General features: G+C 59.3%; 58 protein-coding genes, 2 pseudogenes and 1 riboswitch (2 of these 61 cut by a window edge). Of the genes and pseudogenes, 32 read left to right on the forward strand and 28 right to left on the reverse strand.

Annotated elements, in window-relative coordinates:
- A protein-coding gene (gene gstA, locus H7698_RS17745; protein WP_162439799.1) for a glutathione transferase GstA crosses the window boundary here: on the reverse strand, window positions 1-532 show its 5' portion. Its footprint begins 98 nt before the window's first position; only the first 532 of its 630 coding nucleotides appear in the window; it begins with the start codon at window positions 530-532; its stop codon lies beyond the left edge, outside the window.
- Window positions 533-708: 176 nt separating this feature from the next.
- On the opposite strand from gstA, the gene H7698_RS17750 reads away from it, so the two are divergent.
- Window positions 709-1,029, forward strand: coding sequence for a winged helix-turn-helix transcriptional regulator (locus H7698_RS17750; RefSeq protein ID WP_208525756.1), 321 nt, complete (start codon window positions 709-711; stop codon window positions 1,027-1,029).
- Window positions 1,030-1,035: 6 nt separating this feature from the next.
- Here H7698_RS17750 and H7698_RS17755 read toward each other — a convergent pair whose 3' ends face one another.
- The gene (locus H7698_RS17755; protein ID WP_162439807.1) at window positions 1,036-2,019 is read right to left on the reverse strand and encodes a GlxA family transcriptional regulator; all 984 of its coding nucleotides are present in this window, start codon (window positions 2,017-2,019) and stop codon (window positions 1,036-1,038) included.
- A 142-nt stretch (window positions 2,020-2,161) separates the two neighbouring features.
- Here H7698_RS17755 and H7698_RS17760 point away from each other — a divergent pair, with 142 nt between their 5' ends.
- Window positions 2,162-2,653: a hypothetical protein gene (locus H7698_RS17760; protein ID WP_328803750.1), complete on the forward strand. Its 492-nt coding sequence runs from the start codon at window positions 2,162-2,164 to the stop codon at window positions 2,651-2,653.
- 161 nt (window positions 2,654-2,814) lie between these two features.
- Here H7698_RS17760 and H7698_RS17765 read toward each other — a convergent pair whose 3' ends face one another.
- From H7698_RS17765 to H7698_RS17785, 5 genes are all read right to left on the reverse strand, one after another.
- Window positions 2,815-3,900 carry a quaternary amine ABC transporter ATP-binding protein gene (locus tag H7698_RS17765; protein WP_162440627.1) on the reverse strand — a complete coding sequence of 362 codons (1,086 nt, stop codon included), beginning with the start codon at window positions 3,898-3,900 and terminating at the stop codon, window positions 2,815-2,817.
- On the reverse strand, window positions 3,890-4,753 hold the full coding sequence (locus tag H7698_RS17770) for an ABC transporter permease (protein WP_442966307.1): 864 nt from the start codon (window positions 4,751-4,753) through the stop codon (window positions 3,890-3,892). The genes H7698_RS17765 and H7698_RS17770 overlap by 11 nt, the downstream gene beginning before the upstream one ends.
- A 141-nt stretch (window positions 4,754-4,894) precedes the next feature.
- A complete protein-coding gene (locus H7698_RS17775) occupies window positions 4,895-5,896 on the reverse strand; it encodes an ABC transporter substrate-binding protein (protein WP_162440625.1) in 1,002 nt (333 codons plus the stop codon).
- A 41-nt stretch (window positions 5,897-5,937) separates the two neighbouring features.
- Window positions 5,938-6,777 (reverse strand): pyrroline-5-carboxylate reductase family protein, encoded by an 840-nt coding sequence (locus tag H7698_RS17780; RefSeq protein ID WP_194692318.1) that lies wholly within the window; start codon window positions 6,775-6,777, stop codon window positions 5,938-5,940.
- Between the two features lie 15 nt (window positions 6,778-6,792).
- Window positions 6,793-7,452, reverse strand: a complete 660-nt coding sequence (locus H7698_RS17785) for a TetR/AcrR family transcriptional regulator (RefSeq protein WP_162440623.1) — start codon at window positions 7,450-7,452, stop codon at window positions 6,793-6,795.
- Between the two features lie 135 nt (window positions 7,453-7,587).
- On the opposite strand from H7698_RS17785, the gene H7698_RS17790 reads away from it, so the two are divergent.
- From H7698_RS17790 to H7698_RS17805, 4 genes and pseudogenes are all read left to right on the forward strand, one after another.
- On the forward strand, window positions 7,588-9,624 hold the full coding sequence (locus tag H7698_RS17790) for an NADH:flavin oxidoreductase (protein ID WP_194692319.1): 2,037 nt from the start codon (window positions 7,588-7,590) through the stop codon (window positions 9,622-9,624).
- Window positions 9,625-9,923: 299 nt separating this feature from the next.
- A complete protein-coding gene (locus H7698_RS17795; protein ID WP_194692320.1) occupies window positions 9,924-10,301 on the forward strand; it encodes a cupin domain-containing protein in 378 nt (125 codons plus the stop codon).
- 80 nt (window positions 10,302-10,381) lie between these two features.
- Window positions 10,382-10,504: pseudogene (locus H7698_RS17800) on the forward strand (2-hydroxycarboxylate transporter family protein); the annotation flags it as partial.
- A 117-nt stretch (window positions 10,505-10,621) separates the two neighbouring features.
- Complete coding sequence (locus tag H7698_RS17805) at window positions 10,622-10,861, forward strand: hypothetical protein (RefSeq protein WP_194692321.1); 240 nt, start codon at window positions 10,622-10,624, stop codon at window positions 10,859-10,861.
- 49 nt (window positions 10,862-10,910) lie between these two features.
- On the opposite strand, the gene H7698_RS17810 is transcribed toward H7698_RS17805, so the two are convergent.
- Genes H7698_RS17810 through H7698_RS17820 form a run of 3 tightly spaced genes read right to left on the reverse strand, consistent with a single transcriptional unit; the run spans window position 10,911 to window position 12,807 of the window.
- Entirely contained in the window at window positions 10,911-11,732 is an 822-nt protein-coding gene (locus H7698_RS17810) for a DUF3618 domain-containing protein (RefSeq protein ID WP_194692322.1), read from the reverse strand.
- Complete coding sequence (locus tag H7698_RS17815; protein ID WP_194692323.1) at window positions 11,729-12,160, reverse strand: phage holin family protein; 432 nt, start codon at window positions 12,158-12,160, stop codon at window positions 11,729-11,731. Before H7698_RS17815 ends, H7698_RS17810 begins: the two co-directional genes overlap by 4 nt.
- Window positions 12,160-12,807, reverse strand: coding sequence for a hypothetical protein (locus H7698_RS17820; protein WP_194692324.1), 648 nt, complete (start codon window positions 12,805-12,807; stop codon window positions 12,160-12,162). Before H7698_RS17820 ends, H7698_RS17815 begins: the two co-directional genes overlap by 1 nt.
- Before the next feature lie 224 nt (window positions 12,808-13,031).
- On the opposite strand from H7698_RS17820, the gene H7698_RS17825 reads away from it, so the two are divergent.
- The 4 genes from H7698_RS17825 to H7698_RS17840 all read left to right on the forward strand — a co-directional run bounded on the left by H7698_RS17825 (window position 13,032) and on the right by H7698_RS17840 (window position 17,310).
- The gene (locus tag H7698_RS17825; RefSeq protein WP_162440612.1) at window positions 13,032-13,400 is read left to right on the forward strand and encodes a low affinity iron permease family protein; all 369 of its coding nucleotides are present in this window, start codon (window positions 13,032-13,034) and stop codon (window positions 13,398-13,400) included.
- A gap of 749 nt (window positions 13,401-14,149) precedes the next feature.
- Window positions 14,150-14,344, forward strand: a riboswitch (cobalamin riboswitch).
- A 145-nt stretch (window positions 14,345-14,489) separates the two neighbouring features.
- Window positions 14,490-15,515, forward strand: a complete 1,026-nt coding sequence (locus H7698_RS17830) for an ABC transporter substrate-binding protein (RefSeq protein WP_194692325.1) — start codon at window positions 14,490-14,492, stop codon at window positions 15,513-15,515.
- Entirely contained in the window at window positions 15,512-16,528 is a 1,017-nt protein-coding gene (locus H7698_RS17835) for a FecCD family ABC transporter permease (RefSeq protein WP_194692326.1), read from the forward strand. The genes H7698_RS17830 and H7698_RS17835 overlap by 4 nt, the downstream gene beginning before the upstream one ends.
- Window positions 16,525-17,310 carry an ABC transporter ATP-binding protein gene (locus H7698_RS17840; protein WP_194692327.1) on the forward strand — a complete coding sequence of 262 codons (786 nt, stop codon included), beginning with the start codon at window positions 16,525-16,527 and terminating at the stop codon, window positions 17,308-17,310. The genes H7698_RS17835 and H7698_RS17840 overlap by 4 nt, the downstream gene beginning before the upstream one ends.
- 226 nt (window positions 17,311-17,536) lie before the next feature.
- Here the strand turns inward: H7698_RS17840 and H7698_RS17845 are convergent, their stop codons facing one another.
- Entirely contained in the window at window positions 17,537-18,868 is a 1,332-nt protein-coding gene (locus tag H7698_RS17845) for an aminotransferase-like domain-containing protein (RefSeq protein WP_194692328.1), read from the reverse strand.
- Window positions 18,869-18,948: 80 nt separating this feature from the next.
- On the opposite strand from H7698_RS17845, the gene H7698_RS17850 reads away from it, so the two are divergent.
- Both H7698_RS17850 and H7698_RS17855 read left to right on the forward strand, forming a co-directional pair.
- Window positions 18,949-19,845: a DMT family transporter gene (locus tag H7698_RS17850; protein WP_194692329.1), complete on the forward strand. Its 897-nt coding sequence runs from the start codon at window positions 18,949-18,951 to the stop codon at window positions 19,843-19,845.
- A 201-nt stretch (window positions 19,846-20,046) separates the two neighbouring features.
- Window positions 20,047-20,364: an NIPSNAP family protein gene (locus H7698_RS17855; protein ID WP_194692330.1), complete on the forward strand. Its 318-nt coding sequence runs from the start codon at window positions 20,047-20,049 to the stop codon at window positions 20,362-20,364.
- A gap of 144 nt (window positions 20,365-20,508) precedes the next feature.
- Here H7698_RS17855 and H7698_RS17860 read toward each other — a convergent pair whose 3' ends face one another.
- Complete coding sequence (locus H7698_RS17860; protein WP_194692331.1) at window positions 20,509-21,180, reverse strand: DUF2268 domain-containing putative Zn-dependent protease; 672 nt, start codon at window positions 21,178-21,180, stop codon at window positions 20,509-20,511.
- An 82-nt stretch (window positions 21,181-21,262) separates the two neighbouring features.
- On the opposite strand from H7698_RS17860, the gene H7698_RS17865 reads away from it, so the two are divergent.
- Window positions 21,263-22,684: a M15 family metallopeptidase gene (locus tag H7698_RS17865; protein WP_194692332.1), complete on the forward strand. Its 1,422-nt coding sequence runs from the start codon at window positions 21,263-21,265 to the stop codon at window positions 22,682-22,684.
- 3 nt (window positions 22,685-22,687) lie between these two features.
- Here the strand turns inward: H7698_RS17865 and H7698_RS17870 are convergent, their stop codons facing one another.
- Entirely contained in the window at window positions 22,688-23,146 is a 459-nt protein-coding gene (locus H7698_RS17870; protein ID WP_194692333.1) for a GNAT family N-acetyltransferase, read from the reverse strand.
- 653 nt (window positions 23,147-23,799) lie between these two features.
- On the opposite strand from H7698_RS17870, the gene H7698_RS17875 reads away from it, so the two are divergent.
- Entirely contained in the window at window positions 23,800-24,147 is a 348-nt protein-coding gene (locus tag H7698_RS17875) for a DUF6124 family protein (protein WP_194692334.1), read from the forward strand.
- A gap of 562 nt (window positions 24,148-24,709) precedes the next feature.
- Here H7698_RS17875 and H7698_RS17880 read toward each other — a convergent pair.
- Window positions 24,710-25,705 (reverse strand): annotated as a pseudogene (locus H7698_RS17880) (sterol desaturase family protein); the annotation flags it as partial.
- 183 nt (window positions 25,706-25,888) lie between these two features.
- On the opposite strand from H7698_RS17880, the gene H7698_RS17885 reads away from it, so the two are divergent.
- Window positions 25,889-26,530, forward strand: coding sequence for a TetR/AcrR family transcriptional regulator (locus H7698_RS17885; protein WP_194692335.1), 642 nt, complete (start codon window positions 25,889-25,891; stop codon window positions 26,528-26,530).
- 88 nt (window positions 26,531-26,618) lie between these two features.
- Here the strand turns inward: H7698_RS17885 and H7698_RS17890 are convergent, their stop codons facing one another.
- On the reverse strand, window positions 26,619-27,152 hold the full coding sequence (locus H7698_RS17890; RefSeq protein ID WP_194692336.1) for a cysteine hydrolase family protein: 534 nt from the start codon (window positions 27,150-27,152) through the stop codon (window positions 26,619-26,621).
- A gap of 72 nt (window positions 27,153-27,224) precedes the next feature.
- Entirely contained in the window at window positions 27,225-28,952 is a 1,728-nt protein-coding gene (gene ggt / locus H7698_RS17895) for a gamma-glutamyltransferase (protein WP_162438526.1), read from the reverse strand.
- A 150-nt stretch (window positions 28,953-29,102) separates the two neighbouring features.
- Between ggt and H7698_RS17900 the strand changes: the two genes are divergently transcribed.
- Window positions 29,103-29,639, forward strand: a complete 537-nt coding sequence (locus H7698_RS17900) for a methylated-DNA--[protein]-cysteine S-methyltransferase (RefSeq protein WP_194692337.1) — start codon at window positions 29,103-29,105, stop codon at window positions 29,637-29,639.
- A 161-nt stretch (window positions 29,640-29,800) separates the two neighbouring features.
- On the opposite strand, the gene H7698_RS17905 is transcribed toward H7698_RS17900, so the two are convergent.
- Window positions 29,801-30,394 carry an NUDIX domain-containing protein gene (locus tag H7698_RS17905; protein WP_194692338.1) on the reverse strand — a complete coding sequence of 198 codons (594 nt, stop codon included), beginning with the start codon at window positions 30,392-30,394 and terminating at the stop codon, window positions 29,801-29,803.
- 53 nt (window positions 30,395-30,447) lie between these two features.
- Window positions 30,448-30,885: a hemerythrin domain-containing protein gene (locus tag H7698_RS17910; RefSeq protein WP_194692339.1), complete on the reverse strand. Its 438-nt coding sequence runs from the start codon at window positions 30,883-30,885 to the stop codon at window positions 30,448-30,450.
- 148 nt (window positions 30,886-31,033) lie between these two features.
- Here H7698_RS17910 and H7698_RS17915 point away from each other — a divergent pair, with 148 nt between their 5' ends.
- Window positions 31,034-31,465, forward strand: a complete 432-nt coding sequence (locus H7698_RS17915; RefSeq protein WP_194692340.1) for a GNAT family N-acetyltransferase — start codon at window positions 31,034-31,036, stop codon at window positions 31,463-31,465.
- Window positions 31,466-31,608: 143 nt separating this feature from the next.
- Here H7698_RS17915 and H7698_RS17920 read toward each other — a convergent pair whose 3' ends face one another.
- Window positions 31,609-31,959: a hypothetical protein gene (locus tag H7698_RS17920; protein ID WP_162438530.1), complete on the reverse strand. Its 351-nt coding sequence runs from the start codon at window positions 31,957-31,959 to the stop codon at window positions 31,609-31,611.
- Between the two features lie 161 nt (window positions 31,960-32,120).
- Here H7698_RS17920 and H7698_RS17925 point away from each other — a divergent pair, with 161 nt between their 5' ends.
- The 9 genes from H7698_RS17925 to H7698_RS17965 all read left to right on the forward strand — a co-directional run bounded on the left by H7698_RS17925 (window position 32,121) and on the right by H7698_RS17965 (window position 37,110).
- Entirely contained in the window at window positions 32,121-32,369 is a 249-nt protein-coding gene (locus H7698_RS17925; protein WP_162438531.1) for a hypothetical protein, read from the forward strand.
- A 21-nt stretch (window positions 32,370-32,390) separates the two neighbouring features.
- The gene (locus H7698_RS17930; protein ID WP_162438532.1) at window positions 32,391-32,720 is read left to right on the forward strand and encodes a DUF6388 family protein; all 330 of its coding nucleotides are present in this window, start codon (window positions 32,391-32,393) and stop codon (window positions 32,718-32,720) included.
- Between the two features lie 99 nt (window positions 32,721-32,819).
- Window positions 32,820-33,524, forward strand: a complete 705-nt coding sequence (locus H7698_RS17935) for a YoaK family protein (RefSeq protein ID WP_162438533.1) — start codon at window positions 32,820-32,822, stop codon at window positions 33,522-33,524.
- Between the two features lie 120 nt (window positions 33,525-33,644).
- Window positions 33,645-34,037: a sulfurtransferase complex subunit TusD gene (gene tusD, locus H7698_RS17940; RefSeq protein ID WP_162438569.1), complete on the forward strand. Its 393-nt coding sequence runs from the start codon at window positions 33,645-33,647 to the stop codon at window positions 34,035-34,037.
- Between the two features lies 1 nt (window position 34,038).
- Complete coding sequence (gene tusC, locus H7698_RS17945) at window positions 34,039-34,395, forward strand: sulfurtransferase complex subunit TusC (protein WP_194692341.1); 357 nt, start codon at window positions 34,039-34,041, stop codon at window positions 34,393-34,395.
- Window positions 34,395-34,688: a sulfurtransferase complex subunit TusB gene (tusB, locus tag H7698_RS17950; RefSeq protein WP_194692342.1), complete on the forward strand. Its 294-nt coding sequence runs from the start codon at window positions 34,395-34,397 to the stop codon at window positions 34,686-34,688. Before tusC ends, tusB begins: the two co-directional genes overlap by 1 nt.
- Window positions 34,685-35,020, forward strand: a complete 336-nt coding sequence (locus H7698_RS17955) for a TusE/DsrC/DsvC family sulfur relay protein (protein WP_194692343.1) — start codon at window positions 34,685-34,687, stop codon at window positions 35,018-35,020. Before tusB ends, H7698_RS17955 begins: the two co-directional genes overlap by 4 nt.
- Complete coding sequence (locus H7698_RS17960; RefSeq protein WP_162438537.1) at window positions 35,017-36,018, forward strand: glycosyl transferase family protein; 1,002 nt, start codon at window positions 35,017-35,019, stop codon at window positions 36,016-36,018. Before H7698_RS17955 ends, H7698_RS17960 begins: the two co-directional genes overlap by 4 nt.
- Before the next feature lie 90 nt (window positions 36,019-36,108).
- A complete protein-coding gene (locus H7698_RS17965; protein ID WP_194692344.1) occupies window positions 36,109-37,110 on the forward strand; it encodes a glutathione S-transferase family protein in 1,002 nt (333 codons plus the stop codon).
- A gap of 135 nt (window positions 37,111-37,245) precedes the next feature.
- Here the strand turns inward: H7698_RS17965 and cysG are convergent, their stop codons facing one another.
- From cysG to H7698_RS17995, 6 genes are all read right to left on the reverse strand, one after another.
- The gene (gene cysG / locus H7698_RS17970; RefSeq protein WP_194692345.1) at window positions 37,246-38,640 is read right to left on the reverse strand and encodes a siroheme synthase CysG; all 1,395 of its coding nucleotides are present in this window, start codon (window positions 38,638-38,640) and stop codon (window positions 37,246-37,248) included.
- Window positions 38,641-39,921 carry a serine--tRNA ligase gene (serS, locus tag H7698_RS17975; protein ID WP_162438540.1) on the reverse strand — a complete coding sequence of 427 codons (1,281 nt, stop codon included), beginning with the start codon at window positions 39,919-39,921 and terminating at the stop codon, window positions 38,641-38,643. It abuts the gene before it with no gap.
- Window positions 39,922-39,936: 15 nt separating this feature from the next.
- Window positions 39,937-40,311: a fluoride efflux transporter CrcB gene (gene crcB / locus H7698_RS17980; RefSeq protein ID WP_162438541.1), complete on the reverse strand. Its 375-nt coding sequence runs from the start codon at window positions 40,309-40,311 to the stop codon at window positions 39,937-39,939.
- The gene (locus H7698_RS17985; protein WP_194692346.1) at window positions 40,311-41,633 is read right to left on the reverse strand and encodes a replication-associated recombination protein A; all 1,323 of its coding nucleotides are present in this window, start codon (window positions 41,631-41,633) and stop codon (window positions 40,311-40,313) included. Before H7698_RS17985 ends, crcB begins: the two co-directional genes overlap by 1 nt.
- A gap of 212 nt (window positions 41,634-41,845) precedes the next feature.
- Window positions 41,846-42,469 (reverse strand): outer membrane lipoprotein chaperone LolA, encoded by a 624-nt coding sequence (gene lolA, locus H7698_RS17990; RefSeq protein ID WP_162438543.1) that lies wholly within the window; start codon window positions 42,467-42,469, stop codon window positions 41,846-41,848.
- A gap of 67 nt (window positions 42,470-42,536) precedes the next feature.
- A complete protein-coding gene (locus H7698_RS17995; RefSeq protein WP_162438544.1) occupies window positions 42,537-44,948 on the reverse strand; it encodes a DNA translocase FtsK in 2,412 nt (803 codons plus the stop codon).
- Between the two features lie 306 nt (window positions 44,949-45,254).
- On the opposite strand from H7698_RS17995, the gene trxB reads away from it, so the two are divergent.
- The 4 genes from trxB (at window position 45,255) to infA (ending at window position 48,071) form a co-directional block, all read left to right on the forward strand.
- Window positions 45,255-46,214, forward strand: a complete 960-nt coding sequence (gene trxB / locus H7698_RS18000; RefSeq protein ID WP_194692347.1) for a thioredoxin-disulfide reductase — start codon at window positions 45,255-45,257, stop codon at window positions 46,212-46,214.
- Window positions 46,215-46,278: 64 nt separating this feature from the next.
- A complete protein-coding gene (gene aat / locus H7698_RS18005) occupies window positions 46,279-46,959 on the forward strand; it encodes a leucyl/phenylalanyl-tRNA--protein transferase (protein WP_162438546.1) in 681 nt (226 codons plus the stop codon).
- 74 nt (window positions 46,960-47,033) lie between these two features.
- Window positions 47,034-47,741, forward strand: a complete 708-nt coding sequence (locus tag H7698_RS18010; protein WP_194692348.1) for an arginyltransferase — start codon at window positions 47,034-47,036, stop codon at window positions 47,739-47,741.
- Window positions 47,742-47,852: 111 nt separating this feature from the next.
- Window positions 47,853-48,071 carry a translation initiation factor IF-1 gene (infA, locus tag H7698_RS18015; RefSeq protein WP_002553999.1) on the forward strand — a complete coding sequence of 73 codons (219 nt, stop codon included), beginning with the start codon at window positions 47,853-47,855 and terminating at the stop codon, window positions 48,069-48,071.
- A gap of 234 nt (window positions 48,072-48,305) precedes the next feature.
- On the opposite strand, the gene clpA is transcribed toward infA, so the two are convergent.
- Window positions 48,306-50,576, reverse strand: coding sequence for an ATP-dependent Clp protease ATP-binding subunit ClpA (gene clpA, locus H7698_RS18020; RefSeq protein WP_007946437.1), 2,271 nt, complete (start codon window positions 50,574-50,576; stop codon window positions 48,306-48,308).
- Window positions 50,577-50,606: 30 nt separating this feature from the next.
- Window positions 50,607-50,987 (reverse strand): ATP-dependent Clp protease adapter ClpS, encoded by a 381-nt coding sequence (gene clpS, locus H7698_RS18025; RefSeq protein ID WP_162438548.1) that lies wholly within the window; start codon window positions 50,985-50,987, stop codon window positions 50,607-50,609.
- 225 nt (window positions 50,988-51,212) lie between these two features.
- Here clpS and cspD point away from each other — a divergent pair, with 225 nt between their 5' ends.
- Entirely contained in the window at window positions 51,213-51,479 is a 267-nt protein-coding gene (cspD, locus tag H7698_RS18030; protein ID WP_194692349.1) for a cold shock domain-containing protein CspD, read from the forward strand.
- Window positions 51,480-51,573: 94 nt separating this feature from the next.
- On the opposite strand, the gene icd is transcribed toward cspD, so the two are convergent.
- Complete coding sequence (icd, locus tag H7698_RS18035) at window positions 51,574-52,830, reverse strand: NADP-dependent isocitrate dehydrogenase (protein ID WP_162438550.1); 1,257 nt, start codon at window positions 52,828-52,830, stop codon at window positions 51,574-51,576.
- Between the two features lie 494 nt (window positions 52,831-53,324).
- On the opposite strand from icd, the gene H7698_RS18040 reads away from it, so the two are divergent.
- Window positions 53,325-55,461, forward strand: the 5' portion of a protein-coding gene (locus H7698_RS18040; protein WP_162438551.1) for an NADP-dependent isocitrate dehydrogenase. Its footprint extends 89 nt past the window's final position; only the first 2,137 of its 2,226 coding nucleotides appear in the window; it begins with the start codon at window positions 53,325-53,327; its stop codon lies beyond the right edge, outside the window.

A 55,461-nucleotide genomic window follows, 5' to 3' on the forward strand; every position in this document is an offset into this window, starting at 1 on the left:
TCGGCGCGTTATACTGCGACTTCAACCAGCCCGCCTGCCCCCAACCTGTGAGGGCGAACAGGTAAGCATCGGCAACGGTGAACGTGTCGCCCAGCAGGTAGGTCCGGTCAGCGAGTTGTTTATCGATCCATGCAAACCGCGCCTCCAGCTTGGGCCTTGCAGTGTCCACGTACTTGCCGGCCAACGTGGCATAGAGCAGCGGGATAAAGCCCTTGTGGATCTCCGACGTCAGAAAGCCCAGCCATTCCTGAAGCCGATACCACTCAAGGGTGCCACTGGGTGGGGTGAGCCCCGATTCAGGTTTCTGGTCGGCCAGGTACTGCACGATCACCGGACCTTCGCGAAATCGGGTGCCGTCATCCAGCTCGAGGATCGGCACGTAGCCGAGGGGATTGATGTCGTAGAAATCGATGTCACCTTCGACCTTGTGCCGGCGATGATCGACCTTGAGTAGCGTGACATCCAGACCCAGTTCATTGATGACGATATGCGGGGAAAGTGAGCAACTGCCGGGGATGTAGTAGAGCTTCACGCGCGATCTCCTGAAGGGTCACTTCCACCTGGAAAGTGAGGAATGACTATCTTAGGGATCAGGTATATAAAAGGAAGAAGGCACTTTTTTATCATCTAGGTACAAAAAATATACCTGAAAGAGTGTGAGGATATTTCGTGAAAAGGAATGTGACTGGCTGCTCGGTGGAGGAATCCATGCGCCTGCTGGGTGGGCGTTGGCGACTGCTGCTGGTGTCCTACCTGCTCGATGGCCCCAAACGCTTCAATGAACTGCGGCGCGATGTTCCGGGCATTTCGCAGCGGATGCTCACCCTCGACCTGCGAGCCCTTGAAGAAGTGGGGCTGGTGAAACGTACGGTGTTCCCGACCGTCCCCGTCAAAGTGGAATATGAGCTTACCAAAGAGGGCGACCGGTTGAGGCCGGTCGTCAGCGTCATGCAGGAATTTGGCCTGTGGCTCAAGCAGAGCGGCAAAACGCAGATGCCGTCAGACGACGTGCAGGCGGACAAAGACTGACAGGCATTACTTGACGAGCCGCTTCTCCTTGGACGGCCGATAGCCGAAATACGCGCTGTAGCATTTGCTGAAATGACTCGGCGAAACAAACCCGCACGCCACCAGCACCTCCACCTGTGACAGCTCCGTGTGCTGCAACAGTCGGCGCGCTTCGGTGATGCGCAGTTCCAGGTAATAGCGCTGCGGCGTTGTACCCAGTTGCTCTTTGAACAGACGCTCGAGTTGCCGACGGGAGCGGCCCGCATAGACCGCCAGTTGCTCCAGTTCCAGCGGCTCTTCGAGGTTGGCGTCCATGAGCTTGACCACCTCGCGCAACGGCGCGCTGACGCAGATGTTTTCCGCCGGTTTGATACGTCGGTAACGCGACTCTTCGAACGCCAGGATATCCTCGACGCCTTCGACAAGCGCTTTGTCGTACAGGCCTTTGATCCAGTCCAGCGCCATATGGAACGCGCCGGAAGGACTGGACGCCGTGAGCCGGTCGCGATCGATGACATAGGGTTCGCTGCTGACGTGGGTCGCTCTGGAAATCTCCGCGAGCGCCGGGCGATGCTCGGGGTGAATCGCGCAACGGTAGCCATCGAGTAAACCGGCCTTGCCCAGGAACCAGGCGCCATTCCACAAGCCGGCCAGCATCACGCCCTGCTCGGCTGCCGTTTTCAGTAGCGTGATGAACGCCTCATTGGCTTTCAGCTCGGTTCGGTAACCGCCACAAACGACCAGCAGGTCCAGCGCTTTGGTCGCTGAACTGTCGATCACGGCATCTGGCCGGATCACCAGCCCCAGATCGCTGATGACCTCCCCTTCGCTCAAGCCAAACGTGCGGGAAGTAAACAAACCGGGGCGTAAAAGATTGGCGGTGATGATCGTATCGAGCACCTGCGTGAACGCCGGCAACGAGAAATGTTCGAGCAGCAAAAATCCTGTGCGGACCACTTGCGGTGTTTCGCCGGGGTTCTCATTCAAATAGCGAAGGTTTTTGCCCTTCATGCCTCCGCTGAATTGGCGTCGTTCGATCAATGCTCGACCTGCTCTGTCAAAAATGAACACGTTATGGGGTGCGCTGCCAAAGCGCAATGTTGGCGGCGAGAAGAAACGCGAACCTTTTCCTCTTGCATCTTGATGCTACGCTTTGAAAGCGACGCCCTCAAAAACTCCACTGCTCACGCTCGAGAGTGAAAACATGAAGTGGATCCTGATCGGTGGCATCACCGTAGCAATTATCGGCACGCTGACCCATGGGATCATCCAATGGAAAAATGCCGAAAAATATACCCAGGAATTACGCTGTGGTGAGGCCAGGGAGACGTTAAAGGGCGTTGAAGTCAGAGCACGCGCGCTGGCTGCAGGAATGACCGTGGATGCCTACGCCAAGGCCGAAGAAGATGAAGTGGCGAAACTGGTCGGCGCACTCGACGCCGCCACCAATGACTCTGAAATCGATTCGGTCATCGAGTCCCACGCGTCTGCCATTGGTGCGGAGGACGCGGCGATTGACGCAGAGGTTGATACGCGGGGCAATCAGGCCTTTCTGGAGCAACGATTGCGCAAACAACGGATCCCGGGGGACGTCAAACAAGAACTCGAACGCGCTGCAAAGGCCGTCAAACTCACTTGCAGCTAACGCTTGGGCAGTTGAGCAAGATCAAAAGATCGCAGCCTGCGGCAGCTCCTACAGGAGACCGCATTCCCTGTTGGAGCTGCCGCAGGCTGCGATCTTTTGGTCGTGTTGCCAGGCCCATGCCTATAAGTCAGCAAGCCGCTGGTTCACACCGCCATTGCTGACTACGACGCCGCGCTAGCCTCGGCCATCCGCGACTCCTCGCTGATTGTCGACGTCACCATCGTCGCGATAATCGACTTCAGGGCCAGTTGCCCCACGGGCTGGCCCTGTTCATTGGTGACCACCATCTCATCCAGCCCCGCCTCTACCAGGCGCTTGACCGCCGATTCGAGTGACGTGCCCACAGGCATGGCCAGCGTTGCGCCGGGCTTGACCCGTACAAAAGGGCGCATGATCGCGTCGACGCTGATCACCCGTCCTCGGTTCACTTCCTTGACGAAGTTGGCAATGTAGTCGTCGGCGGGGCTCATGACGATCTCCTGTCGGGTGCCTTGCTGCACCACTTCACCGTCGCGCAGGATGGCGATGCGGTCACCGATGCGCAGCGCCTCGTCGAGGTCATGGGTGATGAACACGATGGTCTTGCGGATCTCTTTTTGCAGGTCCAGCAGCACCGATTGCATGTCCATGCGGATCAGCGGATCGAGCGCCGAAAAGGCCTCGTCCATCAACAGGATCGGCGCATCGTTGGCCAGTGCCCGGGCCAGGCCGACTCGCTGCTGCATGCCTCCGGAGAGCTGATTGGGGTAGTGATTCTCGTAGCCTTGAAGTCCGACCCGATCCAGCCAGCGCCGGGCGATTTCTTGTTGCTTAGCTCGGGGCAAGCCCTGGATTTCCAGTCCGTAGACCGCGTTGTCGAGCACCGTCCGGTTCGGCAGCAACGCGAACTTCTGGAACACCATCGACACATGATGCCGCCGGAATTCGCGAAGGTCGTTGCGGTTCATTTTCAGTACATCAACGCCCCCCACGATGACTTCACCGGCGGTGGGTTCGATCAACCGGTTGATATGGCGGATCAAAGTCGATTTGCCCGAGCCGGAAAGCCCCATGATCACCTGGATCCCACCGGACGGCATGCTGATGTTGATGTCCTTCAAACCCAGCACATGGCTGTGATTGCTCAACAATTCGGACTTGCTCATGCCCTGTTTGACCCGCTCGATACTGGCCTGCGCCTGGTAACCGAAGATCTTGTACAGATGGCGGATTTCGATGCCAAAGTCGCTGCTCGGATTAGTGGCCATGAACCTTCTCCAGATGCTTTTGCAGCCGTCTGCCATACGCCTGGCTGACCCGATCGAAGATCACTGCGATGCCGACAATGGCCAGGCCGTTGAACATGCCCAGGGTGAAATACTGGTTGGAAATGGCTTTGAGCACCGGTTGCCCCAGCCCTTGAACGCCGATCATCGAGGCAATCACCACCATCGCCAGGGCCATCATGATGGTCTGGTTGATGCCGGCCATGATCGAGGGCAACGCCAGCGGCAATTGGACGTTTTTCAGCTTCTGCCAACTGGACGAACCGAAGGCGTCGGCGCATTCGAGCATCTCGGCGTCGACGTGGCGGATGCCCAGGTTGGTCAGGCGAATCATCGGCGGCAAGGCGTACACCACCACCGCAATCAGACCCGCGACCTTGCCGATGCCCAGCAACATCACCACTGGGATCAGGTAGACAAAACTCGGTAGCGTCTGCATCACGTCCAGAATCGGACTGACCAGATTGCGCAGTCGATTGGAGCGAGCCATGGCAATGCCCATCGGTAAACCGATAACGATGGAAATCACCGTGCACACGAAGATCATCGACAGCGTCTTCATGGTGTCGGACCACATGTCCAGGTACCCGATCGCCATCAGCGTGAATACGCAACCCAGCACGATTTTCCAGCTGCGACTGCCAAACCAGGCAATCAAGGCGACCAGCAAAATAATGATCGGCCATGGCGTGGTGGTCATGAATCGCTCGGCCTGATTCAGAAAGTACTGCAACGGCTGGAAGAAGCTTTCGAAGCTATCGCCGTAGGTGCTGGTGAAGTTTCGAAAGGCTCCGTCGATGGCCTTTTTCAAAGCCCGGAGCCGTTCGTCCTCCATGTGTGGAAAGCTTGATAGCCATTCCATGAGATTCCCCTTTTGTTGAAGACCTGGCAGTCGATTCAAGACATGGGTGTTCTTATTTTTATCGGCGCCCTGTGCGATGCAGCTCGACGTATCGGGCTGCATCGACTCATGGGATTAAAGCGCAGCTTTGATCTTGCCGCTCGCTTCAGGGGTCACCCATTGGCTCCACAGCGCTTCGTTATTTTTGAGGAAATACTTCGCGCCCTCCTCACCGGTCGCCTGGTTATCGGTCATCCAGGCAATCAGTTTGTTCACCGTTTCGTTGGACCAGGCGCGCTTGTTCAAGTACGCCATGACGGTCGGCGAGCGGGCGGCGAAGGACTTGGTGGTCAGGGTGTACACCCGATCGATCGGCCAGCCGTTGGGTTTGGGGTCAGGACAGTCGGCGACCGTGTTGCATCGCTTCCACTCCGCCGCGTCCACGGGATGGCCATTGTCCAGTTTCACCATCGGGTATTTGCCCAGTAGTGCCGTGGGTGCCCAGTAGAATCCGAGCCACGGCGCCTTGCGTTCGTAGGCTTTGGCGATAGAGCCGTCCAGCGCCGCTGCCGAACCGGTGTCGACCAGTTCAAAACCGGCTTTCTCGAAACCGTAGGCTTTGTAGAATTGTGCGGTGACGACAGTGCCGCCCCAACCTTGCGGGCCGTTGTAGATCGCACCTTTTTTCTTGTCGTCTGGGGCCGGGAACAGTTCCGGGTGTTTTTTCACATCGTCGAAACTCTTGATGTCCGGATGAGCGTCAGCGATGTATTTCGGAATCCACCAGCCCTGGGATCCACCGTCGCTCAACGAGTTGGCGGCCTGGATCAGGTTGCCGCTTTGTATGCCCGTTTTGGCGACCTCCGGAACCAGGTCGATCCAGCCCTCGGGCGCAATATCGGGCCGGCCCTTTTCGACCATGGAGGTGATGGTGGGCACCGTATCGCCCGTCACCAGGTCCGCGTTACAGCCATAGCCGGCATTCAGGATCAGCTTGTCGACGTTGGCCATCACTTCGGCGGATTGCCAGTTCATGTTGGCAATCGTTACATCCCCGCACTCAGCTGCTGCTACCCAGCCACTGAAGGCGACCATCGCCAGCGCCAGTCCAGTCTTCGAGAAAGACTTTGCATTCATAAACGCACCCTCGATTGCGGCCGGAATTAAGGAAGGGTCAACTACCGCGTCATTGGACCTTCTTTCTTGTCAGCAGAACGGGCAAAAGGACTCATTGAACGTGCGACCTGTGTCGCGGCGTCCAGACCTGCTTTTATTGTTTTATCGAAACCGTTTGTCACCATGCCCTCGAGGCCCGCGGCGGTGACGCCGCGGTAACTGCTCAGCATCTCCAGAAGTTCGTCGACCGAGTGTTCCTTGCCGATCAGCTGGCTGGCTTCCACGACCACGGCATGTGCGGCACGGCGGGCAACATCAGGCGCCAGGCCTCGGCTCAAGGCGTCGTCACACAGGCTGCGCGCCAGCAACGCGGGGTAGGCAGGCCCGGTTCCGACCAGCGCCGTCAGGTAATTCATCTGGTGCTCTTCGAAGACTTCATCGGCGCTGCCGAAGGTTTCGAACAGCCGCTGTGCAAACGTTTTTTGCTCGGCGCTGACGTCCGGTGCGGCAAACCACGGCGTATAGGATTTGCCGATCTCGGCGGCGGCATTGGCCATGGCGCGAATCACCTGGCGGCTACCGGTTTGCTGCATCACCTCGTCCACGGACACGCCGGCCATCAGGGAAATCACCAGACTGTTTTGAGCTGCAATCCGTACTTGGGCAAATTGCTCCGGACGTACCGACACGATTACCACCTCACAGCGATCCACCAGCGCCTGGTTATCCTGCGTGACCGTCACCTGCGGCCACTGGGTCGTCGATAAGGGATGGCGGGCGCTGCGGTTCGACAGGACCAGCGACTCAGGCCGGATAAACGACTTTTCGAGCATCGTCAGGGCAATCGAACGGCCAAGCCATCCCGATCCACCGATAATGCCTATCGTGGGTTCTTCAAACATTTGAACCTGCCTTCGTCAGTCGGAAGTCGCCGGTGACACCTCGTCCATCTCGTAGCCATGGCGGGCGTAGAAGCGTTTCAATTCGCGCTCCAGGGGTTCCTGGCCGGTGAAAATCTTCACGTATTCGGGAATCCGCCGCATACGTTCCCCGACGTCCTCTCGGGTATTGGTACTGATGTAGCCAATCTGTGTCAGGTAGATCGTTCGAGCCCGCACGTCGGCGGCGTTGAAGTCGTAGTCGAAGCGCACGAACATGCGGATCAAGGCTTCGCGCCTGGCGATGTCGGCCACCCTGATGTGCTCGGACACTTCAGCGGACTGCAAGGCCCAACTGCGCATGGCGAATTCGAACTGTGAATCAAACAGGTCCGGGTTAAGCCAGCAGTCGAAAACGTTCAGCATCGCCTCGGCAATGCTCTCGGCGTAACACTCGGTCTGGGCCACCAGATTGCCGGTGTTCTTCACCCGCCAACGTTCGATCAACGCACTGAGCAGCTCTTCACGATCCTTGAAAAACCAGTAGAAGCTGGTTCTCGACAGCCCGAGTTTTTTCGCCAGCGGCATCACCCGCACGGTGTCCACACCGCACTCGGTGAGGCTTTCGTACGCGGCATCGAGCCACCCTTCCGGCGACCCTCTCCAGCCTGTGTCCATCACTTTGGTTTGTTCGTTCATGGCTCGATCCTAGTCGCTGATCCGACGTCACGCAAGTAAAATGTACACCTGTGTCCAGCTTGTTGACACAGGTGTACATTTCACCCTAACGTAATTTCAAACCTGGTCCGCTGTCGCTTCCGGAGAGTCTTGACGATGCTGAATGATCCGCTCCTCCAGCCCTATCAGTTGAAGCACCTGACACTGCGCAATCGCATCATGACCACCGCCCACGAACCGGCGTATCCCGTGGACGGCATGCCCAAGGACCTCTATCGCGCCTACCACGTCGAACGGGCAAAGGCCGGTGTGGCCTTGACCATGACGGCCGGCTCTGCGGCGGTTTCCCGGGACAGCCCACCGGTGTTCAACAACATCCTCGCCTACAAGGATGAGGTGGTCGGCTGGATGAGGGACCTGACCGACGCCTGCCACGAACATGGCGCGGCGGTGATGATTCAACTCACGCACCTGGGTCGCCGCACCCGTTGGGACAAAGGTGACTGGCTGCCTGTGGTGTCGCCGTCGTTCGAGCGCGAGGCGTCTCACCGTTCCTTTCCGAAGAAAATGGAAGACTGGGACGTGGAGCGCATCATCAAGGACTACGCCGACGCCGCGGAGCGGATGAAATTCGCAGGTCTGGATGGCATCGAACTGCAGGCCTACGGGCACTTGATGGATCAATTCTGGTCGCCGCTGACCAATGATCTGGATGCGCCGTACGGGGGGTCGATCGACAACCGTCTGCGTTTCACCTTCGACATCCTGCGCGCCATTCGCCAGCGCGTCGGCCAGGAATTTATCGTCGGCGTGCGCTACACCGGCGACGAGCAATTGCCCGGCGGACTGACGCCCGCGGATGGCCTGGACATCTCCAGACGCTTGAAAGACAGCGGCATGGTGGACTTTCTCAACGTCGTCCGGGGGCACATCGACACGGACGCCGGTCTCACTGACCTGATTCCAATCCAGGGCATGCGCAACTCCCCGCACCTGGATTTCGCCGGAGAAATCCGCGCCGCCACCGACTTCCCGACCTTCCACGCCGCGAAGATTCCCGACGTGGCCACCGCCCGCCATGCCATCGCCTCGGGCAAGGTCGACATGGTCGGCATGACCCGCGCGCACATGACCGATCCCCATATCGTGCGCAAGATCATCGAAGGTCGGGAAGAAGATATCCGCCCTTGCGTCGGCGCCAACTATTGCCTCGACCGGATTTACCAGGGCGGCGCAGCTTATTGCATCCACAACGCAGCCACCGGCCGGGAAACCACCCTGCCCCACGACATTCCAAAGGCAGCAAAGAAACGCAAAATCGTCATTGTCGGCGCGGGTGTCGCCGGGCTGGAAGCCGCGCGGGTGGCGGCCGAGCGTGGTCATGAGGTGGTGGTGTTCGAAGCCGCCAACCAGGCGGGCGGACAGGTTCGGCTGACGGCGCAGTCCGAGCGCCGGCGGGAAATGATCAGCATCGTCGAATGGCGCATGGCCCAGTGCATGGCGCGGGGTGTCACCTTCCACTTCAACACCTGGGCCGAGGCCAGCACTGTCCACGACGAGAACCCAGACGTGGTCATCATCGCCACCGGCGGCCTGCCCCACACCGAGATTCTCTCGAGCGGCAATGAGCTGGTGGTCTCGACCTGGGACATTATTTCCGGGGACGTGAAGCCTGGGCGCAATGTTTTGCTGTTCGATGACGCCGGCGACCACGCCGCACTGCAAGCGGCAGAATTCATCGCCAGGAGCGGCGCAAAGATCGAGATCATGACGCCGGACCGAACCTTCGCCCCGGAAGTCATGGCGATGAATCTGGTGCCCTACATGCGCTCGCTGCAAGCGCTGGACACGACCTTCACCGTGACCTTCCGCCTGCTTTCCGTTGAGCGCGACGGAACAGACCTGCTGGCGACCATCGACAGTGACTATGGCAGTGCGCGCAAGGTTCGACGGGTCGATCAGGTGGTGATCAACCATGGCACCCGCCCTCTGGACGAGCTGTATTTCGAATTGAAACCCGCCTCCAGCAATGGTGGCGTGGTTGAGCATCACGATTTGATCGTCGGCAATCCCCAACAGGTCGTGACGCATCCCGAGGGGCGGTTTCAGTTATTTCGAATTGGTGATGCGGTTGCTGCGCGCAATACCCACGCAGCGATTTACGATGCGTTAAGGTTGGTCAAGGATCTATAAACGACGAGATTCCTGCAGCAGCTGGTGAAGCCTGCATCCTGTGGCGAGGGGATTTAGCGAAACGTCGCACCGCCCCGTTCGGCTGCGCAGCAGTCGTAAAGATTCTGGGGCCGCTGCGCGACCCAACGGGGATAAATCCCCTCGCCACAGGGTGCAGGGTGCAGGATTCAGGGTTCAGGGTTCAGGGTTCAGGGTTCAGGGTTCAGAGTTCAGAGTTCAGAGTTCAGAGTTCAGAGTTCAGAGTTCAGAGTTCAGGCTGCAGGCTGCGCCAGCTACGAAGACCATAGAGGTAAACACTCATGCCAAACAAAGACACCCCCTCCTGGAAAATCGCCGGCAAAAACGGCGTTCAAGGACCGGTGGCAGGCTCGCAGTATTACTGCGCGGACACCGATGACTGGCAGCCCACCACCACGCCAGGGTTCTGGATCAAACCGCTGTTCGAGGACGCCTCGCGCGGTGAAAAAACCATGCTGATGAAGGTCGACCCCGGCGCTCATGCCGCCAGCCATACCCATGAAGGAGAGCTGGAGCAGTTGTTCGTCCTCCAGGGCTCGTTCTTCGATCAGAATCGAACGCTGAACGTCGGCGATTACTGTTGCCGCGCCCCCGATGCGGCCCACAGTGCTGGTTCGGTCGACGGCGCCGTATTGATGGTGGTTTACACGCGGCGCTGAGCTGCACCCTAAATTGCCATCCTATTATTCACATTACGTGCGCAACGCCTTCACTTAACCGCTCTTGATGCAAGATCTGCGAGGTTGCTATCCTGTCGGCGGCCAACCGCATGTCACTCATGCCGTTCGCGCAGATTTCAACACGCATCGGCGGTGCTTCGACGGTGATTCTGGCGACCATTCTCCTGGGGATTTTCGCCTGAGGCCTGCGCAGGAACATCTCTTTGAACGTTGGTTGATGGATTACGGCCCCACCGCAAAAAATCTCGAACTCCAGCCTTGTCGCTGCATCCAATGAACAGACAACTGGAGGTAACGACATGAACAACGACGACCGTTATACCGATGGCAAAGCACCTGCAACGTCAAACGCTCCGCCACAGGATACGTCCGGCAAACCGGTGAACGTGGTTGAGAGAGACCTAGAGGACCCCGACAGCGACACCAAAGGCGTCGATGAAGCCATCACGCCCTCCTCGACCCGAACCAAAGAGCAGGACGCTGAAGAGCTCAATCGAAAAGTGGACGAGATAGAACGCAAGGTTGCCGACGGCAACTGATCCCCCACTTGACGCAGGAGGCCATTGCAGGCCTCCCGCGTCGGGTTTTTCAAGAGGTACCCAATCCTCGCGACAGGTCAGCTGGAGTATCGCTGGCAGTACGTTGTTGCCCTCCCGCGTTTACATCCTCATCCGAATGATCAGTGGTTTTGGTCACGGTATCGCGGACCGCTTCGAAGCCCTCGCGAGCCTGTTGTTTGACCTTATCGGTCAGTCCCGCACTGGTCTTGCCGAGATAGCGTTGTTCGGTCGCCGTCGACGGCAACGCAGCCCCCAACATGGCCCCTAATGCGATACCCGCAGCCGCGACCATCAAAGGCTGTTCCTTCAACAACTGCGTGAACTGATTGCTCATCACCTGGGTACTGTGCACCAACCGATCGCTCGCATCATGCATGGCGTGGCTGATGTTATCGGTGGCGGCGCCCAGGTTATCGGTCAGGTTCGCCGCTTTGCCTTTGACGGATTGATAGCCCTCCTTGAGCGAGTCGGCGGTGTCGTGCAAATGGTGACGCGCGCTGTCGATGCCGTCCGCCAGGCCATCGGCCCACTCGCCGGTGTTCTGATCCGGCCCGACCTTATAGCCGGGACGCGGTGCAGGTGGACGATTCTGACTCATCATCAACCACAACAATCCCACCGACGTCAGCACGGCGGGCACGGGATTGTTGCGCACGCTGGTCCCCAGGTTGGACAGGAACACTGTGCCATTGCTCTGCATCAAACCCAGCGCCTGATCGAACATCTGCCCCGGAGTGAATTTGCTCTCCAGTGCGTCCACGATGTTGCCGATACTGGCACGCTGCGCGTCGATTTCACGCTCGATCGTTTCCGGGCTTTTTTCCGACTCAAGTTCGAATTCACTGTTCATGAGACTTTCCTCCGCAGCGCTTCCTGATCTTTATTCAGCGCGTCCAGTGTGCGATCCGGTTTGAAGCGGGACGGCTCGAATTGTTTTTTTCCTGACTGCAACATGGCGAACCCGATGATCATCACCACGACCCCGACGATCAACGCCGCCAGCCACGGCGCCATCACCATGGCCAACGCGTAGACCGCCGACATCAGCAAGATGATGAACCCGGCCAACAGCACAATCGCACCGCCGGCGACGCCGGCAATACCGGCCTTGAGTGTCGTGAGGCTGGCCTGAAGTTCGGCTTTGGCCAACGCCAGCTCCTTGGTAAACAGCGCAGGCACTTCCCGCGACAACTGCCGCAACAGCCCCACCACCGAAGCGTCAGTATCGACCGCAGGCACCGGTCTTGAGCCCGGCAACTCAGTATCTTCTCTGTTCATCACAATGCTCCGTTGAAGTCGGACGTTGGTCTGGCAGGCGTTGCGAAGTCCGAAGGGTGGTCTTGCTCATTTGGCGAGGCTGGCGTGATGCCGGTGGCCAAGCCAGCACCCGAATCGGTGCGTGGCGGGACAGACGTTTCATACGGTCGCTGCGCCCCGAAACCACCGGAAGGAGGATTGGAGCTGCCCATGGCGGGGTCACTGTCGCGGGTGGTGGTATAGGCCGCAGACGTGCCCGCTTTCAGGAATCGCGACAGGCCGAAGCCCAGGGCAACACTGCCGGCAATGAACAGCGTGGGGTTGCTGCGCGCCAGATTGGCTGCATCGTGCAGCAGCTGTTCGGCACTTTTGCCACGCAGATTACCGGCCAGCCCGCTCATGGACTCGGCCATGTCGGCCAGGTAATCGGACATGCCGAGCGTGTCCTTGCTTTCAATCTCGGAGACGAAAGATTTCGCCCCCTGGGCCAGTGCCTCGATCTGGTCTGCCGCTGTGTCACGGTACTGCCCGAACTGCACATCCCCCTGCTGGCGCGCATCACCCAGGGCCTCGGTAACGCCCTCCTTCAAATGTTGAAAATCGGCTTCCGGTCTTCCGGAGTCCTGACGATCGGTCTGACCGTCAGTCCTGCTGTCTGAACTATTCATGACGTCCCTCGCTGTTCAAAAAAAGCGTTATCGGGTACGCCACGAGCGCTCGCAGCCCCCCTCAGTTCAGATGACGGAGCGACGTTGAAAGGAGTTCCAACAAAATGATGAGCGACGTGAGCCCTCGGATACACGGGAGGAAACGCTCACGGACAAAGGAGAAGTAAAAAGAATTTCAAAGAATCACTGCGGTCTATCACTGACCATCGCAAGAGTAGGCATTCATGAAATTCGCACAATTCTGCCAGGCACTCTCCAATCGAGCCGGCAGCTCAAAAACCTTCCTCACCGCCATTGTCCTGATCATCGTATGGGCGCTCACAGGTCCCTATTTCCACTACAACGACACGTGGCAACTGATCATCAACACCTCCACCACGATCATCACGTTCCTGATGGTCTTCCTCATCCAGAACACCCAAAACCGCGACAACGATATCTTGCATCTGAAAATCGACGAGTTGATTCGAGCCACTCAGGAGGCACAGAACGCGACTTTGTCATTGGACAAAATGGGCAGTCGGGAACTGCGCAAGCTGCGTAAGCATTACAGCGCTTTGGGGGATGTTGAGGCGATCAAGGTGAGTGATTGAGGCCTACGGCAAACGCACCCAATACGTGGAAAAAACGCAGTTCGGTCGGCTTCTGATCTGCACTTGATCTGCACTTGATCTGCTTTTGATTTGCTTTTGATCTTCTTGCCCCCTCGTAAGGCCGAGCGCAGGTTCTGCGCAGTGGGCAACCCGGCATGGATGCCGGGTTAGCCGCCCCCGGCCATGGATGGCCGATGGCGGCGGGCCCACGGAGCAGGACCGGAGCGAGGGTATGCCGAGCCTCAGCGAGGCACCGCACGAAAGGGGCAAGAGCCCTTGGTTACTTGGGGCTCTTCCAAGTGACTCGCCGTAAGGGCGAAACCAATAGCCGCCGTAACCGCAGAAATGGATATGGACACCAGCAAGAATCTCACCGCCGATCAGGCCGCCATCGCTGGCAAGCCAGCTCCCACAGTTTGATCGGGTACATCAGCAAATATCGATCGGCTATGAGGGCGCCATCGCCGGCAGGCCAGCTCCCACAGTTTGATCCGAGTACATCAGGGAGATACTCATCGGCTGTCAGGCCGCCATCGCTGGCAAGCCAGCTCCCACAGTTTGATCCGGGTGCATCAGGGGATACTCATCGGCCATGAGGCCGTCATCGCGAGCAGGCTCACTCCTACAGTTGATCGGGGTACATCCGGAAAAAACGGTCGTTCATGAGGACGCCATCGCGAGCACGCTTTGCTCCTACAGTGGATCTGGGTGCATCGGGGTTAGACAGGTTCCCCTCGGACGGTCTGATCGACTACCATGCCGCCGCCGGTTTCCACATGGGATTAATAGGGAATCCGTGATGCTCACACAGCATCAAACGGAACTGCCCCCGCAACTGTAGATGCTGAGCCTGCTCCACGAACGCCACTGGGATCATCCCCGGGAAGGCCGGGGCCAGGCGATGACGCATCAGTCAGGAGACCTGCCGGCCAAGCAAATCACTAACCGGCGGGGTGTCCGGGAAGGACATCCTTGCCGCGTGCGTCACTTCGGTGATCGGCCTTGCACTGCCTTTGCAGCAGCGTTCGATGATGTGTTTCCAGACCGTATACCTCGGCTCCCCTGTACGGTTCAAATGGAGATCGCCCCATGCTGCTGCCCCGCTTCGCCACCCTCCTCTCCACCCTCCTATCGGGCCTGGGCTTTTGTGCCCTCGCCCAGGCGACCCCGACTCAGTACCCCCTCACCGTCGAAAACTGCGGCAGCACGCTGACGTTCCAGCACGCGCCTGTCCGGGCCGTGACCATTGGCCAGGCCGGCACTGAAATGCTCTATGCCATGGGTTTGAGCGACAAGCTGGTCGGCACATCGCTGTGGTTCAACGATGTCCTGGCCACGTACAAAGCCGAGAACGACAAGATCGAACGCCTGGCCGACAACGAGCCGAGTTTCGAAGCGGTGATCGGCAAACGTCCTGAACTGGTGGCGGTGGAGCTGGAATGGATGGTCGGTCCGCAAGGCGCAGTGGGCACTCGCGAGCAGTTTCATGAGCTGAATATTGCGACCTACCTGATGCCCTCCGATTGCGAAGCCAAAGACAACCTGGTCGGCGCCGATGGCACGCGGCTGGAGGCGTTTCGCATCGACAGCATCTACAAAAGCATCAGCCAATTGGCGCAGATCTTTGATGTTCAGGCCCGTGGCGAGCAGTTGAACGCCGAACTCAAGGCCAGCCTGGCGAAGTCGATGGCCACGGTGCAGAACAAGGACCTGAAGCACACCAGCGCGCTGTTCTGGTTCTCCAGCGCCAGCCTCGACATCGACCCGTACGTCGCCGGCCACAAGGGCATCCCGGATTTCATGCTCAACACCTTGGGCGTGCGCAACGTCGTTGAGTCCAACGAGGAATGGCCGACTGTGGGCTGGGAAACCATCGCCAAGGCCAACCCGACGTTCCTGGTGATTGCACGTATGGACCGCCGACGATTCCCTGCTGACGATCATGAAAAGAAACTGCAATTCCTGCGCAGTGACCCGGTGACGCGCAACATGGACGCGGTGAAAAACAACCGGATCATTATCCTCGACGCCATGGCGATGCAGGCCAGCGTCAGAATGTTCGATGGCCTTGAAACACTGGCGACCGCCATCAATGGCTACGACCTGCCGCAATGACCAGGACGTTGATTCGCACGCTGCTGGCGTTCGTGACACTGCTGCTGGCAGTGATCGCTGGCGTGGCCATTGGTGAAACGCCGATCGAGCCGGGCGTGGTGTTCCAGGTGTTGGCCAACAAGCTGTGGGCGGCCGGGCATGTGCTTGATCCCATCGACGAAGGCATCGTCTGGAACTACCGCCTGACCCGCGCACTGGTGGCCGCTGCCTGTGGCGCCGGGCTGGCGACTTGCGGGGTGATCCTGCAGTCGTTGTTGCGCAATCCGTTGGCTGATCCTTACCTGCTCGGCATCTCCGCCGGCGCGTCCACAGGTGCCGTGCTGGTGGCGTTGCTGGGTGTGGGGGCTGGCGCGGTTTCGTTGTCCGCCGGGGCGTTCGCCGGCGCGGTTGCGGCCTTTGCCCTGGTGATTCTGCTGGCGCGTGTCAGCGGATCGTCCAGTGGCACCGGGCAGATCATTCTGGCGGGAATCGCCGGCTCGCAGTTGTTCAATGCGCTCACGGCGTTTCTGATCACCAAGTCGGCCAGTTCCGAACAGGCGCGCGGCATCATGTTCTGGCTGCTGGGCAATCTGAGTGGCGTGCGCTGGCCATCGGTGTGGTTGTCGGTGCCCGTGGCGTTGCTCGGTCTCGCGGTGTGCCTGTGGCACCGGCGAGCGCTGGACGCCTTCACGTTTGGTGTCGACTCCGCTGCGTCGCTCGGCATTGCGGTACGCCGGGTGCAGTTTTTGCTGGTGGGGTGCGCGGCGCTGGTGACGGCGGTGATGGTGTCGATTGTCGGCTCCATCGGGTTCGTCGGGCTGGTGATTCCCCATGCCGTGCGCCTGCTGCTGGGGACTCGACATGCGCGCTTGCTGCCTTACAGCGCGCTCGGAGGTGCGCTGTTCCTGATTGCCGCTGACGTGCTGTCGAGGACGTTGATCAAGGGCCAGGTCATCCCGGTCGGGGTGATTACCGCGCTGGTGGGTGCGCCGGTGTTTGCGCTGATCCTGGTCGGTCGGAGGAATGCGCGATGAGTGCCGGTGAGTCTGTATTGAGCTGTACGGGGCTGGGCTTCAATGTCCGTGATGCGCAGCTGCTGCACGACATCCACCTGGACATTCGGCGCGGAGAAACCCTGGGTGTCGTCGGGCCGAACGGCTCGGGCAAATCCACCCTGCTCAAGCTGCTCGCGGGTGTGCGGGTGCCCACTCGGGGCGAGGTCCGGCTGGGTGAACAGCGCCTCAAGGACTTGTCGCGCCGCACGGTCGCGCAGATCCTTGCTGTGGTTGAGCAGCAGGCGGATACCGATGATTCGATCAGTGTGCTCGATGCCGTTTCACTGGGAAGAACGCCCTGGCTGTCGGCGTTGCGTCCGTGGTCGCGCGAGGACGACGCGATCGTCCAGCAAGCGCTGCATGATGTCGATGCCACCCACTTGAAAACCCGTACCTGGCGCAGCTTGTCGGGGGGCGAACGGCAGCGCGTGCACATCGCCCGCGCCCTGGCCCAGCGACCGCACATTCTGTTGCTGGACGAACCGGCCAATCACCTGGACATCCAGCACCAGCTGGCGATTTTGCAAGTGGTGCATGCGCTGCCGGTGACGACGGTGATCGCCCTTCACGATCTCAATCAGGCACTCGGCTGTGATCGCCTGGCGGTGCTGGAGCGAGGCCGGCTGGTGGCGTTGGGTAATCCGTTTGAAGTGCTGACTCCGCAACGCCTGCAGGACACATTTGGGGTGCAGGCGCACTATCTGATTGATCCTTATGACGGTGCGCGGATTCTGCGGTTTCGCAGTGCTCCGGTTGCCTGATCTTGCGCATCTGCAGCAACCGCAAAACCTGTAGCAGCTGCCGAGCCTGCGAGGCTGCGTTCGGCTGCGAAGCAGTCGTAAATCCTGGGTCCGCATTCTTTCAGGTAAACCGTATCTCCCGGATTGCGACTGCTGCGCAGCCGAACGCAGCCTCGCAGGCTCGGCAGCTGCTACAGGGGACGGTGGTGGGATCGGCAGCTGCTACAGGGTGAAGTGGTGTGGCTAATCAGGAATACGCCTCCACCATCCATTTCACCCTCGCCAACGCCGCCTTGAGCGTATCGATATCCACCGACCCGAGTGCCAGGCGAATCGCATGGGGTACGTGCACCGAAGTGGCGAAGGGTTCGGCGGTTGAAACGGCGATATTTTCTTCCATCAACGCCTTGGTAATCTGATCCGCCCTGGCGTCCTCCGACAGCGGCAGCCACAGGAAATACGACGACGGATGGGTGACGCAACGCAAACCGTCCAGCGCTTGTGCCGCGATGATCTGCCTGGCCTGGGCATCCCGGCGCTTTTCCTCCTCCAGCTGCATGACGGTGCCGTCGTCGAGCCAGGCGCAGGCAATGGCCGTCATCACACCCGGTGTGTTCCAGGTGGTCGACCGGATTGTTCGTTCGATGGCGGCGACTTTTTCGATCGGCGCGGCAACGAAACCCACGCGCAAGCCGGTGGCGATGCTCTTGGATAAACCGGAGACGTAAACGGTTCGCTCCGGCGCCAATACCGCCACGGGCAGCGGCGGGTTTTCGGCCAGAAAAGCATAGGCAGCGTCCTCGATAATCAATAGGTCATGCTTGCGCGCGAGGGCTACCAAGTGTTCGCGTTGTTCCGCGCTCATTACCCAGCCCAAGGGGTTGTGCATCGTCGGCATGGTGTACACCGCCCGCACGCGCCGACTGCGGCAGAGTTTTTCCAGCGCATCGAGATTGGGGCCACTTTCAGCGGCAGGAATCGGTGCGATTTCAAGGTGCAGTGCTTCGGCCAGCACTTTGAAACCGGAATAGGTCAGCGCGTCTGCGGCAATCACGTCGCCGGGCTTGAGAAAAGCCATCATCGTTACCGCCAACCCGTGCTGGGCCCCGCTGACCATCAGCACCTGCTCGGCCCCGACCGTCAGCCCCCGAGCGCCCAAATGCCGCGCCACCGACACGCGCTCGTGCAAGCGCCCCGCGTGTGGCTGATAGCGCAACAAGGCCTCCAGATCGCCGCCCGCCGCCAGTTGGCGCAGGCCACTGCGCAACAAATCACCCTGGCCCGGCAGCGAGGGATAATTGAAGTTGAGGTCGATCATCCCGGCGGCCACGTCTTGCTGATCGATGCCCAGGTTGGGGGGCAGCGAGGTCTCCCTGACGAACGTGCCCCGGCCCGTTTCCCCACTGACCAGGCCCATGGCCTCCAGCTCGCCATAGACGCGGCTGGCCGTTACCAGCGCCAGCCCTTCACGGCTCGCCAGTTCACGGTGGGTGGGCAGCCGTGTGCCCGGCAGTAATCGGCCAGCGCGGATATCGGCAGCGAACGCATCGACCAGTGATTTGTAGCGGGATCGGGGCATCGGGATGTATCCATGACAATTTTTTGATTGTCTTTATTCTCGTCCCTAGGATGGCGTTCTGCAAATGTGAGACTGACGAAATGGAACGCGCATCGAACCTGCAAAACCTTCCCCTGGAAAAGACCGCGAGCGGCTGGCTCAACGGGTTTATCGGCGTGCTGATCTTCAGCGGTTCGCTGCCTGCCACTCGGGTCGCCGTCCTGGAATTTGACCCGGTCTTCCTGACGGTTGCCCGCGCCAGCATCGCCGCCGTCCTGGCGGTGTGCCTGTTGCTGGTGTTCAAGGAGCAGCGCCCTGCCCGGTCGCAACTGTTGCCCTTGGCTATCGTGGCCTTGGGCGTCGTTCTAGGCTTTCCGTTGCTGACAGCGCTGGCGTTGCAGTACGTAACGTCGGCGCACTCGATTGTCTTTGTCGGTCTGCTGCCGTTGGCCACGGCGGTGTTCGGCGTGATGCGCGGTGGCGAGCGTCCGCGTCCGGTGTTCTGGCTGTTTTCGATTCTGGGCAGCCTGCTGGTGGTGGGCTTCGCGTTGTCCCAGGGACTCACCGCGTCGCCGATCGGAGACCTGTTGATGCTGCTGGCGATCCTCGCCTGCGGGCTGGGTTATGCCGAAGGAGCGAAGTTGTCCAGAACACTCGGCGGCTGGCAAGTGATTTGCTGGGCGTTGGTGCTGTCGCTGCCGGTGATGGCACCACTGGCCTGGTGGCTGGCGCCGACCTCCTTCTCGGGAGTAACCATGCCCGCGTGGTTCAGCCTGGCGTACGTGTCGCTGTTCAGCATGTTGATCGGTTTCGTGTTCTGGTATCGCGGGCTGGCACAGGGCGGCATCGCCGCGGTCGGCCAACTTCAATTATTGCAGCCGTTTTTCGGCCTGGCACTGGCGGCAACGCTGCTGCATGAACATGTCAGCCTGGGCATGCTGGGCGTGACCGTTGCAGTGATTGCATGTGTCGCGGGGGCGAAAAGGTTTTCAAGGTAAAGACCCATGGCAGGCTCACGACTTGTTCCGTGTCCTGCTGAGCGCCGGTCACTGGTTAATGGAAGAAGCGCCGGAGAAGACCATTGCAGCGATTCGTGAATCTATTGCACCCTGATCACTCATCTTCAGGGATGACGTATACAGAGCCAGCCGTTGCGGCAATGAGTGCCTGTCAGGGCACCTAATTCAAGAGGAAAAAACGTGGTCACTTGCTATCTGAGGTATGTGCTTGATCCCTACCAGATCAAGGCGTTCGAACACTACGCAAACTTGTGGATTCCACTGGTGGAGAAATTCGGCGGACAGCATCACGGCTACTTCCTGCCGTCCGAGGGCGCCAACAACATCGCCATGGCCATGTTCACCTTTCCCAGCCTTGCGGATTACGAGCGCTACCGGCAGGACTCCATGAAGGACGCGGCGTGCATCGCGGCGTTCCAGTACGCCGAAGAGACAAAGTGCATCCTGAGTTATGAACGCAGTTTTTTCCGGCCGGTGTTTGGGGATCAGCAGCAGTAGGTGATGATGCGGTGGCCTGTTCTGGCCTCATCGCGAGCAGGCTCACTCCTACAGGGATTGTGGCTGGCTGAGGATTTTGTGCTGTGCCTGGATCCTGTGGGAGCGTGGCTTGCCCGCGATGGCGGCAAGCCTGTTGCTGAAAACTCAGGTTTCCAGTGATCCCCGCCGCGCCTCAATGGCTGAATCGATGATGGTGCGCGCGGGGACATTGATCCAGGTGGCGACATCGATGTCGCCTGTCGATGCCAGCCATTGTTCAACCATCTGATAACCCAAGGTGTAGCCCAGCCATCTCGGGTAAGCACCGAACCCAAAGAACCATTCGCTGTGGTTGTAATGCGTAGAGTCGAGGGTCTGCGGCTCTATTGGTATTTGCAGGAGCTCGGCCGGTGTGACGGCTCTTTCCCAGGGCTCCGGCTCGCTACCGAGCAGATGACCGACAAACTGGCCCGCCAGCCCTTCGCTGACCAAGGCTTCACCCAGCGTCCAGCCGTAGCCGGGGCCGGCCATGCGCAGGCAATGATGAACCTCATGGATGATTTGTCGGTGCAGCGTGCCGTTGCGCAGGCTTGCGAGGAAGTTCGGGTTGTCGGGATCGAGGGTCATCGAAAACAGGGTGCTGCGAACGGCTCGCCCGACAAGGCCCATTTCCGGGATGGTTTCGCCGGGCAGCGTCTGGATCAGGATATCCAGCCGTGGCGCTGGCATCAGCCGGGAAATGGATTGGTAAGCGGCGGCGAATTCGCCAATCACCTCGGTTCGAAAGTCGTCAAGGTTTCCCGAAGCTTCCAGCCAGTGCAGTGTCCATGCGTCCATTGATATCTCCTTGAATTCGTTGCAAAGGCTAAGCTCCACTGAGCCAAGCGGCCCATCATATCCACCGGAAGCCACCCTGACCATGCGCCCGAATACCTCACTTTTTTCCTCGCTGCTACTGCTGGGCCTCGCCCTCGCGACCATGGCCGGTGCCGAGAACCGGCCCGATCACATGGTCTATTTGCGCACGATCGATCCCGGCATCGAGCAGGATGTCCGCTACGCCAGCGCTCACAACTTCACCGGTCATCCGCTTGCCGGATATGACGCCGCTGAGTGCCTGCTGACGGTGGAAACGGCCAAGGCGCTCGCCCGGGTGCAGACGGCATTGCGCGCCGAGGGTTATGGCTTGAAGGTTTTCGATTGCTATCGCCCGAGCCGCGCCGTGGCGGACATGGGCCGGTTCGCGACCGAACCGGGGGATCCGCGCAAGGCCGAGTTCTACCCCCGCGTGGACAAGCAGGATTTCTGGCGCCTGGGTTATGTGGCGCGGGTGTCGGGGCATTCCAAAGGCTCAACCGTGGACCTGACCCTGACCGGGCCGCAGGCGCTGCCTGCCAACAAATGGACGCCCGCGGCCGCACCGGTCGATTGCACGGCGCCTTACGAGCAGCGCTGGCATGACGGCGGGGTCGATATGGGCACCGGTTTCGATTGCTTCGACGAGCGCGCTCACCCTGACAACCCGACGATCAACGCAACGGCGAAGGCCAATCGGCAGCGCTTGACCCGTGCGATGGAAAAAGAAGGATTTAGCGGGTATTCGAAAGAGTGGTGGCATTTCACCTACGCGGGCGAGGTCGCCAAAAAAGAGGTCATGGATTTCCCCATCACGCCCCTGGCCACCCGCGATGTGGTCGACGCCAGCCAGCAGTTGATCGTGGTCACGTCGAAAAACTGGGAGGACATCCAGGGCAGCGCCCAGCGTTATGAGCGCGACGGCAGCACCTTCAAAAAGTCCGGCGACGCCTTTGCGGTGGTGCTCGGCAAAACCGGAATGGCCTGGGGCAAGGGACTCTTTGAACCCGGCGAAGGTCCGGTCAAACGCGAAGGCGACGGGAAAGCACCTGCCGGGGTCTTCAAGCTCGGAACGGCATTCGGCTTTGATCCGGTTGCGCAGACAAAACTGCCCTACCTCGCCCTCACGCCGACCACCGAATGCGTGGATGACAGCCAATCCAGTCGCTACAACGAACTGGTCGATGGCTCGGTGATTTCAAAGGACTGGAGCAGTTCCGAACACATGCGCAATGAGGATGTGTTGTACCGCAAAGGCATCGTCATCGATCACAACACCCCGGCGATGCCGGGCGCCGGATCCTGCATTTTCTTCCACATCTGGCGCGCCCACACCGCCCCGACGGCGGGCTGCACGGCCATGGATCAGGCGGATATTTCCCGGTTGTTCAACTGGCTGGACCCTCGCGAAACGCCGCTGCTGGTGCAAATGCCCGAAGCGCAATACGAGCAGTTACGCGAACCTTGGGGCCTGCCGCAGCGTTGAACCTCAGCCCTGCTTCAAATCGAGACAATAGGTGTAGTAACCCGTGTCACGCACATAGCCCAACGACTCGTACAACCGCTGCGCGCTGAAGTTATCTGTGGCGGTTTCCAGCGTCATGCCTTTACCGCCGGACAACACGACGAACGATCGCGCCGTGTTCATCAACAGCGTCCCCACCCCGCGACCTCGCGCGTTGGGCGTTGTGAACAGGTCCCCGAGCAACCAGGTGCGGTGCGCATCGATGGAGGAAAACGTCGGGAACAACTGCACAAATCCCAGCGCCTCACCCGCCTCGTCCTGAACGAAGAAAATCACCGACTCATCCCGCGCAATGCGCTCGGCGATGAAGTCGCGGGACTGGGGCAGGTTTGAAGGTTGGCCGTAGAAACCGCGATAGGCATCGAATAGAGGGGCGATGAGGTCGAGGTGACTGGCGTCGGCGCGCTGGATTTGGAGGGGCATGTTGATCGTCTCCGTACGGGGGGGGGGGGTGATCCGGGAATGATAGATCAAAAGATCGCAGCCTCCTTTCACTCTGTAGGCGCTGTCGAGTGAAACGAGGCTGCGATCTTTTGAAGCCTCCCGATTTTTGGTGCACGGTAGCTGTAGGAAAACTCGCGTTTTGATGAAGTCTTTAGGTGGGATTTTTTATTTGTGTGGGCTGTTTGGGCCCCGTCACTAGCAAGCCCGCTCCCACGGGGGGCCTGTGTATCTGGAGAATGCGGGGCTGATGCTGGTGATGGCGTTGGTGCGCGGGTCGTCGTTTTGAGGGGCTTGTTTAATCGGTAGGACGATCACTTCTTGAAAGCTACAGCGCCTTGCGTGGATGCCTACAGGTACGCCAGAATCCGCCGGCTTGTGCGCCTTGGGTGCGGGCTCTATCGTTTGTCGGTCGCTGAAAAACAGCGATTGGGTTTGGTAGCCCGGTACCTGGTGCATAGCGCGATCTAGATCGGAGGCTTTTTTGATCCTCTGTATTTATGGTGGCCATGCGCAGGGCGTCCTCGGACGCGCCGGGTTTTCCAGGTGTACCGGTCTACCAACCTACGTATGGCCGCCACCCTCGTTTGGTAGCGAGGTTGATGGCTCCACATTCCTAACCTGGAGTTTCATCCATGCCCAAGGTAACGCCCAATCCGCCGGCTACCGATCCGGTAGCACCCAGTGAAAATCCCGATTCAGAGAATCCCCACAACGCAGCCAATCGCGCGCCTTCTATCGCCGACATCAAAGCCACCCCGCACAAACTCTGCACCTTCTTCACCGTCAACCCCGACCTCGATAACGAAACCCTGCTGGCCTATGCCTGCGAGTCTCTGGCGTCGGCGAATGTGATGGCTACCGATCTGGTGGATCATCTGGAAGGGACGTCGCGTAATGCGTTGCTGGGCATTGCGCAGGTCATCATGCTGGGCGAGTTGGTGGTGAATCGGGTGTTGGATCGAATCGAATCTCCGGCGTGATGGCTTAATCCAAAAATCAAAAGATCGCAGCCTCGTTGCACTCGACAGCTCCTTGAGTGCAATGAGCCTGCGATTTTTTGATCTTGTCCAATCCCCTCAAGAAACGGAGTTCAAATGAAGACTGACTGGCAACAAATTCGAGACATGATGAACACGGCGATCGACAGCTGCGAGCAGATCGAGGCGGCGGGGTTCAGCGAAAAACATCGTGACGCGACGGTGAACATCAAGGGGGTCGATTACTCGGTTCAGGAGTTTCTGATCAGCGCTTGGACTTTGCCGGAGAATATCCGCTACCAGATCATTCGCGAGCGACACGACGCCGGGCATGATCTGCCTTATGTGCCAGAGGCTGCGCGGATTCTGGTCGCCATGGCGCAGGCGTGTGCAGAACTTGTGGGGGCTCAGGACAGTGCTCCGGCCAACACCGCCATTGAAGGGATGAAGCATTGGTACACGGCTTATGCCGTGCCTCATATGCTGGCGGCGATCGAGAAGGCTGCCATCGCGCCCAGCCCAAGGTAGCCATAGGCAGCGATCCGAAGCGGCTGGCATCGCCCAAAGGTTTCGCCGGACGGACCTTGCTGGCGACTTCCACAAATGGCGTGACGATCAGGTTGTAGATCGACCCATACAGGTCTCGGTCCTTGTCGCCGATGCCAAACCGCAGCGCTTCTGGCTTCGACGTGGTCACGTACAGCGTGCCGAACATCCAGTCCCACAGTGACATGTTGACGCCGAAGTTCTTGTTGAAGTGTCGCGGTGCATCGCTGTGATGAATCTGGTGCTGGGCCGGGCTGTTCAGCACATGTTCGACCAGCGGCCCGAACGAGCACCATACGTGGCTGTGACGCAGGTTCGCCGCCAGACCGTTGAGGATGAACACCATGTACGTCACGCCGAACAACGTGTAGCGGCTGACTTCCCCGCCACAGGCGTACCAGACGACGCCGGCATAGAGGCTGATGACGATTGTGGAAGAGAGTTTTTCCACGACCTTTTCCACGAAATGCACCCGGCTGGCGGTCGCGGGTACGAGGACACGCGCCGAATGATGGACTTTGTGGAAGGCCCAGAGCCATCGGGTGTGAAAGGCGCGATGGGACCAGTAGTTGATGAAATCCTTCAGCAGGAATACGCCCAGGCCGTAGAGCAATGAGAGTGCGAGGTGATCCTGCACGTGCACGCGGGCGCCCCAGAGGTTTGTGAAGAACGCGATGTAGTCGCCGGAGCGCAGGATGAGTGGGTCTACCAGGCCGACGATGGGCAGCACCAGCGCGATTTTGAGGATGGCGCGTACGAAGTAGTAACGGTAATCCAGCAACGCGGATTGGTGAAAATGCACCCGGTGCCCGCCGATAAATTGCCAGAAAGACCGCGCCTCGGTGACACCGCGATGTTTCCGATATCGATAGAGGCTGTAGGCAATGGCGTACGAGATGGACAGGAACAGCACACCTAACCGGCCGTTCACATCAAAGAGGCTAAGGAACTGGTGGCTGACAGGCTTGATCACCCACAAGATCAGGTAGTCAACAAGTGCTGTGAATGCATCCACGACGGGTTCGCCTCCTTCAAGGGAAGGGCGTGGGGTTCGGTGAAGCAGGCGATAAGTGTAGCCCCGCCTCGACTGCTTGCACCCTCCTGCGCTCATCACTCGGTCGATAAATGCCGTACCTGCTGGCTCTTTCGCTATGTAGTTTTGTATATTGCGTCACTCAAATCCCGAAGACAGCCGTTCATGAGCCGCATTCGCCAGCACAATCTGCACGTCATTCTGGAGGCCGCCAGCGCAGAGTTCGCCGCCAAAGGCTTCGACGCCACCCAGACGCGGGACATCGCAGCGCGGGCGGGTGTGCCTAAGGCCAATCTCTATTACTACTTCCGGAGCAAGGAAAGTCTTTACGCCAAGGTGCTTCTCGGGTTTGTCGAGCCACTGCTTGAAGCCTCGGCGGTGCTGCGCGAGAGCGATGATCCCGTGACAGGGTTGCAGGCCTACATTGCCGCACGGATCCGGATCGCCCGGGAGCATCCGCATATTGCGAAGGTGTTCAGTGGGGAGTTGTTACTGGGAGGCCGGCAATTGCCCGAAGAATGTCGGGACCTGCTGTATGCCGAGGCACGACGCAATGTCGAATGCCTGCGCAGCTGGATTGCTCGGGGGTTGCTGGCGCCAGTGGACCCGGAGCACCTGATGTTGTTCATCTGGTCGGCGACGCGCACCTATACCAACCTGGGTTGGCAGATGGCGCATATCACAGGTCGGGAGACGCCGCGGGATGAGGATTATCGGGATGCAGCGGCGACCGTTACCCGCTTGGTGCTGGGCGGTGTGGGGCCGGTTGCGGTGAATGAGGGGAAGCGGTTGATGTTTGCGACTTGAGATTGTTGGGAATTGTTGGGGACTGCTGCACCGTCCCGCTCGGCTGCGCAGCAGTCGTCGCTTCATCCCTCGCCATCGATAAACGATTTCAGAATTTGATTTCGCCGGCCGGTATAACGTCGATTCGGGCGACCGAGCCCGTCAAGTGCGCCAGATCTTTGTTGTGTTCGGCAATGATGTCTTCAGCGGCCATATTCCCGTTGTCCACCGTCGAATGTGCATCGGCGGCGAGCACCACGTCGTAGCCCTGTGTGTGGGCCTGGCGCACGGTGGCATTTACGCAATAGTCGGTTTGCAGCCCGCAGATGATCAGGCGGTCGACATCCCTCTTTTGCAACAGCGCCCCCAGATTGGTTTGGTAGAAAGAATCTCCCGTGGTTTTGCGTACGCGCAGGTCCTCATCTGAGGTCACCAGCCCTTCTGCGAGTTGCCACCCTTCGCTTTTGAATTGCAGCAAGTCGCCCTCTTCCTCGTGCTGGATGAGGATGACGGGGATGTTGGCTTTTCTGGCCTTGGCACTGAGTCCGTTGATGGTGTCGATGATGCGTTTGATATCGAAGCATTCGTATTCGCCGACACACAGAGCGCGCTGTACGTCGATGATCAGCAGGGCGGTGCTCATGGTCTTCCTTCCTTGAAATGTCGGTGGGACAAGGGGACAGAAAATAGATCCGTCCCCTTCTAAAAACAACCCTTAATAACCGAGCGACAACCCGGTGTTGCGTCGTGGGTCGTTCGCGCCGTAGAAACGGTTTTTGCCGACCGGTTTGCCTTCCAGCGAAGGGGCGCCGACCAGAATGGCCGCCACGTGGTTGGCATCCTGCGGCCCGGCGAACTTGTGGCCCATGGCTTCGAGCATCTTCACCGTGTCGGGACTGGTGGTGAAGGTTTCCAGGTTGGTTTCTTCCGGCAGCCATTGCTGGTGGAAACGTGGGGCATCGACCGCTTCCTGAATGTTCATGCCGTAATCGATCACGTTGAGGATGGTCAGCAACGTCGCGGTGATGATGCGGCTGCCACCGGGGGTGCCGACGACCATCACCACCTTGCCGTCCTTGGTGACGATGGTCGGACTCATCGACGACAACGGCGCCTTGCCGGGGGCGATGATGTTGGCTTCACCCTGGACCAGGCCGTACATGTTCGGCACGCCGATTTTCGAGGTGAAATCGTCCATCTCATCATTGAGGATGACCCCGGTTTTACTGGCCATGACGCCAGCACCGAACCAGTCGTTTAGGGTGTAGGTCACCGACACCGCGTTGCCCCATTTGTCGACGATGGAATAGTGCGTGGTGTTGCTGCCTTCATGGGGCGCGACGCCGGGTTTGATCTCGCGGGAAACGCCGGCTTTTTTAGGGTCGATGGCCGCGCGGATTTTGGTCGCGTAGTTTTTATCCAGCAGGTGCTCGATCGGATTCTTCACGAAGTCCGGGTCGCCCAAATAGCTGTTGCGGTCCACATAGGCGTGGCGCATGGCTTCGATCTGGTAGTGCATGCCCTGGGCCGAACGGTAACCCAGGTCTTTCATTGGGTAGCCGTCGAGGATGTTCATGATTTCGCAGATGACCACGCCACCGGAGCTTGGCGGGGGTGCCGAGACCACGTGGTAACCGCGATAGTCGCACTCCACCGGAGCCAGTTCGCGGGTCTTGTATTTGTCGAGGTCGGCCTGGGTGATGATGCCTTTGTTGGCCTGGCTGGACGTGACGATGGCGTCGGCGACCCACCCTTTGTAGAAGCCGTCAGCGCCTTTCTCGGAAATTTCCCGCAGGGTTTTGCCGAGGTCTTTTTGCACGAGCTTCTGGCCGACCTGCATCGGTTCGCCATTGCTCAGGAAGATCGAGCCGGAGTCCTTGATGTCTTTCTTGAAGACATCGGTGGCGTACTCCAGCAAGTCGACATCACCCTGCTCCAGCACAAAACCGTCTTCAGCCAGTTTGATCGCCGGGGCGATCACGTCCTTGCGGGGTTTGGTACCGTATTTGGACAGCGCCAGCTCCATGCCTGACACAGTGCCCGGCACGCCGACCGCCAGGTGGCCGCGGGTACTCAGATCAGGGACGACATTGCCCTCTTTGTCGAGGTACATGTCGGCAGTCGCCGCCAGAGGGGCTTTTTCGCGGAAATCGAGGAAGGTCTTGCGTCCATCGGCCAGCTGGATGGTCATGAAACCACCGCCGCCCAGGTTGCCCGCTGCGGGATACACCACCGCCAGCGCGTAGCCGACCGCGACGGCTGCATCGACAGCGTTGCCGCCGTTCTTGAGCACATCGACACCCACGTGACTGGCCAGGTGCTGGGCAGTCACGACCATGCCGTTTTCGGCCGCGACCGGGGCCACGGAAGCCGCGTAAGTACTGAGGCAGCTGAGCGCCAAAGAGGTCGCTATCAGCGATTTGGCAAAAGGTTCGAACTTCATGATTCGGTCTCTTTTTTTGTTTTTTGGCTCTGCCCAGGACAGAGGGAACGCTTCAGGAGCAGTAGCCAGTATGGCTAAGATTGCGTATTGCGCCTCCCCGACCAGGCAGTATCCTTAACGCTTGTTCAACAAATCGGCGCGGCCTGCGATATGACCTACACCTGCACAACCCTGGCGTCCCCGGTCGGTGAGCTGAAGCTGGTCGCGAATGGCTCACGCCTGGTCGCCATCCTCTGGGAAAACGACGCACCGGGCCGCGTGCGACTGGGGTCCATGAGCGAATCGACGGACAATCCGATCCTTTTGCGCACGGCCGAACAGCTGCGCGAATATTTTGCCGGCACCCGTGATCACTTCGAGCTGGAGCTGGAATTTGCCGGTACGGAATTTCAGAAGAAGGTCTGGGCAGCGCTGTTGACGATTCCGTTCGGCGAGACCCGCAGCTATAGCCAGATCGCCCAGCAGATCGGCAACCCGAGCGCGGTTCGGGCAGTGGGGGCGGCGAACGGGAAGAATCCGATATCGATTGTCGCGCCGTGCCATCGGGTGATTGGGGCGTCGGGGAAGTTGACGGGGTTTGCGGGGGGGCTGGAGGCGAAGGCGTTGTTGTTGCGCCTGGAGGGGGCCAAGCGGTCAGGTACCGGCATGACCGGCGATCTGTTCGAGCAACCAATACATAACGTGTAGCAGCTGCCGAGGCTGCAAGGCTGCGTCCGACTGCGCAGCAGTCGCAAACCTTACGCAACGGTGTGTCAGTCAAACGACAGCGCCAGAGAATACGACTGCTGCGCAGTCGGACGCAGCCTCGCAGGCTCGGCAGCTGCTACAGGGATCGTGGGCGCTCAAGGTCAGGTCGTTGCGAAGATGTTTTTCATCGCGGCGTACTGCAACAACATGATGGTCTTGGCGTCGCAGATTTCACCGCGGTAGAAAGCGTCGAGCGCGTCGTCGAATGTCCACTCCAGCACTTCGAGCTCTTCGGTTTCTTCCTCCAGTCCGCCGCCCTCGCTGACCTTCGAGGCAGCGTCATATTCGGCGATGAAGAAGTGCAGTTTTTCAGTGACTGAACCGGGGCTCATGTACGCCTCGAACACCTTCTGCACGTGGTGCACGCGATAACCGGTTTCTTCCTCCGCTTCATCGCGGATACGCTCTGCCGGCGCTGCGCCTTCGAGCAGCCCCGCCGCGACTTCGACCAGCAAGCCGTCATGCCCGTTGACGAACACCGGCAAGCGGAACTGGCGAGTCAGTACGACGGTTTTCTTCGCACGATTGAACAGCAGAATCGCCGCGCCATTGCCGCGGTCATAGACCTCGCGGGTCTGGCGCTGCCACTCGCCGTTGTTGCGAAGGTAATCAAAGGTGATTTTCTTCAGCAGGTACCAGTCCTGAGACAACACCTGAGACTCGACGATGTTGACCCGCTCGGCAGTGGTGGACATGACAATGCTTCCCTATTTCGTCAGAAAGCCGACATCTTAGGCGAAAACTCGCCTCAGGAAAGCTGCGCTTCGTACTCCTTCACGTACTGCCCCGCCAGCGTTTCCTTCTGTTTGTCGTCCAAAAGTTTGCCGGCCATCTGGAAGAACTTCTGCTCTTCTTCCTTCAGGTGGTGATGGACCTTTTCGGACAGTTTCTTCGCCATGGCGAGCCAGGCCGGGCTGGACATCTCGGTCTCGTCGAGGGTTTCCATCATCTCGTCCATCTCGTGGTGTTCAGAGATGGCATGGCGGCTGAGGTCGACGCCGTTGTCGAACTCCATCAGCGGAATGTAGAAATGCCGCTCTTCTGCGGTTTCGTGGGCCTGCAGTTCCGCCTTCAGCTGCTTGTAAGCTTCGACCCGCTCAGGGGTGTCGCCGCTGGTCTTGATCAGCGCGTCGGCATAGGTACGTTGACGGTCGTGGCTTTCACGCAAGGCTTCAAAAATATTCACGGAGTGTCCTCATCGGCAGCGTTCTCGAATGACGCTATTTAGGCTAGACATTCGCGCTGCAGCGACAGTTCCACGTGAAGATCTGGATCAATCACCCGTCGTCGCGCTACGCTTGCGCCCTTCTCTCATGGCCATAAGGATTTAGCTGATGACACTGCGGATTGAACAATCGCAAGACCCCACGGACGACGAACGCCAGGCGATTCGCCTGCCCTTGCGCGCCTACAACGCCTCAAAGGCTGGCGTCACGGTCGACGAGCCGATTGCCTTGCTGGTGCGCGATGAGCACGACGACATTCTCGGCGGGTTGTACGCCTCGGTGTTCTATCAGTGGATGTATATCGAGCTACTGTCGGTGCCGGAACACGCGAGGGGTCAGGGATTGGGATCACGGCTGATGCAGATGGCCGAAGACCTGGCACGGGAGAAGGAATGCGTCGGGATCTGGCTCGACACCTTCGAATTCCAGGCGCCGGGCTTTTACAAGAAGATGGGTTACAGCGAGCTGGGACATATTGCCGATTACCCGCCGGGGCACAAGCGCTTCTTCTTTCAGAAGCGATTGATCAACGACGTTTAGCGACTGCGCCAATTATGTAATCGACACCTGATCCTTGTAGGAGTGAGCCTGCTCGCGATAGCGGTAGGTCATTCAACATTTATGTCGACGGACCTACCGCTATCGCGAGCAGGCCCACTCCTGCAAGGGGGATCAGGCTGAATTCAGAGGCAGGTCGCCAGCGCCGCCAACCGGCGCTTGGCAACGAAATCATCCTGCTGCGCGTAGTAGCTCAGCACCGTCCCCGAAGCATCCAGGGTCACGTCCACGAAAGACTCCGCCGCACGGGTGTAAACGGTCGTCCCACCCTTCTCGCCCGGCTGCAGGTAGGCGCCGGCATCGTCACCAAACACCGCTTCGTCCTGCCAGGAAAACTGCACGCACTGGGCAACGACTTTTTCCGGCTTGTCCGACTTCAGGGTTTTGTACGGGGTTTTGGTGCGAGCATCGTTCATCACCGAGCCGGCGCAACCCGCCAGCAAGGTTGCAGCCAGCGCCACCATCAGAATTCGCATTGCATTCGCTCATCAGGAAAAAAGCGGACTGTATCACCCGGGCAAGGCGTTTCGTTCTGCTTTACTTCATATATAACGCGACACCGGAGGGCGATTCGCGCACCCTGTCGCGCCATTAACCTCGCAACGCCCCATTTCCGGGCGCATTTTCTGGAAAGGCCATGACACCCAACGCCGAATACTACAAACCCACCGCTGAATATGCCGACAAGCTGATCAGCCAGATTGGCCAGACGCCGTCCTGGATCGCCAAGCGCATCGGGGTGACCGACAAGCGCATTCGCTACATCCTCGACGGCGAACGCACCGTCAAAGGCGAAACCACGCCGATCCAGATGACCTATCCCGAGCAGTTTGCCCTCGAATGCCTGGCCGCAGCAGCCAAGGCCAGCAAGAAGCAATCCACGTAGTTTCGTTATCAAGGAGCGACCATGGCGGCAACCGAACAGCAACACGAGCAAGCGCTAGAGAAGTTTCTCGATGAGCGTCCTGAACTGCGCGTCGAACTCGACAACCTCAATCCGCTATTGGCTCAGGCCAAGGGCGAAACCGCGGCGCAGTTTCGCGACGAACGTTTGCATGAAGCCTTTGAAGCCGAGGCTGAGCGGCTTGGATTGTTTGCCTGGGAGCTCACGCTGCAACTGACCGCCGAGACTGATCAGGACTATCAGGCGCAGCGTCTGGAAGTGCACAAGGAAGTGGCCGAGATGGCGGGTATGGACTGGCTGGAATATTGCGAGTTATATGGACTGGGCAAGTAACCCTGTTTTTGAATGCCTATTCACGACTGCTTCGCATCCGAACGCAGGCTTCGCCAGCTGCTACACGGAGAGTGTTTTGCCTGAGGACGACCGTCGCCAATGCTGCCATCCCTCTCCACTGAACGCGCCAGCCCGGGCCATCTGCATGCCAGGAAATGGCGCGGACGCATCGGCCTGTCGCTGGTTGCCGGCCTATCGGTGCTCGCCGGCATGACTGACGCCATCGGCTTCATGGCCAGTGGCGATTTTGTCTCGTTCATGAGCGGCAACACCACCCGCCTCGCGGTGGCCATCAGCGACGGAGACATGGGGCTGACCCTGCGTTTGCTGATCCTCGTCGCCACCTTCATCCTCGGCAACGCGTTGGGTATTGTCGTCAGCCGCCTCGGTGGGCGCCGGGCGCTGCCTTTGTTGCTGTGCATCGCCATGCTGCTCTGTGGTGCGGCAGCCTGGCCTTATGACGATCAATTGCCAGCGCTGCTGGCCGCGATCATCGCCATGGGCATGCTCAATGCGGCCGTGGAAGAAGTGAATGGCCTGCCGGTCGGGTTGACGTACGTCACCGGCGCGTTGTCGCGGTTTGGTCGTGGCCTTGGACGGTGGATGCTGGGCGAACGACGCAGCGGCTGGCGGGTGCAGTTGATCCCGTGGACCGGGATGTTTGCCGGCGCGGTGCTGGGCGCGTTGCTCGAGCATCATCTCGGGCTCAAGGCGCTGTTTGTCAGCGGGCTGCTGGCTGGGGGGATCGGGGTGTTGTCCTTGATGATTCCGCGGCGCTGGCAGTTGGGTTATATGCCGCGCTGAGCCCAATGTAGGAGCTGCCGCAGGCTCTGTGTATCTGACGAGTAGCTTCCAGGCAAAGCCCCTTAGCCGCCCCACCGATAAAGCTTTATCATGCACGCAGTTTTGCTGATCGAGTCCGCCATGAAGTTCGCCATTGCGCTGTTTTCCGCCGCCCATGCGCCCTCCTCGCGCCGCGCCTTGCTGTTCGCCCAGGCTGCGTTGGCTGGGGGGCATGAGATTGTCCGGCTATTTTTCTACCAGGATGGCGTCTACAACGCGTCCGCCAGCGTGGTCACCCCGCAGGATGAGCTGGATGTGCCCCGGCAATGGCGCGCCTTTGTCACCGACCATCAGCTCGACGGTGTGGTGTGCATCGCCGCGGCCCTGCGCCGTGGCGTACTGAACGAGGAAGAGGCCAAGCGTTATCAACGCGACGCTGTATCGGCAGGCGCGCCTTGGGAATTGTCCGGTCTGGGTCAGTTGCACGACGCAGTGCAGGACGCCGACCGCCTGATCTGTTTTGGAGGCGCGTGAGATGCCCAAATCCTTGTTGATCATCAGCCGCCAGGCCCCCTGGTCCGGGCCGAGCGCGCGGGAAGCACTGGACATCGTCCTGGCTGGCGGCGCCTTCGATCTGCCCATCGGCCTGTTGTTTCTCGATGACGGCGTGTTTCAGCTCGCGGCAAAACAGGACGCCAAGGCCCTGCAACAGAAAGACCTGAGTGCAAACCTGCAGGCCTTGCCGATGTTCGGTGTCGAGCAATTGTTCGTCTGTGGCGACAGCTCGGCAGCGCGAGGGCTGGAGGGTTTTGCACTGGCAGAAGCCCAAGTGCTGTCCGCCGCTGAAATCACCGCACTTATTGACCGTTACGACCAGGTGATCACCCTCTGATGTCGACTTTGCATGTGTTGTCTCATTCCCCTTTCGGCGACGATCGCCTGACCAGTTGCCTACGTGTTATCGGCACCGACGATGGGCTGCTGCTGTCGGGCGATGCGGCGTACGCCTTGCAGCCAGGCACTGCACCCTTCGCCGTCTTGAGCGCCCGTGGCCTGAAACTGTTCGTGCTGGCAGAAGATGCTCAGGCACGGGCGATTTCGGTTCCAGACTGGGCGATCGGCGTGGATTATCCGGCCTTCGTCGACCTGTCGATCCACTACGACAAGGTCAACAGCTGGCTATGAATTCGCTGACAGTCGGCGCCCGCGCCATCGAACTGGACAAGGACGGTTTCCTGGTCGAACTCAGTGACTGGTCTGCCGACGTGGCGAGTGCCCTGGCGGCGGTGGAAGGCATCGAGTTGAGTCCTGATCACTGGGAAGTCCTCGAACTGCTGCGCAGCTTTTACGCCGAATTCCAGCTGTCCCCGGCCACGCGCCCGTTGATCAAGTACACCGCATTGAAGCTCGGCCCGGAAAAAGGCAACAGCCTGCACCTGAACCGACTGTTCAAAGGCACCCCTGCCAAACTCGCCGCAAAACTGGCGGGCCTGCCCAAACCGACGAATTGCTTATGACCGACTACCCAGCGCTGACCCTCGAAACGCCCGCCGAGCATCCGTTCGCCCAGTTCGTGCGCATCCTTGGCAAAGGCAAGCGCGGCGCGCGTGATTTGACCCGCGAGGAAGCCCGCGAAGCCATGGGCATGGTGCTCGACGACAAGGTCGAAGAGACCCAGCTCGGCGCATTCCTGATGCTGCTGCGGCACAAGGAAGAAAGCGCCGAGGAAATGGCCGGGTTCACCGAAGCCTTGCGTCAGCGCCTGAATCCACCGGCAATGGCGGTCGATCTGGACTGGCCGACCTACGCAGGTAAAAAACGTCATCTGCCGTGGTACCTGCTCGCGGCCAAATGCCTGGCGCAGAATGGCCTGCGGATTTTCATGCACGGCGGCGGCGCGCACACGGCCGGTCGGTTGTACAGCGAGCAACTGCTGGCGCAATTGCAGATCCCGCTGTGCCGCAACTGGCAACAGGTGGGCGCCGCGCTGGATAACGGCGGGCTGGCATTCATGCCGCTGGTGGACTGGGCACCGCAGTTGCAACGGATGATCGACCTGCGCAACACCTTGGGGCTACGTTCGCCCATCCATTCATTGACGCGAATCCTTAATCCGCTGAGCGCCCGTTGTGGCTTGCAAAGCATCTTCCACCCCGGCTATCAGGCGGTGCATCGCGATGCCAGCGGCTTGCTCGGCGATACCGCGATCGTGGTGAAAGGCGACGGCGGCGAGATCGAGATCAACCCGGATGCCGACAGCCACTTGTACGGCACAACGGGCGGCGAAAGCTGGGACGAGGAATGGCCACAGCTTTCCAGCCAGCGTCACGTCAAACCCGCCTCGCTCGACCCTGAGCATTTGAAAGCGGTGTGGCGTGGTGATGTGGTCGACAGCTACCCGCAAATGGCATTGATCGCGACCATGGCCCTGGCGCTGCGCGGCCTCGGTCAAACCCGGGAGCAGGCCTTTGAAACGGCTCAACACTACTGGGACGCTCGGGACAGATCGATTTAACCGATCATAACCGCCCAACCTTTGCGCTTTTTGTTCGAACCTATGCGCATAGACTCCTCTCCAACGCTTATTGATTGAGGAGTCTTGGACATGGGTTTGTTAGTAGAAGGACGCTGGCAGGACCAGTGGTACGAAAGCAGCAAGGACGGCGCGTTTCAGCGTGAACAGGCGCAGCGTCGCCACTGGGTGACCACCGACGGCCAGCCCGGCCCGAGTGGCATCGGGGGCTTTGCGGCTGACGCCGGGCGCTATCACCTCTACGTCTCGCTTGCCTGTCCGTGGGCGCATCGCACGTTGATCCTGCGCAAACTCAAAGGCCTCGACAGCTTGATCGACGTGTCGGTGGTCAGTTGGTTGATGCTCGAAAACGGCTGGACCTTTGACCAGTCGCTCGGCTCCACCGGCGACAAACTCGATCACTTCGACTTCATGCATCAGCGCTACACCGCCGACACGGCTGACTACACCGGGCGTGTCACCGTGCCTGTACTGTGGGACAAGCAACAAAATCGCATTGTGAATAACGAATCGGCGGAGATCATCCGCATGTTCAACAGTGCATTTGATGAGTTGACCGGCAATGACCTGGACTTCTACCCGGCGCCATTGCGTGGCGAGATTGATGCGCTGAACGAGCGTATTTATCCCGCGGTTAACAACGGCGTGTACCGCGCAGGCTTTGCCACGTCGCAGCAGGCGTACGAAGAAGCATTCGATGAGGTGTTTGCCGAGCTGGACCGATTGGAGTCGTTACTGGGCGCCAATCGTTACCTGGTCGGGGAATATTTGACGGAGGCGGACATTCGGCTGTTCACCACGTTGATTCGCTTTGATGCGGTGTATCACGGGCATTTCAAATGTAACCTGCGGCGGATTGCCGACTATCCGAACTTGTCGAACTGGCTGCGCGAGCTTTATCAGTGGCCGGGAATTGCCGAGACGGTGAACTTTGAGCACATCAAAAAGCACTACTACGGCAGCCACAAGACGATTAATCCGACGGGGATTGTGCCTAAGGGGCCGGCGCAGGATTTCAATGCACCGCATGATCGGGCGCGGTTGAGTGGGAAAGGGGTTTGGCGTAAGGCCTGAGATCTGGAAATGATCTGATGGCCTCATCGCGAGCAGGCTCACTCCTACATTGGATCTGTGTTAAGCACAAAATTTGTGGCTTCACACGGTCGAAATGTGGGAGTGAGCCTGCTCGCGATGGGGTCCACTCGGTCTTCAGACCTGCGCCTGAGCGCCCTCGAACCACGCCAGTTTTTCGCGCAGTTGCACCACTTCCCCGACGATCACCAAGGTGGGCGCATGCACTTCGTGCTCCGCCACCAGCCGAGGCAGGTCCGCCAGGGTGCCGGTGAATACCCGCTGATTGACGGTGGTGCCCTGCTGGATCAGCGCCGCCGGCGTATCGGCTGCTCGGCCATGCTTGATCAATTGCTCGCAAATGATCGGCAAGCCCACCAGCCCCATGTAGAACACCAGGGTTTGCGCCGGTGCCACCAGATCGGCCCAAGGCAAATCAGTGGAGCCATCCTTCAGGTGCCCGGTGACGAACCGCACTGACTGCGCGTAATCGCGGTGCGTCAGCGGAATACCGGCATACGCCGCGCAACCGCTGGCTGCCGTGATACCCGGCACGACCTGGAACGGGATGCCATGGGCCGCCAGCTCTTCGATCTCTTCACCGCCACGACCGAAGATGAACGGATCACCGCCCTTCAAACGCACGACGCGCTTGCCAGCCTTGGCCAGATCTACCAACTGCTGGTTGATCTGATCCTGCGGCACTGTGTGATCGGCGCGACGCTTGCCGACGTAAACCCGCTCGGCATCGCGACGGCACAAATCCAGAATCGCCGGCGCGACCAAACGGTCGTACAGCACCACGTCGGCTTGCTGCATCAGACGCAAGGCGCGGAAAGTCAGCAGGTCCGGATCACCCGGCCCGGCACCGACCAAATACACTTCACCGGTTTTTGCTGGCGGCTCGCCAGCGATTTTCGCCAGCAGCAAGCGCTCGGCTTCAGCGCCCTGCCCAGCCAGTTGCCGGTCGGCAATCGGGCCCTGAAACACATCTTCCCAAAACGCCCGGCGCTGCTGCACATCCGGAAGCAGGTTTTTGACCTGAGTACGAAAGCGCGCAGCCAGGCCGGCCAGTTGTCCGTAGGTGGAAGGAATCCAGGTTTCCAGCTTCGCCCGGATCAACCGCGCCAGCACCGGTGCATCGCCGCCACTGGAGACGGCGATGATCAGTGGGGAACGATCGACGATCGCCGGGAAGATCACGCTGCACAGGGCTGGCGCGTCCACCACATTGACCGGGACACAGCGCCGATGAGCATCGGCGGAGACTTGCGCGTTCAGCGGCTCGTCATCGGTGGCGGCAATGATCAGCCCGCAACCGTCCAGATCCGTCTCAATATAACCGCGCAACATGCACTCGCCACCGCTGGCGGCAACCAGTTCGCGCAATTGCGGTTCGATTTCAGGTGCAACCACGCGCAGCAGAGCACCGGCTTCGGCCAGCAGGCGGGATTTGCGCAAGGCAATCTCCCCCCCACCGACGACCAACACACGACTGCCGCGAAGGTTGTGAAACAGCGGCAGATAGTCCATTTAGCCGATGACCTCCAGGCCACCCATGTACGGCTTCAGCACGTCCGGCACACGGATCGAACCGTCGGCCTGCTGGTAGTTCTCCAGCACGGCAACCAGGGTACGACCGACCGCCAGGCCGGAACCGTTCAAGGTGTGAACCAGCTCAGGCTTGCCCGTTTCCGGGTTGCGGAAACGCGCTTGCATACGACGGGCCTGGAAGTCGCCGCAGTTGGAGCACGACGAAATCTCGCGGTACTTGTCCTGGCTCGGGATCCACACTTCCAGGTCGTACGTCTTGACCGCACTGAAACCCATGTCGCCGGTGCACAGCGCCAGGGTGCGATAAGGCAGCTCGAGCAGTTGCAGGACTTTCTCGGCGTTGGCGGTCAGGCCTTCCAGCGCTTCCATCGACGTCGACGGCTCAACGATCTGGACCATTTCGACCTTGTCGAACTGGTGCTGACGAATCATCCCGCGGGTATCACGACCGGATGCACCGGCTTCACTGCGGAAGCACGGCGTGTGCGCGACGAACTTGATCGGCAGCAATTTCGAATCAACGATTTCGCCGGCAACAATGTTGGTCAGCGAGACTTCGGCCGTCGGAATCAGGTACAGATCCGCTTCACCTTCGCGAGCGATCTTGAACAGGTCTTCTTCGAACTTCGGCAGCTGACCGGTGCCTTGCAACGCTGGCGCCTGGACCAGGTAAGGCGTGTAAGCCTCTTCGTAACCGTGTTCGGTGGTGTGCAGGTTGATCATGAACTGCGCGAGAGCGCGGTGCAGACGAGCGATCGGGCCGCGCAGCAGGGCGAAACGGGCGCCCGACAGTTTGGCGGCGGTTTCGAAGTCCAGCCAGCCGAACTTCTCGCCGAGGGCCACGTGGTCCTGAACCGGGAAATCGAACGCGGTCGGGGTGCCCCAACGGCGCACTTCGACGTTGTCGTCTTCATCCTTGCCGACGGGCACGGATTCGTGGGGCAGGTTCGGGATGCCGAGCAGGATCGAGTCCAGTTCGGTCTGGATCGCGTCCAGCTCCACTTTACCGGCGCTCAACTCATTCGCCATGCGCTCGACATCAGCCATCAGCGGCGCAATGTCTTCACCGCGCTGCTTGGCCTGGCCGATGGATTTGGAGCGCGCATTACGGTCAGCCTGCAGTGCTTCGGTGCGGGTCTGGACGGTCTTGCGCTGTTCTTCCAGCGCTTCGATGCGCGCAACATCCAGGGCAAAGCCACGGGATGCCAGGCGGTCCGCTACGTCCTGAAGGTTGCTACGTAACAGTTTGGAATCGAGCATGTCGGTCTCTCGTTATCAAAGTTTGGTCAAGGACAGGCCAGCCCACGTGGCGAGCAGCCCGCCGAATACGCTGATGGCAGCATAGCCCAGGGCCAGAAGCACTTGCCCGCTTTCCAGCAGGCGCACCGTATCCAGTGAAAAGGATGAAAAAGTCGTCAGCCCCCCGAGGAAGCCGACCATCAACCCGGCGCGCACCTCGATGGGCACCTCCGGGCGTATCAAAAACAGACCGTATAGAACGCCGATCAGCAAACAGCCGATGATATTAACGGCCAGCGTCGCGGTATAGAAGTGCCGCGGCCAATTAGCGTTGACCCAATTACCGGTGCCGAAGCGCAACAAGGTGCCAGCGATCCCGCCGACTGAAACTGCAACGATCAGAGGAAGCATTATTTTCTCCGCTGCCGAAGGCTGAGACGGTCCAGTTGCGCGAGGTGATTGAGCTTCTCGCCGATCTTCAATTCCAGACCTCGCGGCACCGGCTGGTAGAACGGCTGGGGCGCGAGTTCTTCCGGGAAGTAATCTTCGCCGGCGGCGTAGGCGTCCGGCTCGTCATGGGCATAACGGTATTCGTCGCCGTAACCCAGTTGCTTCATCAGCTTGGTCGGCGCGTTGCGCAGGTGCAGCGGCACTTCGAGGGAGCCGTGTTCGGTGGCGCTGCGCAGGGCCGCTTTAAAGCCCATGTACACCGCATTGCTTTTGGGTGCGCACGCCAGATAGGTAATGGCCTGGGCCACGGCGAGTTCGCCTTCGGGGCTGCCGAGCCGTTCTTGCACCTCCCATGCCGCCAGGCACAGGCTCAGGGCGCGCGGATCGGCGTTGCCGATGTCTTCACTGGCCATGCGCACGACGCGCCGGGCCAGGTACAACGGATCGCAACCGCCATCGATCATTCGCGCGAACCAGTACAACGCGCCATCGGGGTTGGAGCCGCGTACGGATTTATGCAGCGCAGAAATCTGGTCGTAGAACGCTTCGCCACCCTTGTCGAACCGCCGGCGGGTATCGCCCAGCAGGCTCTGCAACAAGTCCGTGCCGATTTCGCTGTTGTCTTCAGCCAGGTCCGAGGCGTTTTCCAACAGGTTGAGCAGACGCCGACCGTCGCCATCGGCGGCCGACAGCAGCATCTGAAAGCCTTCGTCGCTGAGGGTCAACTGGCGCTTGCCCAGACCCCGTTCTTCGGTCAGCGCGCGGTGCACCAGTTTGCGCAGCGCCGCTTCGTCGAGGCTTTTGAGCACATACACGCGGGCCCGGGAGAGCAAGGCGTTATTGAGTTCAAACGAGGGGTTTTCGGTGGTGGCGCCGATGAAGATCAGCGTGCCGTCTTCGACATACGGCAGAAAGGCATCCTGCTGGGACTTGTTGAAGCGATGCACTTCATCAACAAACAGGATGGTGCGCTTGCCGTATTGCCCGGCCTGTTGCTTGGCAATTTCTACGGCTTGACGGATTTCCTTCACGCCAGCGAGTACCGCCGAGACAGTTTCAAAGTGCGCGTCCGACACTTCCGCCAGCAGCCGTGCAAGGGTGGTTTTGCCGACCCCTGGAGGCCCCCAGAAAATCATCGAGTGCAGGGCTCCCTGCTCCAGCGCTTCGCGCAAAGGCTTGCCACGCGCCAGCAGGTGTTCCTGACCGACGTACTCATCCAGATTGGCGGCGCGCAGGCGGGCGGCCAATGGTTGAGCGATCGGGGCGCTGCGAAACAGGTCCATCACTGCTTTTGAAACCTCGGGTTAATACAACTCTCTTAAGCCTGCTGGAAACCTGTGGCGAGGGGATTTATCCCCGTTGGGCCGCGAAGCGGTCCCAAACTCTACTAGTGCGGTGTAACAGGAGTACCGCATGCAATGGTTTCGCGACTGCTGCGCAGCCGAACGGGGATAAATCCCCTCGCCACAAAAGCTCGCTCCCGCAGGTACTGTGGTTACTCCTGGATCACGTCCGCACCCTTGGGGATGTCGAACTTGAACTTGGACGCCGGAATCGGCTCGTTGGCCTTCACGCCGGTGAACAGGATATTGGTGCGCTGGCCGACACTGTCGATCAGTTGCATGTCATTGACCAAGCCATTGCGGAACGACAGGCGCAGGCTGTCGAACAGCGTGTCCTTGGTTTTCGGCTTCAAGGTGAAGTCGATCACGCCGCCGGCTTCCTTGGCGCTGATGTCGAAGCTCTGGCTGATCTTGGAAACATCACCGGACAATAAAAGCGCCGGCGTCTGGGTCAGACGCTGGTCGAGGTTCTTGATCGTGACCTGTTCCAGGTCCGGGTCCCACAGGGATACCTTCTTGCCATCGGACACCATCAGTTGTTCCTGCGGCGCATCGGTGTGCCAGTAGAACAGGCCGGGGCGCTGCAAGGACATCTGACCGGCGGTTTCCTGCAACTGTGTGCCGCTGCCATCAAGGGTCAGCTGGGAAAAACGGGCGCTCAGGGTCTGGGATTTTTCCAGCAGTTGGGTCAGACGTGCCACGTCCTTGTCATCGGCGTGGGCCGAGAGCGTGGTCAAAGCCAGTACCGGCAGCAACAGCATGCGGATAAGACGCATGGGAGTCCTCATAACATTCGTGGGAGTGCGGGCGACGTCTGATAACGCCGCCCTTTTCAATAGCTGATCAGTCGCGAACCGGGCCTGGCGCCAGGACTTCGCGGGAACCGTTGGTGTTCATGGACGTCACGACGCCGGCCATTTCCATGGCTTCGATCATGCGTGCGGCGCGGTTGTAGCCGATCTTCAGCTTGCGCTGTACTGCGGAAATGGAAGCACGGCGGCTTTCCAGGACGAACTGCACGGCTTCGTCGTAGAGCGCATCGGTTTCGGCATCGTCATCACCGCCGCCACTGCCGCCATTTTCAAAGCCACTGCCGGCCTCTTCGACACCGGCGAGAATGTCATCGTTGTATTCCGGGGCGCCGCGCAGTTTCCACGCTTCGACCACCCGGTGAACCTCGTCATCGGAAACGAACGCACCATGAACACGGATCGGCAGACTGGTGCCCGGCGGCATGTAGAGCATGTCACCGTGGCCAAGCAATTGCTCGGCGCCACCCTGGTCGATGATGGTCCGCGAGTCGATCTTGCTCGACACCTGGAACGCCATACGGGTAGGAATGTTTGCCTTGATCAGGCCGGTGATCACGTCAACCGACGGACGCTGGGTCGCAAGGATCAAGTGAATACCCGCGGCCCGCGCTTTCTGGGCGATACGGGCGATCAGTTCTTCGACTTTCTTGCCGACGATCATCATCATGTCGGCGAATTCGTCGACCACCACCACGATGGTCGGCAGCTTGGTCAGCAACGGCGCTTCATCGTGAATGCTTTCGCGTTTGTACAGCGGATCGGTCAACGGTTCGCCGGCATCCTGGGCTTCCTTGACCTTGGCGTTGAAGCCCGAAAGGTTACGCACGCCCATCTTCGCCATCAGTTTGTAGCGGCGCTCCATCTCCGCCACGCTCCAGCGCAGGGCGTTGGCCGCGTCCTTCATGTCGGTCACGACCGGGCACAGCAGATGCGGAATACCTTCGTAGATCGACAGCTCAAGCATTTTCGGGTCGATCATGATCAGCTTGGCGTCTTCCGGGCCAGACTTGAACAGGATCGACAGGATCATCGCGTTCACACCCACCGATTTACCGGAACCGGTCGTACCGGCCACCAGCAAGTGCGGCATCTTCGCCAGGTCGGTGATGACCGGCTTGCCGCCGATATCGTGTCCCAGCGCCAGCGTGACCGGCGACTTGAAGTTGTCGTACTCGGGGGTCGACAGCACTTCGGAGAAGCGCACGATCTGGCGGTCTTCGTTAGGAATCTCGATACCGACCGTGGTCTTGCCCGGAATCACTTCCACCACACGCACACTGGTCACTGCCAGCGAACGCGCCAGGTCTTTTGCAAGGTTGGAAATGCGGCTGACTTTGACGCCCGCTGCAGGCTGGATTTCGTAACGGGTAATCACCGGGCCCGGGTGAATGGAATCCACCGAGACTTCCACGCCGAATTCCTTGAGCTTGATTTCCAGCAAGTGGCCAACCGCGGCCAGGGATTCGGGCGAATAATTGAGCTGTTTCTTTTCTGCAGGGTCGAGAATCGAGATCGGCGGCAACGTGCCTTCCACAGCGCTGTCGACGAACAACGGCGCCTGTTTCTCTTTTTCCACGCGCTTGCTGGGGGCGGCAGGTTTCGGTGGCGCCGGGGCAATCACTGGCGGCACCTGCTTCTCGCGGTCGGACATGTGCTTGCTCAGGGCCTGCTCACGTTCGATCAGGCGTTCCTTGACCTTGGCCTGTTCACGCTTGTCGGTCACGGTTGGCGCGACCACGTCGTGGACGCGGTCGTCGACTTCACGCAGTTGCGCGACCAGTTGCTTGCGTTCGACGCGAGCGGCCCACCAGCGATTGGCGGCGCCCTGGAACAGTTCGAAAAGGTCGAGGGTAATCTTGCCGGTGACGTCCATCACCTTGAACCAAGACAGGTCGGTGAATACCGTCAGGCCGAACAGGAACAGCGCGATGAACAGCAACGTGCTGCCCTGGATGTTCAGCGCATTGCGGGCCAGATCGCCCAGGCTCTCGCCCAGCGCGCCCCCGGCACCGGCGGGAAGACCGGTTGCGGCATGGAAATGGATGTGAGCCAAAGCAGCGCCCGACAGCACCAGGAACACCAGGCCGATCAGCCGCCAGGAAAACAGCCAGCCGCTCCACTGCCACGGCTCGTGACGCTGACGGAAAATCTGCCAGGCCTTGACTGCCAGCAACAACGGGAAGATGTAGGCGAAGTATCCCAGCACCATGAACAGGATATCGGCGCTGTAGGAACCGGCGGGGCCGCCGAAATTCTGCACATCATCGATCTTGCTGTTGTGGCTCCAGCCCGGATCGTCCTTGCCATACGTCAGCAAGGCCATCATCAGGAACAGGCACAAGGCACCGATGGCGATCAATGCACCTTCCTTGAGTCGGTAGTGCAATTGCTGCCGCCAGAGCGGAACGACGACTGTTTTAGGTGCTGCGGTGGATTTCTTCAAAACGCTACTTTTCCTGCGCCAATGGCGCGTCCATCTGTTGAATGACTATAAAAACTGCCCAATCCAGGCAGGTAAAAAAGTGAACAGGCGCAACTGGGACTACTTTTAACACTGCACCCGCGTTTTGATAAACACGGGATGCACTGCTTTTTTAAAACATGCACTGTTACAAGCAGGCATTGTACGGGTTTGTTCGTCTGATGCCATGCTCGCAACCCCTGGAAGCAACATAGCAAACGGCACATCACCTACGGTTCAATTTGAGCATGCATTCTCTTTTGTGACAAAGGCTTATGAGGTGTATTTATGAGCGAAGCGAAGCATTCCCGCCTGATCATTCTGGGTTCCGGACCGGCCGGTTACAGCGCCGCTGTGTATGCCGCCCGCGCCAACCTCAAACCCGTTGTCATCACCGGCATACAGGCAGGAGGCCAGCTCACCACCACCGTGGAAGTCGATAACTGGCCCGGCGACGTCGAAGGCCTTACGGGCCCGGTGCTGATGGAGCGCATGCAAAAACACGCCGAACGCTTTGACACAGAGATCGTTTACGACCACATCCATACCGCCAAGTTGCAACAACGCCCGTTCGAGCTGATCGGCGATGGCGGGACCTATACCTGTGACGCGCTGATTATCGCCACGGGCGCATCGGCGCAGTACCTGGGGTTACCCTCGGAAGAGGCGTTTGCCGGCAGAGGCGTTTCGGCGTGCGCCACCTGCGACGGGTTCTTCTATCGCAATCAGGTGGTCGCGGTAGTGGGCGGTGGGAATACGGCGGTTGAAGAAGCTTTGTACCTGTCGAACATCGCGAAGGAAGTGCACCTGATCCACCGTCGCGACAAACTGCGCTCGGAGAAAATCCTCCAGGACAAACTGTTCGAGAAAGCCGCCAATGGCAATATCCGCCTGCACTGGAACCAGCATCTGGACGAGATACTGGGCGACGCCAGCGGCGTCACAGGCGCCCGCCTGCGGGACAGTCTCACCGGGGAAACCAGTGATCTGCCGGTGACCGGCGTATTCATCGCCATCGGACACAAACCCAATACCGACCTGTTCGAAGGCCAGCTGAGCATGCGCGACGGCTACCTGCGGGTTAAAAGTGGCAGCGACGGAGACGCCACTTCCACCGAAATTCCCGGTGTGTTTGCAGCGGGCGATGTCGCCGACCATGTTTACCGCCAGGCAGTTACATCTGCCGGTGCCGGCTGCATGGCCGCGCTGGACGCCGAAAAATTCCTCGACGACATTCCCGCCGTTTGACGGCAAACTTCACGACGGGCCTGACAACCCGCCACCGCCCTCCCCTTCTGCAAGCCCGGATGCCATGCTGACTTGGTTACAACGCAACACCCTGACCTTCCCGCCGCTGGACAAAGCCATGCGCGATCCCAACGGTCTCCTGGCCGCGGGCGGCGATCTGTCCGCCGATCGTTTGATCCAGGCTTACCGTCATGGGTGCTTTCCCTGGTTCTCCGAAGGCCAGCCGATTCTCTGGTGGTCGCCGGACCCTCGCACAGTCCTGTTTCCCGACGAACTGCATATCTCGCGCAGCCTGAACAAGTTGCTGCGCCAACAGCGCTATCAGGTGACGTTTGATCAGGATTTCGAAGCGGTCATCCGCGCCTGTGCTGCGCCGCGCGATTACGCGGACGGCACCTGGATCACCGAAGCGATGCAAAACGCCTACCTCGAACTGCACCGGCGTGGTTACGCGCATTCGGTCGAAGTCTGGGACCAGGGCGAGCTGGTTGGTGGCCTCTATGGATTGGCAATGGGGCAACTGTTTTTCGGCGAGTCGATGTTCAGCCGCGCCGACAACGCGTCGAAATTTGGCTTTGCCACACTGGTCCAACACCTGAAAGACTCAGGTTTTGTACTGATCGATTGCCAGATGCCGACCGACCATCTGCACAGCCTTGGTGCGCGAGCCATTCCACGCCGTGAATTTGCCGGCTATCTGACGCAGCACCTGGACCAACCCAACCGCGCCACATGGGTTTGCTGAGCGACTTTGACGCGCGTGGCTTACACTTATTCAAAAGCGCTTACACTTATTCAAAAGATTATCGAGGGTTGATCATGACCGAGTTGGCGCGCTTGAAGTTTTATGCCACTCAGCCCCACTCTTGCAGTTATCTGCCCGAAGAGCAGGCCACCACCCTGTTCCTCGATCCTAGCCAGCCCATGGACGTGCATGTCTACGCAGATCTGTCCGAAATGGGTTTTCGGCGTAGTGGCGATCACCTCTATCGGCCCCATTGCCAAAATTGCAATGCGTGCGTTCCAGCGCGCATTCCTGTTGCCAATTTTTTACCCAACCGCCGGCAGAAGCGCATTTTCAAACGTAACCTCGATGTGCAGGTACGCCCCGCCAAACCCAAGTTCACCGAAGAATACTTCGATCTCTATCAGCGCTATATCGAGCAGCGTCACGCCGACGGGGACATGTACCCGCCGAGCCGTGATCAGTTTTCCACGTTCCTGGTACGCGACCTGCCGTTTTCCCGGTTTTATGAATTCAGACAAGAAGGCCGGCTGCTGGCCGTCGCCGTAACGGACCTGCTGCCTAACGGGCTTTCGGCGGTTTATACCTTTTACGAGCCTGCCGAAGAACGCCGCAGCCTGGGGCGTTACGCGATCCTCTGGCAAATCGCCGAGGCCCAGCGCCTGGGGCTGGAAGCGGTGTACCTGGGTTACTGGATCAAAAACTGCAAAAAGATGAGCTACAAGACTCAATATCGCCCTATCGAACTGCTGATTAACCAGCGCTGGGTCATCCTGAACTAGAGCAATCCCTAAACCCCTTGGCTTAAACCCCATTTTTCGGGCACAATGCACGCCGCTTTTGCCTGGCGCAGTTGCACCGGGCCATTCATTGGACACCGAGGGCTTTACTGCATGTCGAAAGAAGACAGCTTCGAAATGGAAGGCACTGTCGTCGACACCCTGCCCAACACCATGTTTCGTGTGGAGTTGGAAAATGGGCACGTCGTAACCGCGCATATCTCCGGCAAGATGCGCAAGAACTACATCCGTATTCTTACCGGTGACAAAGTGCGCGTCGAGCTGACGCCCTATGACTTGAGCAAAGGGCGCATCACTTACCGCGCTCGCTAATCAAGTCAATACAAGACGCCCGGTTTATGCCGGGCGTTTTTGTTTGCGCAGAATTTGATTGGCAACGCCCCCCCGCTGTAGGAGTGAGCCTGCTCGCGATAGCGTCATATCAGCCAATATTAACTTCACTGACACACCGCCATCGCGAGCAGGCTCGCTCCTACAGGGATCGCGGTGAGGCGATAGACAGCAAAAAGGCGCCTTTCGGCGCCTTTTGCTTTGTTGCGATTAACGTCAGGCCATTTCTGCCGTGGTTTCGAACTCGAAGGTCAGCTCGCCATCCTTGAGGTCGATGTGTACCACACCGCCATGGTCGGCCAGTTCGCCAAAGAGAATTTCTTCCGCCAGTGGACGCTTGATCTTGTCTTGAATCAAACGCGCCATTGGCCGGGCACCCATCGCCGAATCGTAGCCACCGGCTGCCAGCCAGCTGCGCGCCGCGTCCGTCACTTCCAGCTGCACACGCTTGTCTTCCAGCTGCGCCTGAAGCTCCGTAAGGAACTTGTCCACCACGCTTTTGATGACCTCATGGCTGAGGCGACCAAACTGGATAATGGTGTCCAGACGGTTACGGAATTCTGGCGTGAAGCTCTTCTTGATCACTTCCATCGCATCGGACGAGTGGTCCTGATGGGTGAAACCGATCGAAGCACGTGCTGCAGTTTCGGCACCGGCGTTGGTCGTCATGATGACGATCACGTTACGGAAATCCGCCTTGCGCCCGTTGTTATCAGTGAGCGTACCGTGGTCCATGACCTGCAACAGCAGATTGAAGACTTCCGGATGCGCCTTCTCGATCTCATCGAGCAACAGCACGCAGTGAGGCTGTTTGGTGATGGCTTCGGTCAGCAGACCGCCCTGATCGAACCCGACATAGCCAGGAGGCGCACCGATCAGACGCGATACGGTGTGGCGCTCCATATACTCGGACATGTCGAAGCGAACCAGTTCGATACCCAATGCCTTCGCCAGCTGACGCGCCGCTTCGGTTTTACCGACACCGGTCGGCCCGGCGAACAGGAAGGAACCGACAGGCTTGTCAGGGGACTTGAGGCCGGCGCGGGACAGTTTGATCGCCGTCGACAGAGAGTCGATGGCAGCATCCTGACCGAACACCGTCAGTTTCAGGTCACGCTCAAGGTTGCGCAGCAGCTCTTTGTCGGAGCTGGTGACATGTTTTGGCGGTATACGCGCGATTTTCGCAACGATGTCCTCGACCTGAGGCACCTCGATACGTTTCACGCGCTTCTCGATCGGCTGCAGACGCTGGTAGGCACCCGCTTCGTCGATGACGTCGATGGCCTTGTCCGGCATGTGCCGGTCGTTGATGTAGCGCGACGCCAGTTCTGCAGCGGCACGCAAGGCCTCATCGCTGTATTCGATGTTGTGGTGCGCTTCGAAACGACCTTTCAGGCCGCGCAGGATACCGATGGTGTCTTCCACCGAAGGCTCCGACACGTCGACTTTCTGGAAGCGCCGAGCCAGAGCACGGTCCTTCTCGAAGATCCCGCGAAATTCCTGGAAAGTGGTCGAACCGATGCAACGGATATCGCCCGAAGACAGCAATGGCTTGAGCAGGTTCGAGGCATCCATGACACCACCGGACGCGGCGCCCGCACCAATGATGGTGTGGATCTCGTCGATGAACAGGATGGCCTGCGGACGTTTTTTCAGCTCATTGAGCAGCGCCTTGAAACGCTTCTCGAAGTCGCCACGGTATTTGGTACCGGCCAGCAAGGCGCCCAGGTCAAGGGAATACACCACGCTATTGGCCAACAGGTCAGGCACCTGGTTGTCGACAATGCGTTTGGCCAGGCCTTCGGCAATCGCGGTTTTACCCACGCCCGCCTCGCCCACCAGCAACGGATTGTTTTTGCGGCGACGCGCCAGAATCTGCGCGACACGCTCGACTTCCAGCTCACGGCCTACCAACGGGTCGATTCGACCCTGGCGCGCGAGTTCGTTGAGATTGCTGGCATAAGCATCCAGAGGATTGCCTGAAGATGAAGACTCACCGCCCTCGTCATCCTGCATATCTTGCTCACCTTCAGAGTGATCGCCATGCCCGGGCACCTTGGAGATGCCGTGAGCGATGTAATTGACGACATCGATGCGCGCAACGCTCTGCTGTTTCAGCAGGAACACTGCCTGACTCTCTTGCTCACTGAAGATCGCAACCAGCACATTGGCGCCGGTTACTTCGCGTTTGCCCGAGCTCTGTACGTGAAAGACAGCACGCTGTAGAACACGCTGGAAGCCCAATGTAGGCTGGGTCTCGCGGTCCTCGTCATGGACGGGGATCAACGGCGTGGTGGAGTCGATGAACTCCTGCAGATCATGCTTGAGTTTGTCGAGGTTTGCGCCGCAGGCACGCAAAACGGTGGCGGCAGCCTCATTGTCCAATAGGGCCAGCAGGAGGTGTTCGACGGTCATGAACTCATGACGCTTCGAACGGGCTTCCTTGAAGGCAAGATTGAGGGTGACTTCGAGCTCGCGGTTTAACATAGCTTCACCTCATACCCAAGTGGTCGGCGATTAACCGTCCTTCTCGATTTCACAGAGTAGCGGATGCTGGCTTTCCCTGGCGTACTGGTTGACCTGCATGGCCTTGGTCTCGGCGATGTCGCGGGTAAACACTCCACATACTGCCCGTCCTTCTGTATGGACGGCCAGCATGACCTTGGTCGCCAGCTCCCGATTCAGGTTAAAAAACACCTCGAGCACTTCGACGACGAAATCCATCGGTGTGTAGTCATCGTTGAACAAAACCACCTTGTACATCGGTGGTGCCTGTAAAGCAGGCTTAGCCTCCTGAACAGCAATGCCTGCAGAATCGTCGTCGTGTGTCCCCGGGTCTTGATGGAGAACCGGGCGATCCTGATTGAATGTTAGTCGAATCTGGCTGATTGCATGCATGGAAAGAAAGGTTCGTCAGTTGTGCGAATACAGTGGTGGGGGCGGTCATGGACGATTTCAACTCCGACTGCCTGGTCACCTTGACTATCGGCAAAACGGTGTTACAACCAATAGAGCCCACAGTGGGTAAAAAAGGTCCGCGGAGTCAATCTTATTTATGAGATTCGACTGCGGATGAACTGGATGATACTCCAGTGATGGAGTCTGTTGCAGAGGGAGTTGGGTATGTCAGGTGTGAAGGTCAGCGGCAAGGTGAAATGGTTCAACAACGCCAAGGGCTACGGTTTCATCAATGAAGATGGCAAAAGCGAAGACCTTTTTGCTCATTACTCGGCCATCCAGATGGACGGCTATAAAACCCTGAAGGCCGGTCAGGCTGTCGTCTTCGAGATCATCCAGGGACCCAAAGGGCTGCATGCCGTGAACATCGGCGCGCCTCAGTCTGTGGAGGAAGTTGCCTCGCCTGCCGAGCAACAAACCGTTACAGCTTAGTTTCGTATCCTCCCTCCAGACCGATCCCGAACTGGAATAAAAAACCGCCCGGCTCAATCACTCAAGCCGGGCGGTTTTTCGTTTCGTGCAAATGTTACATATGCGAAATCAGCGCATCACCGAACGCAGAGGACGACAGCAGCTTGGCGCCTTCCATCAAACGTTCGAAGTCATAGGTCACGGTTTTGGCGGAGATTGCGCCGTTGGTGCCCTTGATGATCAGATCGGCCGCTTCGGTCCAGCCCATATGGCGCAGCATCATCTCTGCGGACAGGATCAGCGAACCCGGGTTCACCTGGTCCTTGCCGGCGTATTTCGGCGCAGTACCGTGGGTCGCTTCGAACATCGCGATGGTGTCGGACAGGTTCGCACCTGGCGCGATACCGATACCGCCCACTTCAGCCGCCAGGGCGTCAGACAGGTAGTCACCGTTCAGGTTGAGGGTTGCGATCACGTCGTATTCGGCCGGGCGCAGCAGGATCTGCTGAAGCATGGCGTCGGCGATGGCGTCCTTGACGATGACGTTCTTGCCGGTTTTCGGGTTCTTGAACTGCATCCACGGACCGCCGTCGAGCAGTGTCGCGCCGAACTCTTCAGCCGCCACTTCGTAGGCCCACTCCTTGAAGGCACCTTCGGTGAACTTCATGATGTTGCCTTTGTGCACGATGGTCAGCGAGTCGCGATCGTTATCGACCACATATTGCAATGCTTTGCGCGCCAGACGCTTGGTACCCTGCAGGGACACCGGCTTGATGCCGATACCGCAGTTCTCGTCGAAACGGATCTTGGTAACACCCATTTCTTCTTTGAGGAATTTGATGACCTTGGTCGCTTCCGGCGAGCCGGCTTTCCACTCGATACCGGCGTAGATGTCTTCCGAGTTCTCGCGGAAGATCGTCATGTCGACGTCGCCTGGCTTCTTGACCGGGCTAGGGACGCCTTCAAACCAGCGCACCGGGCGCAGGCACACATAAAGATCGAGTTGCTGACGCAGGGCCACGTTCAACGAACGGATGCCGCCACCGACCGGCGTGGTCAGAGGGCCCTTGATGGAAACCACGTAATCCTTCACCGCGTCCAGGGTTTCCTGAGGTAGCCAGGTGTCCTGGTCGTAAACCTGAGTCGCTTTCTCCCCGGCGTAGACTTCCATCCAGGAAATTTTGCGATCGCCGCCGTACGCCTTCTTAACAGCAGCATCGACAACCTTGATCATGACCGGGCTGATATCAACGCCGATACCATCGCCTTCGATGAAGGGGATGATCGGGTTGTTAGGAACATTGAGAGAATGGTCCGCGTTGACGGTGATTTTGTCGCCGACTGCTGGAACCTGAATCTTCTTGTATCCCATGCTGAACTCCATTGTTTGGATTGAACATCTGGCTTAGTTCGAGCGTACCCCAGTTAAATCGGCGCGCAAACCCTATGTTCCAACCATCTGCCGCAAAGCTGCGCAGTTCGCAACGTACAAGCCTGAAAGCAAAGGGAAAAGCGCCAAACTCAAGCACGGTGCAAGACTCTACGCCCCACACTCCCCTGCGACCTTTAGACCAATGGACGATGTTCGTTACGTATGAACCATCGGCAGATTGCCAGCTACCTATGTATAATGCCGCCCGCTGACCACAGAGTCACGACGGCCGACCTCTCTAGCACGAGACTTTGGACCTGAAAAAGCAGGACTGTTACCGCAGTCCACCCGCTTGCCGCTCGACTGATGCACCCAACATCACCGCGCACAAAACTCGACATTCGGCTCATGGATGACTTTGAACGAACGCGCTTACCCGGCGCCCTTCGAGTTTCTGCGCACGCTTTAGCAAAGAAGAGAGAGTTAATCCGAATATGCCCACCCGCTCGAAGATCATCTATACCTTCACCGACGAAGCTCCAGCCCTCGCCACCTATTCACTGTTGCCTATCGTAGAGGCGTTCACGGCCTCGGCTGATATCGCCGTTGAAACCCGCGATATCTCTCTTGCAGGGCGCATCCTGGCCAGCTTCCCCGAGCAATTGGGTGACAAAGCCGTAGCCGACCACCTCGCCGAACTGGGCGACCTGGCCGTTACGCCTGAAGCCAACATCATCAAGTTGCCGAACATCAGTGCTTCGGTTCCGCAACTGCAAGCAGCGATCAAAGAGCTGCAAGCCCAGGGCTTCGCACTGCCGGACTACCCGGAAACCGTGACCACCGACGCCGACAAGCTCGCCAAGTCGCGCTACGACAAGATCAAGGGCAGCGCCGTAAACCCGGTACTGCGCGAAGGCAACTCCGATCGTCGTGCACCGCTCTCGGTCAAGAACTACGCTCGCAAGCACCCGCACAAAATGGGCGCCTGGGCTGCAGACTCCAAGTCCCACGTCGCGCACATGAGCACCGGTGATTTCTACGGCAGCGAAAAAGCTGCCCTGATCGACGCCGCTGACGCCGTCAAAATCGAATTGATCGCTCAAGACGGCACCACCACCGTCCTGAAAGAAAAAACCACCGTGCAAGCCGGTGAGATCCTCGATTGCGCGGTCATGAGCAAAAACGCTCTGCGCAGCTTCATTGCTGCCGAGATCGAAGACGCCAAAGCCAAAGGCGTGCTGCTGTCGGTTCACCTGAAAGCCACCATGATGAAGGTCTCCGACCCGATCATGTTCGGCCAGATCGTTGCCGAGTTCTATAAAGACGCACTGGCCAAGCACGCTGACGTGCTGGCACAGATCGGCTTCAACCTGAACAACGGCATCGGCGACCTGTACGCTCGCATCAAAGCCCTGCCGGCTGAGCAGCAAGCGCAGATCGAAGCGGACATCCAGGCGGTCTACGCCGTTCGTCCGTCGCTGGCCATGGTCAACTCCGACAAAGGCATCACCAACCTGCACGTGCCGAGCGACGTCATTGTCGACGCCTCGATGCCAGCGATGATCCGTGACTCCGGCAAGATGTGGGGCACCGACGGTCAGCTGCACGACACCAAGGCCGTGATCCCGGATCGTTGCTACGCCACGATCTACCAGGCGGTGATCGAAGACTGCAAGGCTAACGGCGCCTTTGATCCGACCACCATGGGCAGCGTGCCTAACGTCGGTCTGATGGCGAAGAAAGCCGAAGAGTATGGCTCGCACGACAAGACTTTCCAGATCAAGTCGAACGGCGTGGTTCGGGTTTCCGACAGCGCTGGCCGTACCTTGCTGGAGCAGTCGGTTGAAGCCGGCGACACTTTCCGCATGTGCCAGACCAAAGACGCGCCGATCCAGGACTGGGTCAAACTGGCCGTCAACCGTGCTCGCGCCAGCGCCACTCCAGCCATTTTCTGGCTAGACCCGATGCGCGCCCACGATGGCGTCGTGATCGAGAAAGTTCAGGCTTACCTGAAGGATCACGACACCACCGGCCTGGACATCCAGATCATGGCGCCAGTCGACGCGATGAAGTTCACCCTGCAGCGCACCCGCTCCGGCCTCGACACCATCTCGGTGACCGGCAACGTACTGCGCGACTACCTGACTGACCTGTTCCCGATCATGGAACTGGGCACCAGCGCCAAGATGCTGTCGATCGTGCCGCTGATGAACGGTGGCGGCCTGTTCGAAACCGGCGCTGGCGGTTCGGCTCCGAAGCACGTTCAGCAGCTGCTGGAAGAGAACTTCCTGCGCTGGGATTCCCTGGGCGAGTTCCTGGCCCTGGCCGCTTCCCTTGAGCACCTGGGTGTGACGTACAACAACCCTAAGGCGCTGGTTCTGGCCAAGACCCTGGATCAGGCCACTGGCCAGTTCCTGGACAACAACAAGTCGCCATCGCGCAAAGTCGGCAACATCGACAACCGCGGCAGCCACTTCTACCTGGCGCTGTACTGGGCACAAGCCCTGGCGGCCCAGACTGAAGACGCTGCACTGCAAGCGCAGTTTGGCGAGCTGGCCAAAACCTTGACCGAGAACGAAGCAACCATCGTTGCCGAACTCAACGCCGTTCAAGGCAAGCCAGTGGACATCG

The organism is Pseudomonas sp. p50(2008), assembly GCF_015351605.1.
Classification (GTDB): Bacteria; Pseudomonadota; Gammaproteobacteria; order Pseudomonadales; family Pseudomonadaceae; genus Aquipseudomonas.

Coding starts and splice junctions, on each gene's coding strand:
- tusD (WP_162438569.1), top strand. CDS start 33,645: ATGAAGTTCGCCATTGCGCTGTTTTCCGCCGCCCATGCGCCCTCCTCG.
- H7698_RS17845 (WP_194692328.1), bottom strand. CDS start 18,868: ATGCCCCGATCCCGCTACAAATCACTGGTCGATGCGTTCGCTGCCGAT.
- H7698_RS17830 (WP_194692325.1), top strand. CDS start 14,490: ATGCTGCTGCCCCGCTTCGCCACCCTCCTCTCCACCCTCCTATCGGGC.
- H7698_RS17905 (WP_194692338.1), bottom strand. CDS start 30,394: ATGTCCACCACTGCCGAGCGGGTCAACATCGTCGAGTCTCAGGTGTTG.
- H7698_RS17890 (WP_194692336.1), bottom strand. CDS start 27,152: ATGAGCACCGCCCTGCTGATCATCGACGTACAGCGCGCTCTGTGTGTC.
- H7698_RS17925 (WP_162438531.1), top strand. CDS start 32,121: ATGACACCCAACGCCGAATACTACAAACCCACCGCTGAATATGCCGAC.
- tusB (WP_194692342.1), top strand. CDS start 34,395: ATGTCGACTTTGCATGTGTTGTCTCATTCCCCTTTCGGCGACGATCGC.
- H7698_RS17870 (WP_194692333.1), bottom strand. CDS start 23,146: ATGCCCCTCCAAATCCAGCGCGCCGACGCCAGTCACCTCGACCTCATC.
- H7698_RS17805 (WP_194692321.1), top strand. CDS start 10,622: ATGAACAACGACGACCGTTATACCGATGGCAAAGCACCTGCAACGTCA.
- H7698_RS17875 (WP_194692334.1), top strand. CDS start 23,800: ATGCCCAAGGTAACGCCCAATCCGCCGGCTACCGATCCGGTAGCACCC.
- H7698_RS17885 (WP_194692335.1), top strand. CDS start 25,889: ATGAGCCGCATTCGCCAGCACAATCTGCACGTCATTCTGGAGGCCGCC.
- H7698_RS17935 (WP_162438533.1), top strand. CDS start 32,820: ATGCTGCCATCCCTCTCCACTGAACGCGCCAGCCCGGGCCATCTGCAT.
- H7698_RS18010 (WP_194692348.1), top strand. CDS start 47,034: ATGACCGAGTTGGCGCGCTTGAAGTTTTATGCCACTCAGCCCCACTCT.
- H7698_RS17985 (WP_194692346.1), bottom strand. CDS start 41,633: ATGGACCTGTTTCGCAGCGCCCCGATCGCTCAACCATTGGCCGCCCGC.
- icd (WP_162438550.1), bottom strand. CDS start 52,830: ATGGGATACAAGAAGATTCAGGTTCCAGCAGTCGGCGACAAAATCACC.
- clpA (WP_007946437.1), bottom strand. CDS start 50,576: ATGTTAAACCGCGAGCTCGAAGTCACCCTCAATCTTGCCTTCAAGGAA.
- H7698_RS17900 (WP_194692337.1), top strand. CDS start 29,103: ATGACCTACACCTGCACAACCCTGGCGTCCCCGGTCGGTGAGCTGAAG.
- trxB (WP_194692347.1), top strand. CDS start 45,255: ATGAGCGAAGCGAAGCATTCCCGCCTGATCATTCTGGGTTCCGGACCG.
- H7698_RS17785 (WP_162440623.1), bottom strand. CDS start 7,452: ATGAACGAACAAACCAAAGTGATGGACACAGGCTGGAGAGGGTCGCCG.
- H7698_RS17825 (WP_162440612.1), top strand. CDS start 13,032: ATGAAATTCGCACAATTCTGCCAGGCACTCTCCAATCGAGCCGGCAGC.
- H7698_RS17750 (WP_208525756.1), top strand. CDS start 709: ATGCGCCTGCTGGGTGGGCGTTGGCGACTGCTGCTGGTGTCCTACCTG.
- H7698_RS17765 (WP_162440627.1), bottom strand. CDS start 3,900: ATGGCCACTAATCCGAGCAGCGACTTTGGCATCGAAATCCGCCATCTG.
- H7698_RS17815 (WP_194692323.1), bottom strand. CDS start 12,160: ATGAACAGAGAAGATACTGAGTTGCCGGGCTCAAGACCGGTGCCTGCG.
- H7698_RS17960 (WP_162438537.1), top strand. CDS start 35,017: ATGACCGACTACCCAGCGCTGACCCTCGAAACGCCCGCCGAGCATCCG.
- H7698_RS17835 (WP_194692326.1), top strand. CDS start 15,512: ATGACCAGGACGTTGATTCGCACGCTGCTGGCGTTCGTGACACTGCTG.
- H7698_RS17840 (WP_194692327.1), top strand. CDS start 16,525: ATGAGTGCCGGTGAGTCTGTATTGAGCTGTACGGGGCTGGGCTTCAAT.
- H7698_RS17795 (WP_194692320.1), top strand. CDS start 9,924: ATGCCAAACAAAGACACCCCCTCCTGGAAAATCGCCGGCAAAAACGGC.
- infA (WP_002553999.1), top strand. CDS start 47,853: ATGTCGAAAGAAGACAGCTTCGAAATGGAAGGCACTGTCGTCGACACC.
- tusC (WP_194692341.1), top strand. CDS start 34,039: ATGCCCAAATCCTTGTTGATCATCAGCCGCCAGGCCCCCTGGTCCGGG.
- H7698_RS17915 (WP_194692340.1), top strand. CDS start 31,034: ATGACACTGCGGATTGAACAATCGCAAGACCCCACGGACGACGAACGC.
- H7698_RS17965 (WP_194692344.1), top strand. CDS start 36,109: ATGGGTTTGTTAGTAGAAGGACGCTGGCAGGACCAGTGGTACGAAAGC.
- H7698_RS17770 (WP_442966307.1), bottom strand. CDS start 4,753: ATGGAGGACGAACGGCTCCGGGCTTTGAAAAAGGCCATCGACGGAGCC.
- H7698_RS17755 (WP_162439807.1), bottom strand. CDS start 2,019: ATGAAGGGCAAAAACCTTCGCTATTTGAATGAGAACCCCGGCGAAACA.
- H7698_RS17810 (WP_194692322.1), bottom strand. CDS start 11,732: ATGAACAGTGAATTCGAACTTGAGTCGGAAAAAAGCCCGGAAACGATC.
- H7698_RS17775 (WP_162440625.1), bottom strand. CDS start 5,896: ATGAATGCAAAGTCTTTCTCGAAGACTGGACTGGCGCTGGCGATGGTC.
- H7698_RS17955 (WP_194692343.1), top strand. CDS start 34,685: ATGAATTCGCTGACAGTCGGCGCCCGCGCCATCGAACTGGACAAGGAC.
- cspD (WP_194692349.1), top strand. CDS start 51,213: ATGTCAGGTGTGAAGGTCAGCGGCAAGGTGAAATGGTTCAACAACGCC.
- aat (WP_162438546.1), top strand. CDS start 46,279: ATGCTGACTTGGTTACAACGCAACACCCTGACCTTCCCGCCGCTGGAC.
- H7698_RS17790 (WP_194692319.1), top strand. CDS start 7,588: ATGCTGAATGATCCGCTCCTCCAGCCCTATCAGTTGAAGCACCTGACA.
- cysG (WP_194692345.1), bottom strand. CDS start 38,640: ATGGACTATCTGCCGCTGTTTCACAACCTTCGCGGCAGTCGTGTGTTG.
- H7698_RS17850 (WP_194692329.1), top strand. CDS start 18,949: ATGGAACGCGCATCGAACCTGCAAAACCTTCCCCTGGAAAAGACCGCG.
- crcB (WP_162438541.1), bottom strand. CDS start 40,311: ATGCTTCCTCTGATCGTTGCAGTTTCAGTCGGCGGGATCGCTGGCACC.
- H7698_RS17820 (WP_194692324.1), bottom strand. CDS start 12,807: ATGAATAGTTCAGACAGCAGGACTGACGGTCAGACCGATCGTCAGGAC.
- ggt (WP_162438526.1), bottom strand. CDS start 28,952: ATGAAGTTCGAACCTTTTGCCAAATCGCTGATAGCGACCTCTTTGGCG.
- H7698_RS17865 (WP_194692332.1), top strand. CDS start 21,263: ATGCGCCCGAATACCTCACTTTTTTCCTCGCTGCTACTGCTGGGCCTC.
- lolA (WP_162438543.1), bottom strand. CDS start 42,469: ATGCGTCTTATCCGCATGCTGTTGCTGCCGGTACTGGCTTTGACCACG.
- serS (WP_162438540.1), bottom strand. CDS start 39,921: ATGCTCGATTCCAAACTGTTACGTAGCAACCTTCAGGACGTAGCGGAC.
- clpS (WP_162438548.1), bottom strand. CDS start 50,987: ATGCATGCAATCAGCCAGATTCGACTAACATTCAATCAGGATCGCCCG.
- H7698_RS17930 (WP_162438532.1), top strand. CDS start 32,391: ATGGCGGCAACCGAACAGCAACACGAGCAAGCGCTAGAGAAGTTTCTC.
- H7698_RS17860 (WP_194692331.1), bottom strand. CDS start 21,180: ATGGACGCATGGACACTGCACTGGCTGGAAGCTTCGGGAAACCTTGAC.
- H7698_RS17780 (WP_194692318.1), bottom strand. CDS start 6,777: ATGTTTGAAGAACCCACGATAGGCATTATCGGTGGATCGGGATGGCTT.
- H7698_RS17920 (WP_162438530.1), bottom strand. CDS start 31,959: ATGCGAATTCTGATGGTGGCGCTGGCTGCAACCTTGCTGGCGGGTTGC.